Consider the following 55,127-nt stretch of genomic DNA (forward strand, 5'->3'; position numbering starts at 1 on the left):
CGGCGACGGCGGTCGCCGCGGTGGTGGTGTTCTTCGAATTGTGGGCGATTGCCTTCGTCCAGAATCGCTACATGCAGACGCCCTTCCTGCGTGCCGCCTTCCAGGTGGTGCTGGGCGGCGCGCTGGTGTTCGCTGCCGGCGTGCTGATCGGGAATGCTTAATTTGACGACAGGGTCGGCGCCGCCCCTCACCCTTAGCGTTGGAGCGCTTCCCTTCTCCCCGTCCCTTACGGGGAGAAGGTGCCGGCAGGCGGATGAAGGGCAACGCCGACACCTACCCGCTAACCTTCATCCATTCACTGCGCGGCTATCCGCCGGCGCCTCTGCCCTCTCCGTCAGCCCGTAGTCACGCACGACATGGGCGATGCGCAGACGGTAGCCGGCAAAGATACCGCCACGGCCGGCCTTCTGCGCCTGCCGGTGCTCCTCGGTGTTGCGCCAGGCCTTGACCGCCTCCTCGTCGCGCCAGAACGACAAGGACAGGATGCGGTTCGGGTCGGAGAGACTCTGGAAGCGCTCGATCGAGACAAACCCGTCGATGCCGTCGAGCAGAGGGCGCAGGTCGGCAGCGATGCCGAGATAGGCATCGCGTCTGCCTGCCGCCGGTTCGACCTCGAAGATGACGGCGATCATATCTTCACCAAGGGAGCGTGCGGGCCGGAAGCCAGTTTCAGGAACATGCGATCCTCCCTATGGATGAACTTTTCGCGGCGGGCGAACTCGTAGTTTGCCTTGCCGGCGGGGTCGGCGGCAAGCCGGGCGCGATAGGCCTCGTAGGCCGCCAGGCTGTCGATGCTGTAGGCGGCATAGGCCGTCGTGGCCGAGCCCTCATGCGGCGCGAAATAGCCGATCAGGTCGGCGCCGCAACGCGGAATGACTTGGCCCCAGTTGCGGGCATATTCCTCGAAGGCCGCCTTGCCGAACGGGTCGATCTCATAGCGGATGAAGCAGGTGATGGTCATGGCGGTCTCCTTGGCGGGTTGATGTCTTCTTGCGGCGACATTTCGAGCGGGGTCGAAGCATCCCCAGGGTCGATGTGCTAGGCAATTCCCTTGCGGGTCATGCCTGCCAGAAGGATTTCGCGCATTCACGGCGCACGTCTTCCGGCGTCAGGCCGAGGTCGCGCAGCAAATGATCGTCGATCTCGGCGAGGTCGAGGCGCTGGACATGGCGGTCATGCCACCGGGCCAGCAGCCGCAAACGGAACCAGGTGACGAACGGGAACGATCGGCGGCTGGGTAGCGGTGCGGAGGTGGAAGCGGTTGTCATCGTCGTCTCCTTGATCTGGTCGGAGAATAGTGGTTATCTGACAAGAATGCTTCGATGAGGAACGAACTATGCGTGAAGGACCCGACATCGCCCGTATCGCCAGCCTGGTCGGCGATCCGGCGCGGGCAAACATGCTCAACGCGCTGATGGGCGGCACGGCCTTGACGGCGAGCGAACTGGCGCTCGAGGCCGGCGTGTCGTTGCCGACGGCCAGCTCGCATCTGTCCAAGCTGATGGAGGGCGGGCTGCTGACGCTGGCGAGCCAGGGAAGGCATCGTTATTACGGCCTCGCTGGACCGCAGGTGGCGGGCATGATCGAGGCCATCACCGGTGTCGCGGAAGCCGTTGGCCCAAAGCGCGTCCGGCCGGGCCCGCGTGACGGCGCCATGCGCGTGGCTCGCGTCTGTTACGATCACCTCGCCGGCGAGCAGGCGGTGGCGATGCTCGATCGTTTTGTCGAGAAGGAAATCCTGCTGCGCGACGACAAGGAGATCAGGCTCGGGCCGTCGGCGGCACCGCATTTCGCAGCCATCGGCATCGATGTCGATGCCAAGCCGCGCCGGCCGGTCTGCCGCGCCTGCCTCGACTGGAGCGTACGCCGTTCGCACCTCGCCGGCACGCTTGGCGCTGCCATCCTCGACAAGATCCTCGCCGAAAAATGGGCGCGCCGCGAGAAGGACAGCCGTGCGGTCATCTTCTCACCGCCGGGCAAGCAGGCTTTCGAGAGGATGTTTTTGGGCTGAGACGTTGGCGGGACAGCCCGCGCATGTGCGGAAGAAACTAGCCCCGCCTCAGCACCTTCCCCTGCCCGAAGAAATCCGCCCACGGATCGGCTTCGGCCAGCTGCTTCAGCGTCGTCTTGTCGCCGATCGGGAAAGCGTTCGGCGCCAGCCCGGCCTCGATCTCGGCCCAGGTCACCGGCATCGACACGGTGGCGCCCTTCTTGGCGCGTGATGAATAGGGCGCGACCGTGGTCGAGCCCCGGCCATTGCGCAGATAGTCGACGAAGATCTTTCCCGTGCGCGCTTTTTTCGACAGCGTCGCCGTGTAGCGGTCGGGCGAGGCCTGTTCCAGCGCCTTGGCAAAATCATAGGCAAAGGTCTTCACCGCTTCCCAATCGGCCGATGGTTTCAGCGGCATCACGACGTGGTAGCCCTTGCCGCCCGACGTCTTGACGAAATTCGGCAGCGACAGCTCGTCGAGCTTGCCTCTGATATCGAGTGCGGCCTCGCGCACCGCCTTGACCTCGACGCCTTCATCGGGATCGAGATCGAAGATGATCTGGTCCGGCTGCTCAAGCGCATCGACGGTGCAGCCCCAGATGTGGATCTCGACCACGCCGTATTGGACCAGTGCCGCAACACCGTCGAAATCGCGGATGAACAGGATCTCCTCGCCGTCGGTCGGGTCTTTCATCCGGGCGATCTTGTCGCTCATGCCGGCCGAGGCATGCTTTTGGAAGAAGCGCGGGCCCCCGACCCCGTCCGGCGCCCTGACCAGGCTGAGCGGCCGGTTGACGATGAACTGTTCCATGCGCGGCCACACCTGCGCGTAATGGTCGAGCAAGCCTTGCTTGGAAATCTTTTCCTCGGGCCACAGCAGCTTGTCGGGGTGGGAAAGCTTTACGCTGGTCGTCATCGCTCCGGCAGGTTTGCCAGCGCTGCCTGGCACCGGCTTCGCCTTGGCTGGGCTCTTACCTGCCTTGCCTGTCGAAGCCTCCCCTGTCGAAGACTTCCCTGCCGCAGACTGGGGCTTTTCCTGCACGACTTCCTCCGCCGGCTTGTCCTCGCGCAATCCTTGGAACGATGCATGGCGTATCATACGGTCGGATGTCCAGCTCCGGAACTCCACTTCGCCGACCAGTTCGGGCTTCACCCAGACCAGACCCTTGCCTTTCGGCACGGCCTTGTCGAAGGGCGAATGCTCCGCCTTCAGTGCATCGAGTTTTGTCTTCAATTCGGTGGCCATCTTGGCCGAGAAGCCGGTGCCGACACGGCCGGCATAGTGCAGTTCGCCATTCTCGTGATAGCCGACCAGCAGCGAGCGCAGCCCGCGCCCGGTCTTGTCCGACGGCAAATAGCCGCCAATGACGAACTCCTGCCGCGCCGTGCACTTCGACTTCACCCAGGACGGACCACGCCCGCTGCGATAGGGCGCATCGGCGCGCTTGGAGACGACGCCTTCAAGCCCCATGCGGCAGGCATGCTCCAGCATGATTTTGCCGGGCTCGGCGAAATGGTCGCTGAAACGGACGGCCGAGTTCTCCGGCTGCTTGCCAAGCAGGTCCTGCAGGGCCTGCTTGCGCTCGACCAGCGGCTCGCCGCGCAAATCCTTGCCATCGAGCCGCATCAGGTCGAATACATAGTAGATAAAGCGATCTGTCCGTTTCGCGGAGAGGTCGGCCTGCAGCAGCGCGAAGGACGACACGCCGCTGTCGGCCAGCACGACAATCTCGCCATCGATGATGGCGTCCCTGCATTTCAGTCCGGCGAGTTCCGCGGCAATTTCGTCGCCGAACTTTTCCGTCCAGTCGAGGCCGGTGCGGGTGAGCAGCCGCACCTCCGTGCCGGCAATCTGCGCCTGCATGCGATAGCCGTCGAACTTGACCTCGTGCAGCCAGTCCTTGCCCGGCGGTGCGTCCCGCTCCAGCGTCGCAAGCTGCGGTTCGACGAAGTCCAGGCGCCTGCCGGTCTTTGCCTTGCCTGCGGCCCGCTTGTTGGAATGCCAGACATCAGGCTTCTCGCCCTTGGCCGCCTTGCCTTCGCCGACTTCCTCGATCGTCAGGCCCGACTTCACCGATTCCGGCGCCTCTTTCAGAATGTCCTCGCCAGGGCGCGCCGCGGCATCGTCCGATTTGATCAGCAGCCAGTTCTCGCGCTTTTCGCCCGCGCGCGGCTTCAGCCGCACCAGATGCCAGAGACCATGCAGCTTGTGGCCTTTCAGTTCGAAACTGATATGGCCCTTCTTCATCGCCTTGGCCGCGTCGATTTCGGGAACCCAGGTACCCTCGTCCCAGACGATCACCGACCCGCCGCCATATTCGCCCTTGGGAATGGTGCCCTCGAACGGTGCATAGTCGATCGGATGGTCCTCGACATGCACGGCCAGCCGTTTCTCATGCGGGTCGAGGCTTGGGCCGCGCGTCACGGCCCAGCTCCACAGCACGCCGTTATGCTCCAGGCGAAGGTCGTAATGCAGCCTGGTCGCAGCATGCTTGTGGATGACGAAGATGCCGCTCGCCTTGGCGTTCGTGCCGCGCGCGACCTTGCCGGCCGGTTCGGATGTCTTCTTGAAATCACGCTTGGAATGATACTGTTCGAGGCTGACCATTGGTCTCTGATCCTCAGGCCGATTTGCGCTTGGACGCGCCGGCTTTCGGCTTGCTGCGTTTGGCCGCCGGTTTTGCTTTTGCCGGCGCGGAAGCCTCCGATGCGCCGGCATCCGACGACAGGCTCTTCTTCAGCGCGTCGAACAGATTGACGACGTTGGAGGGCTTCGGCTCTGCCTTGGCCTTTGGCGCCTTCCTGCCGGCCTTCCTGGCGCGGATCAGCTCCAGCAGCGCGTTCTCGTATTTGTCCTCGAACTGCGAGGGATCGAACTTCGCCTTCTTCTTGTCAATGATCCGTTCGGCCAGATCGGTCATCTCCGGGTCGGTCTTCACATCCTTGATGTCGCCGAAGACGGAGTCCGGTTCGCGCACCGTGTCGTCGTAGCGCAGCGTCGTCAGCACCATGCCCATGCCGCGGGGTTCGATCACCACCGGACGTTCGCGGTTGTAGAGCACGATGCGGGCCAGCCCGGCCATCTTCTTGTCCGCCATCGCATCGCGGATGACGGCAAAAGCCTCTTCCGACACCTTGTCGGCCGGCGTCACATAGTAGGGGGTGTCGAGATAGATCTGCTGGATCGAGGATTTGTCGACGAAACCGTCGAGCGCCATCGTGTGCGAGGACTCGATCTGCACCGCCTCGATCTCGTCTTCCTCGATGCGGACGAAGTCGCCGTCGTCGACTTCATAACCCTTGATCTCGTCCCCCTCCCGCAACGGCTTGCCGCTTTCCGCATCGACATAGATGCGTTTTACCGTGTTGCCGGTCTTGCGGTTCAGCACCCGGAACGAGACCTTCTCGGCGTGAGTGACGACGTTGGTCAATTCGACGGCACAGGTGACCAGCGATAGCTTCAGATAGCCCTTCCAGGCTGGACGCGGCGCCATGACAATTCCCTTCGCAACAGGTCTCGAAATCCAGAACGACTGGAGCCTGTTCCAGTTCCGTCACCGATCGCTATCGCATGCCCGGCCGGGATTTCCGGCGCTGCGTCGGCCAGCAAGGAAATTTCGCTAGCGCGGCAAGATTTGAAACAGAACCGCGCGCAGGCGACATTCAAACGAAACATATGTGATGCAAAAGTCACATTGGCAGAAATGTCGACGGACCACACGGAAAGACCCCGAATCAGCCGCATTCCGGCCACGAACCAAGGCCTTTTCGACCAGATATTAACATCGTGTTCACCGACTATTCACGCCTCGACGCTATGATGCCCGCAATTCGGAAGGGACATCCGAAAATCGGGACAGGGACAGGTAAAATGAACTTCCTCACGCACCTCATCGGCTATGCCGCCGCCATTCGCGAATTCGTTGCGCCGACCTATCGGCCGGAGCGCTACTACATGCGCGGCCCTGGCCCGGCCAGCGCCCGTCGCGGCAATTCGTTGAGCGCGCGCTGACCATGACCTTCGAGAGCCGCCACGACAGCCGGATCTGCCGGCCGGCCGCCGAATCCCGCGCCACCACCTATCGCGCCGAGCGTCCCGCTCTGACCGACAGGCGGCGTGCGATATCGCCTCGGCTTTGATACCGCCTCCGGCTGGCTTAGTGTCCTAGGGCATAAGCAGCCGAAGCCCGCGTGACCGACCTTCCCAATCCAAGTCGTCCCCATTCAAGTCGACCCAAGTCCGTCCGTCCCTCCGACCCCCTCGATCGCAGCCATCCGCTGATCGTCTTCGACGGCGTCTGCGTGCTGTGCTCCGGCTTCGTGCGCACGGTGGTCAGGCTCGACCGTCAAAGCCGCTTCCGCTTCGCCCCCGCGCAGTCGCCGTTCGGCGAAGCGTTGTTCAGGCAACACGGGCTGCGCACGGATACCTACGAGACCAATCTCGTTCTGATCGACGGCATCGCTTTCACGCATCTCGACAGCCTCGTTGCCGTCATGGCGGAGCTCGGCTGGCCGTGGCGGGCGGCCAAGGTCCTGTTGCTGCTGCCGCGCCCGCTGCGCAACTGGCTTTACGACCGCATCGCCGAAAATCGCTACGCCCTGTTCGGCAGGAAAGACAGTTGCGGCATTCCTCCTGCCGAACTGCGCGAGCGGTTCCTGGGCTGAAAGCGCGGCTCTGGGAGCAGCGAATGAGGCGTCTCATTGTCGGCTACGGCACCTCTATGGGTGCGGGCGATCACAAAACAGTTGGCGGCTTGCGAAAAAAGCCGCCGCAGCCGAAAGTTTTTTCCGCAGCCTGTCGAAATCGGGCGATGCCGCGCGACATACGTCCGGCTCGCAATGACGCGGCCTCGAAACCACGGGAGAAGACCATGCAGTATCTGCTTCTTATCTATTCCAGCGAAGCCGGAATGGCGGCCGCGCCCAAGGAGGCGATCACCCAGATGAGCGCCGCTTATGGCGCCTATACCGAAGCGATGAAGAAGGCCGGTGTGTTCGTGGCCGGTGAGCGATTGAAACCAACGAAGATAGCAACCACCGTACGGGTGGCCAACGGCAAGACCAATGTGATTGACGGCCCCTATGCCGATACCAAGGAGCAACTCGGCGGCTACTATTTGATCGAGGTGCCCGACATGGACGCGGCTATTTCGTGGGCGGCACGCTGTCCCGGTGCCAGCGCCGGCACAATGGAAGTGCGGCCGATCTGGCCGATGGCCGAATACATGACAACATACACTGCATGAAGGCTGTCGGGTCAGATGCCGCCAGGGCGGTCGCCGAGGCCGCCGCCCGGCAGAGCTACGGCAAGCTGGTCGCCTGGCTCGCGGCGCGCACGCGCGATGTGGCTGCGGCCGAGGATGCGCTGGCCGATGCCTTTGCCGAGGCGCTGGAACGCTGGCCGCGGACTGGCGTGCCTGAAAGGCCGGAAGCCTGGCTGCTGGCCGTGGCAAGGCGCCGGCGCGTCGATGCGGTGCGGCGCCGGCTGACCAGCGAGGCCGGCCGCGATCATCTCAAGCTGATTGCCGAGGAGGCGGAGGCGCGCATGACCGACGAAGAGCTACCCGACGAACGGCTGCGGCTGATGTTTGCTTGCGCGCATCCGGCGATCGAATCGGGTGTGCGCGCACCGCTGATCCTGCAGACGGTCCTGGGCTTGGACGCCGCTACCATCGCTTCTGCCTTCCTGGTCTCGCCGACAACCATGGGCCAACGCCTGGTGCGTGCCAAGACCCGCATCCGGGAAACCGGCATTCCGTTCCGAGTGCCTGAACGTGCCGAACTCGGCGAGCGGCTGGACGCGGTGCTGGAAGCGATCTACGCCGCCTTCGCCGAAGGTTGGTCCGATCCGGCCGGCACCGAGACGCAGCGCCGCAATCTGGCGACCGAAGGCATTTGGCTCGGCCGGCTGGTGGCTTCGCTGATGCCGGATGAGCCGGAGGCGCTTGGCCTGCTTTCGCTGATGCTGTTTGCCGAGGCACGCCGCGCGGCGCGGCGCGATGCGGCCGGAGATTATGTGCCGCTCGCCGAGCAGAAGTGCGCGGAATGGGACGCCGTCTTGATCGAGGAAGCGGAATCCCTGCTGCGCCGCGCCGCCGCCATGGGCGTCATAGGCCGTTACCAGCTCGAAGCGGCCGTACAATCCGTCCATGCTGCGCGACGGCTGACCGGCCTGACCGACTGGGCCGCGATTCGCAATTTCTACGATGCGCTGTCAGTCATCGCCGGATCGCCGGTGGTGGCGATCAACCGCGCGGTGGCGATCGCGGAGGCCGAAGGCGCTGTGGCGGGGCTGGCGGCTCTGTATGTGCTGGGCGACGACAAGCGGCTCAACGACTATCAGCCTTATTGGGCGGCGCGTGCCGGTCTCCTGGCCAGGCTCGGTCAGGTGCCGCAGGCGATCGAGGCCTATGACCGGGCGATCGGCCTTGAGCGCGACCCGGCGGTGCGCCGGTTCCTGCAGGGAAAACGGGCAGCGCTCAGACATTAAGCCTCGCCGTCGGCAGTCGCTCAGGCCGGCCACATCTCATGTGCCGTGTTGAGCGTCTTCATCAGCGGATGTTCGCGCAGCCCGGCCCACAGGCGTTCCACATTCGGCCACACCGCGCGCACCCTGTCGGTGTCGGGATGCCACGCCACCAGCATGACGAGGTAGATGTCGGCCACCGACATCCGGTCGCCGACCAGCCAGTCGCGGCCCTCGAGGGCGGCATCGAGGACGGCGAAGCCCCGATCCATTTCGGCGATGGCCGCTTGTTTGACGGCCTTCGTGCCGTCGGCATCGGTCGTGTAGCGATGGGCATAGTAGAGCCGCAGGATTGCCGGATAGAGCACGGACGACATGAAGGCCATCCAGCGCAGAAAGTCGGCGCGCGCCGGCGCGTCGACCGCCGGCGCCAGGCCGGCATCGGGGTGACGCTCGGCAAGCAGGATGCAGATCGCCGCCGATTCGGTCATCGAGCTGCCGTCTGGCAAGGTCAACACCGGAACCTGGTTCAGGGGACTGATGTCGACAAATGCCGGATCGGGCCGGTCCGTCTTCGGCACGTCGATCTGCTCGAACGGAGCGTTCGCCAGCGCCAGCGCCGCCTCGACGACAAAGCCGCCGCTGCCCGGACGGGTATAGAGCTTGTACATGAAATTTCTCACCGGCCTGCGTAAAGCAGGCCGGTGACGATTTGCACGGGAAGCAGGTTCTGCTCAAGTCGGTGCCGGCCGCCACGGGCGGTTTTTTCGGGGGCCAGCGAGCTGCGACCGCTCGTTGAAGCGTCGTCAACCAATGTCCCAGTGGCATTGCAGAGCTGCGAGATTGTTGATTAGCCCTCGCTTCGTCATCCACGGAACAAGGAGCGAAGCGACGCAGCGCAGACCCGAGGATCCATGCCGTGACGTTTCAGCGTCGCGACGGTGCGGATGGCCCTCATCCTTGCATGGCCGCATTCCCCGGCCGCCGTCGCGGCATGGATCCCAGGGTCTGCGCGCCGCTTCGCGTCGCTCCGCCCTAGGATGACGAAGGGAGGAATGCGGCGGTCAACCTCCGCCGTCGAGACCCTAAGCCCCCAACCCCTCGAACAGGATGGTCGATAGATAGCGTTCGGCGAAGGACGGGATGACCACGACGAGGTTCTTGCCCTTGTTCTCCGGCCGCGAGCCGACCACGATTGCCGCCTGCAGGGCGGCGCCCGACGAGATGCCGACCGGCACGCCTTCGAGGCGGGCGACGAGGCGGGCATTGGCGACCGAATCCTCGTTCGAGACCTTGACGATCTCGTCATAGATCGTGGTGTCGAGGATCTTTGGCGCAAATCCGGCGCCGATGCCTTGGATCTTGTGCGGGCCGGGCTGGCCGCCCGACAGCACTGGCGAGGATTCCGGCTCGACGGCGACGACATGCACCGAGGGCTTGCGCTTCTTCAGCACCTGGCCCACGCCGGTGATGGTGCCGCCGGTGCCGATGCCGGCGACGAAGATATCGACCTCCCCATGCGTATCGTTCCAGATTTCCTCGGCCGTCGTCGTGCGATGGATTTCCGGGTTGGCGGGGTTTTCGAACTGCTGAGGGATGATCGCATTGGGGATCGTCGCCGCCAGCTCGTCGGCCTTGGCGATGGCGCCCTTCATGCCTTTCGGTCCCTCGGTCAGCACCAGCTCGGCGCCGAGCAGCGCCAGCATCTTCCTGCGCTCGATCGACATCGTTTCCGGCATCGTCAGGATCAGCTTGTAGCCCTTGGCGGCCGCGGCGAAGGCAAGCGCGATGCCGGTGTTGCCCGACGTCGGCTCGATCAGCGTGGTCTTCCCGGGAGAAATCTTGCCGGCGGCCTCCAGCGCCTCGATCATCGCCACGCCGATGCGATCCTTGACCGAGGCGATCGGATTGAAGAATTCGAGCTTGGCGATGAGATTGGCGACGATGCCCTTTTCCTTGGCGAACTTGTCGAGCCGCACCAGCGGCGTGTCACCGATCGTGTCGGTGATGGAATCGTAGACGCGGCCGCGACCGGGCACGCGGGCAGGGGTGACGGGCTTGTTCATTGGTTTCGCTCCCAGAACTTCAGGCAAGTGAGATTTTCAGGCAAGTGGAGGACTTCAGGCAAGTGGCATTGCAACCGGCAAGATAGGACCTTCGGCCGCGCAAGATAGACTGTCGGCCGAAAATATCGAGTGGGACCCATGTCTAAAACATCGGGCTCACGGAAAAGCGTTTCCTGGAAAGGCCTGTCCCTGGGATGGTTTGGCTGAAAGGGGCCTATTGACGGGCGGCAATCGCCGCCGCGGCGCCGACCATGAAGCCGGCGGCGGTGCGGTTCAGCGCCTTGAGCGCGCGCGGCGATTTCAGGAACCAGCGCGCCTTGGCCGCCAGCGCCAAATAGGGCACCAGCACCACCAAAAGCACGACGATCGTCAGCGCGACCAGTATGCCGTAGTCGGCCAGCGTGATGGTCTTCAGGTCGACGATAGTCGGCGTGATCGCGAGGTAGAAGATCATCGTCTTCGGATTTCCAAGCGTGACGGTGAGGCCGGCGAGGAAGCTCGAAACCAGCCCGCCCTTGCCCTTCTTCGCCTCGACTGTTTCGGGCGTGATGCCGCTGGTCCAGAAGCGCCAGCCGAGGAAGGCGAGATAGGCGACACCAAGCCATTTGATGACCAGAAACACCATGCCGAAAGTCTGCGCGACGAAGGCCAGGCCCAGCACCACGGCGGTCAGATAGGTGAGGTCGCCAAGCATCAGGCCAAAGGACATGGCCAGCGACGAGCGGAAGCCGGAGCCGAGCGCCCGCGCGACGAGCGCGGTGACGCCGGGGCCGGGAATGGCGGCGGCGATGCCGAGGGCGGCACTGTAGGCGAGGAAGCCGGTAAGGGTCATGGTTGCGGCCTTGCGCGTCCAAAGTCTTGATTTTTTATGCGTATCGTTGTTGCAACGACGACTTATGACACAAGGTCAGCCATGCGGGAATTCCCTGAAGCCGGATTCGATTGCACCACGCCGGCGTGCGACCACGCCGTCAGGAACGGCCGCCACTATAGGTGACGCGCCAGATGGTGCCGTTGCCGTCCTCGGTCACGATCAGCGCACCGTCGCGGGCCACCGCGACGCCGACCGGTCGTCCCCACACCTCGCCGTTGGAGACGACGAAGCCGGTGATGAAGTCCTCGTACTCGCCGGTCGGCCTGCCGTCCTTGAACAGCAATCTCACCACCTTGTATCCGGTTCGGTTGCCGCGATTCCATGAACCGTGCAGGGCCACGAAAGCATCGCCTCTGTACTCGGCCGGAAAACCGGACTCGGCGGGCAAGTCCTTTCCATCGTAGAAGGTAATGTTGAGCGGCGCCGAGTGCGCCTGCATCAGCACATCGGGAATGGTCACCTTGCCGGCAAGATCGGGGCGTTCGCCCTTGTGGCGCGGATCCTCGTTGTTGCCGATGTAGTACCAGGGCCAGCCATAGAAGGCGCCGTCCTTGACCACAGTCGCATATTCGGACGGCACATTATCGCCAAGCGCATCGCGCTCGTTGACGACGCACCACAACGCCCCGGTCGTCGGCTGGACCGTCATGCCCGAACAGTTGCGCAAGCCGGTGGCGACGATGCGGCCATTCTTGCCGTCGGGGTCGAAGGCCAGCACGTCGGCACGGCCGTCCTCGGACCCCCAAGCAGCACCCAGCGGCTGCGACTTCGTCCAGGCGTCGAGGCCGCCATCCGGCTCCTTTGCCATGTTCTCGGCGACGTTCGATCCCGAGCCGACCGACAGATAGAGCGTCTTGCCGTCCGGCGAGAAGACGATGTCGCGGGTCCAGTGATGATTGGCAGGGATGTTGCCGACGATGGTTTCCGGATCACTGGCCGCCTTCAGGTCACCATTGTGGTAGGCAAAGCGCACGATGCTGTCGCTGTTGGCGACATAGACCCATTGCGGGTCGTTGCCTGGCGGGTAGAAGGCGATGCCGTATGGCTGGTTGAGATCACCGGCAAAGATGCTGTCCTTCGCCGGCTTCGCGCTGCCCTCGGCAAGGCGATAGACGCGGATCTGGTTGGCTTCGCTGTCGGCGACGAACAGGTCGCCATTCGGCGCGGTGCGCACGACCCGTGGATTGCCAATGCCCGACGCGATCAGCTCGGCCAAAAAGCCCGGCGGCAATTTCGGCTCGGCGTCTGCCGGCCGGTCGGCGAGGCCGGCGCCGTTCGAGGCGGATTTGGTGACATAAGGCCTAGGCAGGTCTTGCGCCTTGATCAGGCGGCGCACCCCTGGCCTGTCGGCACGCCAGTCGCCGAAGGCGGCGGCACCCCTCAGTACCGGCTGCTCCGCCTGCTGGGCCAATGCCGCGGTCGTGACAAACAGTGCGGCAGGAAACGCCAGCCCGGCCAATCGGATCATTTTGTCCTCCACCTTGTCGCGAAGGAATCAACGGCCTGTTTGTTCCTCGGTTCCGCCTCACACGATGAGTTGAGGTGAAACGGTCTCCAGCCTCAGGTGCCGGCCGCGTAGAAATCGTCGTCGAGGCGCTTTTCCAGTGCGACGAGATCGGCCGGCAGCGGCAGGCCCATGGCGCGCATTTCCTGCAGTTTCTCGCGCAACTGCTCCTGGATTTCGTGCTGGTCCTCCGGCTGGTTGACCATTTCCTCGAGCAACAGACTGATCCGGGCCTTGAATTCTTCGAGCGCCATCGTCGTCTCCTCGGTTACCAGTTCAACGCAGCATGCGGGAAATCAGCTGCGCCGTATAGTCGACCATTGGCACGATGCGCGCATAGTTGAGCCGGGTCGGGCCGATGACGCCGAGTGCGCCGACGACGCGGGCGTCCTTGTCGCGATAGGGCGCGACGACGAGCGACGAGCCCGACAGCGAAAACAGCTTGTTTTCCGAACCGATGAAGATGCGCACGCCCGATCCCTGTTCGGCCAGATCAAGCAGCTGGATCAGCCCGTCCTGCGTCTCCATGTCCTCGAACAGGTGACGCAACAGTTCGATGTCGGCCTGGGCGGTGACGTTTTCGAGCAGGTTGGCGCGGCCGCGCACGATGAGCCGCGCCGGCAGGCCGCTCTCCGCGCCGGCCCACACCGCCAGCCCCTTCTCGACCAGATCTTGCGACAGCGTGTCGAGTGCGGCCCTGGTCTCTTCCTTGATGCGGGCAATCTCGATCCGCGCCTCGGCCAGCGTGCGGCCGCGAATATGGGCGTTGAGGAAGTTCGAGGCTTCGTGCAACTGCGAGACCGTAATGCCGGCCGGCAACTCGACGACGCGGTTTTCGACGTCGCCGTTTTGCGACACCAGCACCGCCAGCGCCTTGGTCGGCTCGAGCTGGATGAATTCGATGTGCTTCAGCGCCACCTCGTTCTTGGCGGCCAGCACCAGGCCGGCGCCGCGCGACATGCCCGACAGCATCTGGCTGGCCTCGGTCAGCATGTGTTCCAGCGTCGCACCCGAGCCGGACGCGCGCACCTGCGCCTCGATGGTGCGGCGCTCCTCGTCGGAGAGGTCGCCGAGTTCCATGAAGGCATCGACGAAGAAGCGCAGACCGGCCTGCGTTGGCAACCGGCCGGCGGAAATGTGGGGGGCATAGATCAGGCCGAGATGCTCGAGGTCGCTCATCACGTTGCGGATGGTGGCGGGCGACAGTGAGGACGGCAGGATGCGCGACAGGCTGCGTGATCCCACGGGTTCGCCGTCCTTCAGGTAGGAATCGACGATGCGCCGGAAGATGTCGCGCGAACGCATGTCGAGCGACTGTAGCGCAGGCGACAGCAGACTGGGTTCGGCGACTGCCTTGGTCATTAGGCCAAAAACCTCCGGCCCAAGGATATAGACTTCACCATGGTCCGCGCAACCCGGTGTCTGTATCAGTTCACCCGGCTGTCTGAAGTCAGATCACCGGCCATTTTCCTTTGCGCCACGCGCTCCATGTGGTTACAAGCCGGCCAAGAATCCGAAAAATGACGGGAAAGAAGCCTGAATGCGCCCCTCCAAACGCCAATTCGACGAAATGCGCGCCATCTCCTTTGAGCGCGGCGTCTCCAAGCATGCAGAAGGCTCATGCCTGGTGAAGTTCGGCGACACCCATGTCCTGTGTACCGCCAGCCTCGAGGAGAAGGTGCCGGGCTGGATGCGCAATTCCGGCAAAGGCTGGGTCACGGCGGAATACGGCATGCTGCCGCGCTCGACGGGCGAGCGCATGCGCCGCGAGGCTTCCGCCGGCAAGCAGGGCGGCCGCACTCTGGAAATCCAGCGGCTGATAGGCCGCTCCTTGCGCGCCGTGGTCGACCTGCAGGCGCTGGGCGAGCAGCAGATCACCGTCGACTGCGACGTCATCCAGGCCGATGGCGGCACCCGCACGGCCTCGATCACCGGCGGCTGGGTGGCGCTGTATGATTGCCTGCGCTGGATGGAGGCCCGCCAGATGGCCAGCGTCGCCAAGGTGCTGAAGGACCATGTCGCGGCGATTTCCTGCGGCATCCATGACGGCCAGCCGGTCATCGACCTCGATTATCTCGAGGATTCCTCGGCCGGCACCGATGCCAACTTCGTCATGACCGGCAAGGGCGGCATCGTCGAGATCCAGGGCACCGCCGAGGGCGAGCCCTTTTCAGAGGACCAGTTCGCCGACCTGATGGGCCTGGCCAAGAAAGGCATCCAGCGCCTGGTCAGCCTGCAGCAGATGGCGGTGGTTTAGGCCTGGTTTGTATTGATGAGGTTGGCGATCCTTCCCACCCCCCTCTGGCCTGCCGGCCATCTCCCCCGCAAGGGGGGAGATCGGCTGTGGTCTTGGGTTTCGCCAACCACCAACGTTGCAAGCTGTGAGCCGGCGTTGACGCTTCCAATCTCCCCCCTTGCGGGGGAGATGCCCGGTAGGGCGGAGGGGGGTGCCTCGTGATTCCTTCCGCCATCCTTGAATCGGCCCTCTACGTCACCGACCTTGACGCTGCGGAGAAGTTCTACACCGGCGTCCTCGGGCTCGATCTGCTCGGCAAGGTCGACGGCAGGCACCTCTTCTTCCGCTGCGGACCCGGCGTGTTGCTTATCTTCAACGCCGAGGCGACAAAAGTGCCGCCCGCGCCCGATGCGAGACTGAAAGTGCCGCCGCACGGCGCGGTCGGCGAAGGTCATCTCTGCTTTGCGGCCAGCGCCGACGAGATCGAGCGCTGGAAAGCGCATCTCGAGGCGAAGAAGATAGCCATCGAAAGCGAATTTGAATGGCCGCAAGGCGGGCGTTCGATCTATATACGCGACCCCTCGGGCAATTCGATCGAATTTGCCGAGCCACGGATCTGGGGCATATAATGCATTCGCCAACCATTCATTCGCTTGATGGAAAAAAGATCGTCGTCGCCAGCCACAATGCCGGCAAGCTGCGCGAATTCGCGGATTTGATGGGGCCGTTCGGCTTCGAAGCGAAATCGGCCAAGGATTATGGCCTGCCGGAGCCGGACGAGACCGGCACCACCTTCGAGGAGAACGCGTACATCAAGGCACTTGCCGCCGCCCGGGCCACCGGCCTGCCGGCGCTGTCCGATGATTCCGGCCTGTGCGTCGACGCGCTCGACGGCGCGCCCGGCGTCTACACCGCCAACTGGGCCGAAACCCCTGACGGATCGCGCGATTTCGCCATGGCCATGCAACGCACCGAAGTGGCGCTGCAGGAAGTCGGTGCCGCCTTACCGGAACAGCGCAAGGGGCGCTTTGTCGCCGTCATCTGCCTGGCCTTTCCCGACGGTGACGCCGAATATTATCGCGGCGAGGCTGAAGGCACGCTGGTCTGGCCGCCGCGCGGCGACCTTGGCTTCGGCTACGACCCGGTGTTCCTGCCCAACGGCTTCGACAAGACCTTCGGCGAGATGAGCGCCGAGGAAAAACATGGCTGGAAGCCCGGCCAGCTGACGGCGCTGTCGCACCGCGCCCGCGCTTTCCAGAAATTCGCCGAAGCGAGATTGGGCTCGGCATGAGCATGCTGCTCGACCGGGCGCCCGGTTTTGGCGTCTACATCCATTGGCCGTTCTGCGCGGCCAAATGCCCCTATTGCGACTTCAACAGCCACGTCCGCCACCAGCCGGTCGACCAGGAACGCTTTGCCAGCGCTTTCGAGGCGGAGCTCGAGACCATGCGTCGGCGCACCGGGCCGCGCGAGGTGACCAGCATTTTTCTCGGCGGCGGCACGCCGTCTCTGATGAAGCCGGAAACAGTGGCCAGGGTTCTGGACGCCGTGGCGAAGAACTGGACCGTTCCTGATGGCATCGAGGTGACGTTGGAGGCCAATCCATCCTCGGTCGAGGCCGAACGGTTTCGCGGCTATCGGGCAGCAGGCGTCAACCGCGTCTCGCTCGGCGTGCAGGCGTTGAACGACAAGGATTTGCGCTTCCTCGGCCGGCTGCACAATGTCGAGGAAGCGCTGCACGCCATCGGGCTCGCGCGGGAAATATTCCCCCGCCTCTCCTTCGACCTGATCTATGCCCGGCCCGGGCAGACACCCGACGCCTGGCAGGCCGAGCTTGAACAGGCGATCGGCCATGCCGCGGATCATCTGTCGCTCTACCAGCTGACCATTGAGGAAGGCACGCCCTTCCACGCGCTGCATGCGGCAAAGAAATTCATCATCCCCGACAATGACCAGGCCGCCGACCTCTATGCGCTGACGCAGGAGATCACCACGGCTCACGGCCTGCCGGCCTACGAGATTTCAAACCACGCCAGGCCTGGCGCCGAAAGCCGGCACAATCTGACCTATTGGCGCTATGGCGAATATGTCGGTGTTGGACCCGGCGCGCATGGCCGTTTTGTCGAAAACGGCCGCCGCACAGTGACGATCGCCGAGCGGATGCCGGAAACCTGGGCCAATCTGGTCGAAGCCAAGGGCCATGGCGTCACCGGCGGCGAGATCCTGACACGCTCCGAAGAGGCCGACGAGTTCCTGCTGATGGGCCTGCGGCTGGCCGAGGGCATCGACCTTTCCCGCTACGAGGCATTCTCCGGACGTAGCCTGTCGAGCGCGCGGCTGTCGGTGCTGCAGGGTGAGGGGCTGGTGGCGCCGATCGGCAACGCCCGGCTGCGCGCCACACCGGCCGGCATGATCGTGCTCGATGCCGTGGTGGCGGATCTGGCGCGCTAACCCTTGAAGAACGTTCTCTTCGTCTGCAGCCAGAACCGCTTGCGCAGCCCGACCGCCGAGCAGGTGTTTTCCAAGCGCAGGGATATCGAGGTTGAGTCGGCCGGAACAAACCACGATGCGGAAACGCCGCTGACGCATGAACTGGTCGCCTGGGCCGACTTCATCTTCGTCATGGAAAAGGCGCATCGCGCCAAATTGCAGAAGAAATTCAAGGCCAACCTGAAGAAGGCTCGGATTATCTGCCTCGACATTCCCGACGACTATGAATTCATGGATCCGGTGTTGATACGCCTCCTGGAGGCGCGCGTTTCACGATATCTGGGGTGAATGACCTGGCAGAGTGTTCGCAACCATGCGTTCGTCATCCTCGGGCTTGACCCGAGGATCCATGCCGCGACACCTGCCGAGGTATGCGACGGCAGAATTCTGAACCGTCACAACCTCTGCGCTAGGCGTCGTGCTTGTGGCGGTGTTTGGCGCGGTCCTTCTCGGCGTGCGACTCTCCGGAGCGGGCCGGCTTGGCGTCGTCCTTGTCGCGGCGGGCGCGGTGCTGGTCGCCTACTTGGGATAGCGGCGCACCATTGCGGGCGTTTTTCGTTTCAAGACGGGTGATGAAGATATCGAAGCGATTGGGCATCGTTCGGTCAGTGCTCCGTCGTGCTGTCTGGTTTGTTGTCGGAAAGCCTGACATTCGTCGGCAAGGCGCTTGTGGTCCGCTTAATCAGGCTGGTGTCGGTCTTGGCAGGGAGGCGCTTGTCCCTGGCTGCGGCAACGCGCTTGCGGCCGGCATAGTAGGGTTCGAAAGCGTCCTGTATTTTTAGGCTGTCCATCCTGTCCTCCTCCTCCGGAATCAGGGGGTAAATCTGCCGAACCCGGTTTCGTTCCCTACTGTGGCAAAGGAATGGCAGTCGGACGCGGCGTCAGCTTTTGCAAGCCGGCGTCAGCCGTGCCAAACAGGGTTTGAACGGAGATGCATCGGTGACCGGCGAAACGGGCAAGCGCAGCTATGTGGTCGGGCAGACCGAGATCGCGGCCCGGCCGCTGGAGGCGGCGCTCTATCTGGTGGCGACGCCGATCGGCAATCTCGCCGACATCACGCTGCGCGCGCTGGAAACGCTGGCCGCTGCCGACATCGTCGCCTGCGAGGACACGCGGGTGTCGCGCGTGCTGCTCGACCGCTACGGCATTCGCCGCCGCACCACGGCCTATCATGAGCACAATGCCGGCGAGGCCGGACCGAAGCTGATCGCGGCACTTCAAGCCGGACAGAGCGTGGCGCTGATTTCCGATGCCGGAACGCCGCTGGTCTCCGATCCCGGCTATCGGCTGGTCGGCGAGGCGCTCGACCATGGCATTCGCGTCGTGCCGATCCCCGGCCCGTCGGCGCCGCTTGCCGCGCTGACCGCATCCGGCCTGCCGTCGGACGCCTTCCTGTTCGCCGGCTTCCTGCCCGTGAAGACGGGGCAGCGGCTGACACGGCTCGAAGCCCTGAAAGCCGTGCCGGCGACGTTGATCTTCTTCGAATCGCCGCGCCGGCTGGCCGAATCCCTCGGCGCCATGGTCGAGGCCCTCGGCGGCGGGCGAAAGGCCGCGATTGGCCGTGAGTTGACCAAGACCTTCGAAGAGATGCGCACCGGCACGCTGCAAGTGCTGGCCGACCATTATGCGGCGGCCGATACGCCGAAGGGCGAGATCGTCGTCTGCGTCGGTCCCGCCGAGGCCAAGGCCGACGAGCCTGAAGACATCGACCGCCTGCTGTTGTCGCTCGCTGCCGAAATGCCCGCCTCCAAGGCGGCGTCCGAAGCCGCGAAAATGACCGGCGGCCAGAAACAGGCGCTCTATCGGCGATTGCTGGAGCTCAGGGACAGACCATGATCCCGAAAAGTGGAAACAGGTTTTCTCGGACAAACGGTTCCGTTTGTCCAAAGATCATGGTCAAACAAAGTTCTGGAGAAGGCGGTGGCTAAGCGCCCGAGCGCCAGCCGCCAGAAAGCCTATCGGCGCGGCCATCGCGGCGAATGGCTGGCTGCTGCTGCGCTGATGCTCAAGGGCTACCGGATTCTGGCGCGCCGCCACCGCACCCGCTTCGGCGAGATCGACCTGATCGCGCGGCGCGGCGACCTGGTCCTGTTCGTAGAGGTCAAGGCGCGCCGCACGCTGATCGAAGCCATGGAGGCGATCGGCCATGAATCGGAGCGCCGCATCGAGGCGGCGGCCGACATCTGGCTGTCGCGCCAGTCCGACTATGGCAGACTGTCGATGCGCTTCGACATGGTCGCGGTGCTGCCCTGGCGCTGGCCGGTGCATGTCGAGAATGCGTTCTATGGAAAGAACTGAGGGGAGCGATGCTCGCCCTTCGCAGGCTCAGGGCGTTCGTCGTTCGGAAAGCCGAGCAATTGGCTTTCCGTCCGCTTCGCGGACCACGCCTCACCCCCAGATCATCAACGCCACCAACCCGACAATGCCAACCACGAGCCGCCACCAGCCGAACAGCGAGTAACCGTTGCGCGAGACGTAATCGAGCAGGAAGCGCACGACGATGAGCGCCGTGACAAAGGCGGCGACGAAGCCGATGGCGATGATCGGCAGGTCGGCGCTGCTCAGCACGTTGCGGTTCTTGAACAGGTCGAAGGCAAAAGCGCCGACCATCGTCGGTATCGCAAGGAAGAAGGAAAATTCCGCCGCCGCTCGCTTGTCGACGCCTAGAAGCAGTGCGCCGACGATCGTCGACCCCGAGCGCGATGTGCCGGGGATCAGCGACAGGCACTGGAAAAGTCCGATTTGCAGGTAAAGCCGGGTTGGGAAGCGCTCGACGTCACGGTAGACCGGCTTGAGGTTCATGCGGTCCACCGCCAGCAGCACGACGCCGCCGATGATCAGCATGATGCAGATCAGCCTTGGCGATTCGAACAGCACCGTCTTGATGAAATCATGCGCCAGCGCGCCGATGATCGCCGCCGGCAGGAAGGCGATCAGGATGCCGATGACGAAATGCCGTGTCAGCCGGTCATGCGGCAGGTCGAGCAGCATTTGCCACAGGCGGCGGAAATAGACGCTCAGGATCGCCAGGATGGCGCCGAGTTGGATCAGGATCTCGAAGGCCTTGCCGGTCGAATGGAAGCCGAGGAAATGGCCGGCGAGCAGGATATGGCCGGTCGAGGAGACCGGTATGAACTCGGTCAGCCCCTCCAGCAGACCGAGCAGCAGGGCTTCGACGATGGTCTGGCTTTCCATGGCTACCTCGGCATTGGCGTGACGGCTAACAGAACGGCTTGCTTGTCATGGCCTGCAAGTCCCCCTATAGGTCGCAACACCCTGACGGCCCGCTAACCGGGCGGCCAAGACTTACCGGTGCGCCCGGCGATTCGCCAGTGCGCTTTATCATCGCGGAACCATGCTGACGCTTTTCCACCACCCCATGTTCGCCACCTGCCGCTTCGTCCGCCTCGCTTTCGGCGAGTATGGCGAGGAACTGGCCCTGATCGAGGAAAAGCCGTGGACGCGGCGCAAGGAGTTCCTGGCGCTGAATCCGGCCGGCACGCTGCCGATCCTTTTGGCCGAAGGCGACGTGCCCATCGTCGGCGCAACCGTCATATCGGAATACCTCGATGAGACGCGCGGCGTCTTGAAGCGCGACAAGCGGCTGTTCGCCGAGGACCCGATGCAGCGCGCCGAAATCCGCCGGCTGATCGACTGGTATCTCAACAAGGCCGAAAGCGAGGTCACCCGCCATCTGGTGCGCGAACGCGTGCTGAAACCGGTGATGCCGGAAACGGCGGGCGGCGGCTCTCCCGATTCCGGAGCTATCCGCGCCGCCCGCGCCAACATCCGCCAGCACATGAAATACACCAACTGGCTCGCCGGCACCCGCCATTGGCTGGCCGGCAGCAGAGTCACCTATGCCGATCTCGCGGCCGCCGCGACGCTGTCGGTGCTCGACTATCTCGGCGAGATCGACTGGCGCGAACACGCTGCGGCGCGCGAATGGTACACGCGGGTGAAATCGCGGCCCTCCTTCCGGCCGCTTTTGACCGATCGGGTGCGCGGCCTGTCGCCGGTGTCGCATTATGCGGACCTCGACTTCTGACGCCGCAAAACTGCGCGCGCTGATCGACGCGGAGGCGCATCGCGCCGGCTTCGATGCCGTCGCCGTCACCACCCCCGATGCGATTCCGTTGGCGCCGGCGCGCCTGGCCGAATTCGTCGCCGACGGCTTTCACGGTTCGATGGGCTGGATCGCCGAGACGCTGCAACGCCGCAGCGAACCCACCGCGCTCTGGCCGCAAGTGCGCTCGATCATCGTGTTGGCGATGAACTACGGCCCCGACCGTGATCCGCGGGGGGTGCTGGGCAAACACGACCGTGGCGCCATCTCGGTCTATGCGCAGAACCGCGACTATCACGAGGTGATGAAGGGCCGACTGAAGGAAATCGCCGGCAAGCTCGTGGCGCGCGCCGGCGGTGACGTGAAGGTCTTCGTCGACACCGCACCGGTGATGGAGAAGCCGTTGGCTGAGGCCGCCGGGCTCGGCTGGCAAGGCAAGCACACCAACCTGGTCAGCCGCGAGCACGGCTCCTGGCTGTTCCTCGGCACGATCTTCACCACAGCCGAACTCGTGCCCGACCGGGCCGAGATCGACCATTGCGGTTCCTGCCGCGCCTGCCTCGACGTCTGCCCGACCGATGCATTTCCGGCGCCCTACCGGCTCGATGCGCGGCGCTGCATCTCCTATCTCACCATCGAGAACAAGGGGCCGATCCCGCATGAATTCCGCGAGAAGATCGGCAACCGCATCTATGGCTGTGACGATTGCCTCGCCGCTTGTCCGTGGAACAAGTTCGCGCGGGCGGCTTCCGAGGCAAAACTCGCGGCGCGCGACGATTTGCGCGAGCCGCCGCTTGGCCAGCTGCTCGAACTGGATGACGCAGCCTTCCGCGCCTTCTTTTCCGGGTCGCCGATAAAACGCATCGGCCGCGATCGTTTTGTCCGCAATGTGCTGATCGCCGCCGGCAATTCCGGCGATGCGGCGCTTGCCGACCCCGTGCGCGCCTTGCTGGACGACCCCTCGCCACTGGTGCGGGGCGCGGCAATATGGGCGCTGGCGCGGCTTGTGCCTGATGCCGAATATGCCGAACGGGCCGTTGCCGGCCTGAAAACCGAGAGCGATGACGCCGTGCGCGACGAATGGCGTCTGGCGCGGTCAACCAGGGCGCATGCATGAGCGACAAGCAGATCTTCATCTTCGGCGCCGGCTATTCCGGCCAGGCTTTTGCCCGCGCCAGCAAAGCTGCCACGACGATCTTGGGGACGACGCGTTCGGCCGAGAAATTCGAGGCGCTGCGGCAGGCCGGCATCGCGCCGCTGCTGTTCGACGGCGCGCTGACCGGCGAAATCGGCGATGCGCTGGGAAAGGCAACGCATCTGGTGGTTTCGGTCGCCCCGGATGAGGCCGGCGATCCCGTGCTCAATGCCGCCCGCGCGGCGATCGTGGCGCGGATGCCTGCACTTGAATGGATAGGCTATCTCTCGACAGTCGGCGTCTACGGCAATTATGACGGGGCCTGGGTCGATGAAACAGCCGAGTGCCGCCCGGTCTCGAAGCGCTCGGTGATGCGGGTGGCTGCCGAACGGGACTGGCTGGAACTCGGCCGCGACATCGGCCGGCCCGTCGCCATCCTGCGACTGTCGGGCATTTACGGCCCCGGCCGCAACGCGCTGGTCAATCTGGAAAACGGCACCGCGAGGCGGCTGGTCAAGCCCAACCAGGTGTTCAACCGCATTCATTGCGACGACATTGCCGGCGCCCTCTGGCAACTTATCGAAGGCAATACCGGCGGCATCTTCAACGTCACCGATGATGAGCCGGCGCCGCCGCAGGATGTCGTCGCCTATGCCGCCGAGCTGATGGGCGTCGAGCCGCCGCCCGAGATTCCCTTCGACGCCGCCCAACTTTCACCCATGGCGCGGTCCTTCTATGGCGAGAACAAGCGTGTCGCCAACGCGGCGATCAAGGCGGCGGGCTATTCCCTACGGTTTCCGGATTACCGCGCCGCGTTCGACCATATGTGGGCGAGCGGCGACTGGCGGGACGGCGAGCCGCGCAGCTCGATGAAGCGCTAATCATCGAAGCGCCGCGCGTTGCGTGCTATGATTCGGCCTTGGATTGCGGTGGGGATCCGGTTTCATGAAACCAGCAATGCGGCGATCTCTCGGCAGGAAATCACTGCTGGCCACGGCGTTCGGCCTGTTCGCGCTGGCCGGGCTCGCCGCGCAGCCGGCGACGGCCGAGGAACGGGCGAAGGACCTGTTCGGCGCCAAGAAACTGCCGGCCGCGACATCAGCGCAGTCGATAGGCTTCTACTCCAAGGGATGCTTTGCCGGCGGTGTCGCCATTCCCATGGACGGTCCGACCTGGGAGGTGATGCGGCCGTCGCGCAATCGCCGCTGGGGTCATCCGGCGATGATCGCGGTGATCGAGAAACTGTCGCGAGACGCCGCGGCCGATGGTTGGCCGGGCCTGCTGATCGGCGACATTTCGCAGCCGCGCGGCGGCCCGATGATGACCGGCCACGCCTCGCACCAGATCGGCCTCGATGCCGACATCTGGTTGACGCCGATGCCCAGCTCTCCGCTGTCGATGGCGCAACGCGAGAGCATCAGCGCCACCTTGATGGTCGACGAGAAGACCCACCTGGTGAAGGATGCGCTGTGGACGCCGGCACATACAAGCTTGTTGAAGCGGGCGGCGAGCTATCCCGAGGTCGAACGCATCCTGGTCAATCCCGGCATCAAGAAAAAGCTCTGCGACACCGTCAAGGGCGACCGTGACTGGCTGCGCAAGATCAGGCCGTTCTGGGGCCACGACTATCATTTCCACATGCGCATCGGCTGCCAGCCCGGCTCGCCCAACTGCAAGGCGCAGGAAGCGACGCTGGCCGATGACGGCTGCGGCAAGCCGCTCGCCTGGTGGTTTACGCAGGAGCCCTGGCGGCCCAACAAGAACCCGGATGCGCCGAAGGCCCGTGACCTGATGACGATGGCGAACCTGCCAAGGGAATGCCGCGCCGTGCTCGACGCGCCGGGGCCGGCGTCTGCCGAGGCCGCGACCTATCATGGCGGCGCCGTGCCGGTCGCAGCCGTGGCGCCAGAGCCGGAAGCGCCATCCCAGCCGGCAAGCGCCGCCGGCGGTGCACCCGCCTTACCGGCCTCGATGAATGCTTTCACTGCGACCCCCGAGATCGGCATTCCGCTGCCGCGGCCACGACCGGGAAACTGACTGCCGCGGCGTCTATCGACTGTCGAACCGGATTAAACCTGCGCGGGACCAGCTTTTAGCGCAATCAGGGCAGACAGAATTATGATTGCCGCAAGGATGAGCGCCCACGATACGGTGTTACGCGAAGGCCACCAGCGGCGGCCTCGCGCGGCGCGCTTACGCCATTGGCCAGACCGGTTGTCGTAGCGCGATTTATCCAACCTCTCCCCCCACAGGGAGAATGCGATTATCGCCGTTCGGAGTCCAGATGTGGCCCAGTTCAAAACTATAATGGTCCGTTTTGCAAAATAGTGGCCGTTTGGCCGCAGAACCCGTTCCCGCGCGCCATCGGGTTCGAAAACCGTTTCGCTTTTCAAACTCATGCGCTAGTCAACGGGAGAACGGCGATACGCCGTCGGGGGCGCCGGGGACGGACGAGAGTATGCCAAGCACGGGCGATGACGATACTTTGTTGAGGTTTCCGATCCTGATCGGCGACATTGGTGGCACCAATGCGCGCTTCTCGATCGTGCTCGACGCCAATTCCGAGGCCGGCGAGCCGACCATCGTCCAGACCGCCAATTACAACACCATCGACGAGGCGATCCAGGCGGCCGTGCTCGACCGCTCGTCGGTCCGCCCCAATTCGGCGGTGCTGGCGGTAGCCGGCCCGGTCGACGGCGACGAGATCGAGCTCACCAACTGCCCGTGGATCGTCAAGCCCAGGCAGATGTTCGCCAGCCTCGGCTTGAGCGACATCGTCGTGCTCAATGATTTCGAGGCGCAGGCGCTGGCCGTCGTCGCGCTCGGCGAGGAGCACATGGAAAAGATCGGCGGCGGCACGCCGGAGCCAAATGCCGGGCGCGTCGTGCTCGGCCCCGGAACCGGGCTCGGCGTTGCCGGCCTGGTCTATGCGCTTCGCCACTGGATACCGGTGCCGGGCGAGGGCGGCCATATGGACATCGGCCCGCGCACGCCGCGCGATTTCCAGGTTTTCCCGCATATCGAGAAGCTCGAGGGCCGCATTTCGGGCGAGCAGATCCTGTGCGGACGCGGCCTCGTCAACGTCTACCGGGCGGTGGCCAAAACGGATGGCAAGCCCGCCCCCTTCACCACGCCGGCGGAAGTCACCGCAGCGGCACTGGCCAAGACCGATCCGGTTGCCGAAGAAGCGGTGGAGACCTTCGTCACCTGCCTCGGGCGCACCGCCGGCGATCTCGCGCTGGTGTTCATGAGCCGCGGCGGCGTGTTCCTCACCGGCGGCATCGCGCAGAAGATCGTGCCGGCGCTGAAGGCCGGCAATTTCCGCGCCGCCTTCGAGGACAAGGCGCCGCACAGCGCGCTGATGCGCACCATGCCGGTCTATGTGATCACCCACCCGCTGGCAGCGCTTTTGGGGCTGGCCGCCTATGCCAGAAACCCCTCGCTGTTCGGGGTCCAGACCGCGGACCGCCGCTGGCGCGACGAAGTTAGTCACCCCAAGGCATAGGCAAGCCGGCCCCTTGGCGCTAAGAGAAGTGCCGAATTGCAACCCGGCCACGGGAAGCAGGAACCTGTGAAGCGCTCCGAATTGACATTTCAGACACCCAAAAAGCCGAAAGTCACGCCCCGTGCGGTCACGGCGGTGCTCCGCCGCATTATCGCTGAAAACGGCCGTGATTACCGCTGGTCCTATGCTTTTGCCGCTGCCTGCCTGATCGCGGTGTCCGCGACGACCGCCTTCACCGCCTGGGTCATGAGCCCCGTCGTCAACTCGATATTCTATGAACGACGCGGCGATCTGATCGTGTGGATTTGCGCCGCCATCATGGCGGCCTTCCTCGTGCGCGGTTTCGCCGGTTACGGCCAGGCGGTGACGCTGGCCAAGGTCGGCAACAATCTGGTGGCGCGCTACCAGAAACGCCTCTTCGACCATCTGATGAAGCTCGGCGTCGGCTTTTTCAGCGACACGCGTTCGGGCCGGCTGGCTGCCCAGATGAACGAGAACGTCAACGGCATCCGCGACCTCCTGTCGATGACGCTCACGTCGATCGCGCGCGATGGCGTGACGTTGCTCGGCCTTCTTGGGGTCATGATCTACCAGGATCCCGTTCTCTCCCTGAGCTCCCTGCTGATCGGACCGCCGCTGATCTGGACTGTCACCTATCTGATGCGCCGGGTGCGCCGCATCACCCGCGAATCGGTGCAGATCAATTCGCGGCTGATCGGCGCCGTGCAGGAGGCCACGCAAGGCATTGCCATCGTCAAGGCCTTCACCATGGAAGAGGAGCTGTCGCGCCGCATCGGCGCGCTCGCCGACAGCGCCGAGCAGCGGGGAAACAAGATCGCCCGCGTCTCGGAACGGCTGGCGCCGATCTCCGACATGCTGGCCGGTCTTGCCGTCACCGGTGTCATCGCCTATTCCGGCTACCGGGCGATCGTTCTTGGACAGCCGCCGGGTGCGGTCTTTTCCTTCATCACCGCGCTGTTGCTCGCCTATGATCCGGCACGGCGGCTGGCGCGCATGCAAGTCGGAATGGAGCGCGCGCTGGTCAATGCGCGCATGATCTACGAACTTCTCGATCTCGAGCCGCAGCAGGGCGACACGCCGGGAGCCGCCGAGGCCAGGTTCACCACCGGCGAAGTGCGTTTCAACAACGTGTCCTTCCGCTATGTCGAGGAGGCACCGGTGCTGCAGGACCTGAGCTTCGTCGCCGCGGCCGGCAAGATGACCGCCATCGTCGGCGCCTCCGGCGCCGGCAAGACGACGCTGGTGGCGCTGCTGCAGCGCTTCTACGACGTCGAGGCGGGAACGATCGAGATCGACGGCCAGGACATTTCCAAGGTCACCAAGCACTCGCTGCGCAGCTCCATCGCCTATGTCTCGCAGCAGCCCTATCTGTTCGAAGGCACCATCCGCGACAACATCCGCTATGGCCGGTTGAATGCCACCAACGCCGAAATCGAACAGGCCGCGCTGCAGGCCGAGGCCGACGGCTTCATCCGCCAGCAGCCACAGGGTTACGATACGCCCGTCGGCGAAAACGGCGTGACACTGTCGGGCGGCCAGCGCCAGCGCGTATCGATCGCCCGCGCCATCGTGCGGCAGGCGCCGATTCTCCTGCTCGACGAGGCGACGTCGGCGCTCGACAACGAGGCCGAGGCGCGGGTCCAGGAAGCGCTGATCCAAGTCATGGAAGGGCGCACCACCATCGTCATCGCGCACCGGCTGTCGACTGTGGTCAATGCCGACCACATTATCGTGCTGGAACAGGGCCATCTCGTCGAACAGGGCACGCATGCCTCGCTGATGGCCGATCCGCACAGCGTCTATGCCCGCTTCCACCGGGTGCAGGGCAAAAAGGGGCTTGGGCTTGTCGACGACGCCAAGCCAATCCAAACTCCGCCACCGCGCAGCCGCGCGAAAAAGGCGGTCGGGAGACCTTCATGAGCGATATGGGCCTGGTCGTGGTGGGTGCTGCCGGCCGCATGGGGCAGACGCTGATCCGCGCCATCCACACCATTCCCGGCGTCCGCGTGATCGGCGCCGTCGAGCGTGCCGGCTCACCCTATCTGGGCAAGGATGCCGGCGAGCTTGCCGGCGTCGGCCGCATCGACGTGCCGATTGGCGACGATCCGCTGCCGGTCTTCGCCAAGGCCGACGGTGTGCTCGATTTCACCACGCCGGCCTCGAGCGTCGAATTCGCCGGCTACGCGGCGCAGGCGCGCATCGCCCATGTCATCGGCACCACGGGCTGCTCGGCCGACGATGACGCCAAGATCGCCGCGGCGGCGCGCCACGCGATGATCGTCAAGTCGGGCAATATGAGCCTCGGCGTCAATCTTCTGGCGGTGCTGGTCGAACAGGCGGCACGAGCGCTCGACGCCGACGATTTCGACATCGAGATCCTCGAAATGCACCACAAGCACAAGGTCGACGCACCGTCGGGCACGGCGCTGCTGCTCGGCGAGGCCGCCGCCGCCGGGCGCGGCATCGCGCTCGCCGGCAACGATGTGCGCGTCCGCGACGGCCACACCGGCGTCCGCAAGACCGGCTCGATCGGCTTTGCCTCGCTGCGCGGCGGCTCGGTGGTCGGCGACCACAGCGTGATGCTGGCCGGCACCGGCGAGCGGATCACCCTGTCCCACCACGCCGAGGACCGCGCCATCTTCGCCCGCGGCGCCGTCAAGGCGGCGCTATGGGCGCGCGGCCGCAAGCCGGGACTTTATTCGATGCGGGACGTGCTCGGCCTCAGCTGAGCGGACATCCACTGTTTTAACGCAATTCCCGACGGAAAACCGCTTCACACTTTTCCTGGAATTGCTCTTGAAGGGAGCAAATATGTCGAGAACCCTCGTGCTCGTGCGCCACGGCCAGAGCGAATGGAACCTGAAGAACCTGTTCACGGGCTGGCGCGATGTCGACCTGACCGAGCAGGGCCACGCCGAGGCCAAGTCAGCCGGCCAGAAACTCAAGGCGCGCGGCCTGAAATTCGACATCGCCTTCACCTCGGCGCTGGTCCGGGCGCAAAAGACCTGCCAGCACATTCTCGACGCCGTCGGCCAGAGCGACCTGACGACCATCCGCGACCAGGCGCTGAACGAGCGTGACTATGGCGATCTCTCCGGCCTCAACAAGGACGACGCGCGCAAGAAATGGGGCGAGGAGCAGGTGCATGTCTGGCGCCGCTCCTACGACGTGCCGCCGCCCGCCGGCGAAAGCCTGAAGGACACCGGCGCGCGCGTCTGGCCCTACTACCTGCACGACCTGCAGCCGCACGTGCTGCGCGGCGGCACAGTGCTGGTCGCTGCGCACGGCAACTCGCTGCGCGCGCTGATCATGGCGCTGGACGGCAAGTCCGGCGAGGAGATCGTCAAGCTGGAGCTCGGCACAGGCGTGCCGGTCATCTACACGCTCAACGCCGATTCCACGGTGGCTTCCAAGGAAGTCCTGGAGAGCTGAGCCGGCAAGCGGCAAGCCATTCTTGATTGGGCATGATCTCTTCCGAAAACCGGTTCCCACTTTTCGGGATCATGCTTTGAAAAAAGCGCGTTGACACACATCGCTTGCCCGCTTACATGAGCCCGCACCAGCCCAGATGGCGGAATTGGTAGACGCGCACGGTTCAGGTCCGTGTTCCGCAAGGAGTGGAGGTTCGAGTCCTCTTCTGGGCACCAAATTCCCGTTTCGAACCATTCGACGGTTCAGAGACCCAAAGAAAAAGCCCGGTTCGTCCGGGCTTTTTCTTTGCCGCCAACCTCTCCTCCCGGCTAGGCGCTGAACAAACCGCTTCAAACTGCGCCGCCGGTTCGGTACGGTCGAAACTATGTCTCAATCGACCACCAACCCGATCTTCGGCGCCCGTCGGGATCAGGCGTTTCCCACGTTGGCTGAAGCCGACATCGATCGCATGCGCCGGTTCGGCGAGGCCAGCGCCTACGCCACCGGCGAGTACATCGTCACGGCCGGCGATGTGGCGCCCGGCCTGATCGTCGTCCTGTCGGGCAGGGTCGACATTATCCAGGACGGCGGGCTCGGCCGGCGCGAAACGATCGTGACGCATGGTCCGGGCAGCTTTGTCGGCGAACTGGCCCAGCTTTCGGCCCGCCCCTCGCTGGTGGATGCGCGGGCCGCCGAGCCGGTGAAGGCGTTCGTCATCGCCTCGCAGAGGCTGCGCGACCTGATGGTGCAGGAGGCCAATCTCGGCGAGCGCATCATGCGGGCGCTGATCCTGCGCCGTGTAGGGCTGCTGGAAAGCGCAACCAGCGGGCCGATCATCATCGGACCCGTCAACAATGCCGACGTCTTGCGGTTGCAGGGATTCCTGGCCCGCAGCGGCCAGCCGCACCGCGTGCTCGATTCCGACAGCGACCCCTGCGCCAAAACCCTGGTCGAGCGCTTCGATGTCGACCTCCACCATCTGCCGATCGTGCTGTGTCCGAGCGGCCGGCTGCTGCTCAATCCCGGCGAGAAGGACCTCGCCCGCTGCATCGGCCTGCTGCGGCCGATCGATGCCGACAAATTATACGACGTCGCCATAGTCGGCGCCGGGCCGGCGGGGCTGGCAGCGGCCGTTTATGCGGCGTCCGAAGGTCTGTCGACCATCGTCCTCGATTGCCGGGCCTTCGGTGGGCAGGCCGGCGCCTCCTCGCGCATCGAGAACTATCTCGGTTTCCCCACCGGCATTTCGGGCATGGCGCTGATGGCGCGGGCCTACAACCAGGCGCAGAAATTCGGCGTCGAAATGGTGATTCCCGACGAGGCGAAGCTGCTGAGCGCTGGGACCGACGGTGCCCGTTACACGCTTGACGTCGGCGACGGCGAGACCGTTCGGACGCGCACCGTGGTGATCGCCAGCGGCGCGCGCTACCGCCGCCTCGATGTCGCCAATCTGGCGCAGTTCGAGGGGACGTGCGTGCACTATTGGGCCTCGCCCATCGAAGCACGGCTTTGCCAGGGCCAGGAGGTGGCGCTGGTCGGTGCCGGCAATTCGGCCGGACAGGCGGCGGTCTACTTGGCCAGCCACGTGCACAAGGTGGCGCTGCTGGCGCGCGGCGGCAGCCTAGATGCCAGCATGTCGCGCTATCTGGTCGAGCGCATCAAGGCGCAGCCGAACATCGAGGTGCTGACCGGGACCGAGGTCGAGGCGCTGGAAGGCGACGAAGGCAATCTCAGCACGGTGCGGTGGCGCAACCGCGCCAGCGGCGTGGAAACGACGCGCCCGATCCGCCATCTCTTCCTGTTCATCGGCGCCGACCCGAATACGGACTGGCTGGCGCATTGCAACGTGGCGCTGGACGCCAACGGCTTCGTGCGCACCGGATCCGACCTGGGATCGGCGCATGGGGTGATGGAGACGAGCCGCAGCGGGGTGTTTGCCATAGGCGACGTCCGTGCCGGCTCGGTCAAGCGCGTCGCGGCGGCCGTCGGCGAGGGTGCCCAGGTGGTGGCTGCGTTGCACGCCTATCTCGCGCAGGACGGCAGCCACGCCGTCGCGCCTCAATTGATCGGGAGAGTGTGATGGCGGATGAATGCAGACATGCGGCTGAGATCAAGGACGTGACGCCGAGCGCGCTCGGCTGCGAGGAATGCCTGAAGAGCGGTTCGCAATGGGTGCATCTGCGGCTCTGCCGCACCTGCGGCCATGTCGGTTGCTGCGACGACTCGCCCAACCGTCACGCCACCAAGCATTTTCACGCCACCCGCCATCCGATCATCGAGGGCTATGATCCGCCGGAAGGTTGGGGCTGGTGCTACATCGACGAGGCCTTTCTCGACCTCGGCGACCGCACGACACCCCAGAACGGTCCGATCCCGCGCTTTTATTGAGCCCGACGTTATCGGGGCGCGACCTCAAAATCTGCCAGCGAAATATCGATACCCCAGCCATCCCGCCAGCGCGACCGAAGCGACCCAGATACAAGCGATGATCACGGCGGCGCTGCGGCTCACGGGCCTGTCAACGGCAAGGGCGGCGGTCTCCCTGTGTTCCGCCATCACCTCAGGCGGGATCATCTTGACCACGGCAAGGACGCCCAAGGGGACCAGGATCGCATCGTCGAGGTAGCCAATCACCGGGATGAAATCGGGGATCAGGTCGATTGGGGATAAGGCATAGCCTGCGACACACACGGCGAGCGCCTTGGCATACCATGGCGTTCGGGGATCGCGCGCGGCGAGGTAGAGCGCATGCACGTCGCGCTTGATTGTCCGTGCCCATTCATTCAGTGCCATGGGACGACTTTAACGCCAACGCGCTGATAGCGCACCCCAAGTGCCGGGCCCTTCCTCCTTGCCGATACCCAAAGAGCTGACGACCGCCGCTCTATCGCACGGAGCCGGTGACGGTCGGGTCGATCATGCTGGGAACCGATTTGCGTTCGTTGCCGGCAAGCGCGGCTATGATCAGCAGGCTGGCCACAACCGGCACGAACAGGATGGCAACGCGGGCTTGCACGTAGAAGATGGCGCGCCATTCGTTGCGCTTGTCGGGGCTGTTGCTCATCATACTCACTTTGTCAGACCTCCCAGGCGTGACATAGCCGGGAACCGTTAAGCAACTCCTTCCGACTTTGTTAACCCGGCGGAATTGAGGCGAAGTTCCGGGTCCTGATCCTCGGTTTCAGCCCAGCCCGAGCCGTCTGGCGCCTTGCCGGAACAGTGCCGCGGCATCCGGCTCGAAGCGGAAGGTGCCGATGAAATCGTCGCTTGAATAGTTCGGCAATGTCTTGCGGATGGCGGCGGCAAAGCCGCGCGCCTCGTCGAGCCGGCCCGCCAGCGCCAGGCAGTGTGCGGCGATCGCCAGGATGATGGCGTGGGCGTTGGGCCGCGCCGCTGCCTTCAGCGCCCATTCGGCCGCCTCGTCGAACTGGCCGAGCCGGACATGCGCCATCGCCCGCGCCCCCAGCATGCCGAACAGCAGCGGGTCGAACGGGCTGAGATGGCGCGAATGGTCGGACGAGCCGATCGCCGCCTGCGGGTCGCCCGACTGCGAGTGGACGAAGGACAGCGCGTAATGGCCAAGCGCGAAGTTGGGGCTGAGGTCCACCGCCCGTTCCAGTTCGAGCAGCGAACCGTCCTGTTCGCCGCGCAGCCACAGCGCCCGGCCCATCGCCCAGTGCGCGGCGGGATTGTGGTCGTCGACCAGCAGGCTGTGGCCGGCGCTCTCGAAGGCCAGCGCGCTTTCCCGGTCGCGGTCGCCCCAGCGCTGGAAGGCGTTTTGCCAATGGGTGAAGGACAGGCCGGCATAGGCGCGGGCAAAGGTCGGATCGAGCCGCAAGGCCATGTCGAAGAAATGCCTCGCCTGCTTGTTTTCGGCCTGGGTGAAGCGGTACATGTGCCAGAGGCCGCGGTGATAGGCCTCCCAGGCGTTGAGCGAATTGGGCGCCTTTAGCATGGCGCGGTTGCGCTCGACCGTTTCGATCTCGGCCGAGATCGACGACACGATGTTGTTGCCGATATCGTCAAGCAAGCCGAAGATGTCGTCGGACCGGCGCTCGAACGTCTCGGCCCAGACGATCCTGGCCGTGCGCACCTCGATGAGTTCGACGCTGACAATCAGGCGGCCGGGCGGGCTGCGCACCGTGCCGGTGGCGACATAGTCGACATTCAGCCGCCGGCCGGCATCCTCGGGTGCAATGTTCTTCTCGGCCAGTGCAAACACCGATCCGCGCGCGATGACGAAGAAATCCCTGAGCTTCGCCAGGCGCGTGATGATGTCGTGGGTAAAACCGTCGGCAAGCCCACCGCGCGCGCCGCCGGTTTCCTCGACAAACGGCATGACGGCCAGCGAAGCGTGGCTCGGCCCGACAGGGCCGGTATCGCCGGATGCGGCGACCAATTGCGATACCGTGGACAGGCCTGCCGGGAGCTGCAAGGCGGCTGGCCGTTGCTCACGCATCGCCCGCCAGGCGGCATTGACCGGTCCGAAATCGATCGCCTCCGACTGAAACAACTGTTCTGCCGCCGCCAGATGCTGCTCGGCCGCGCCAATCTCACCGCGTTCCGCCAGATTGGCCAGCAACGCCAGATGCGCGCGCGTGTCGAACGGCGCCAACTCGACCCATTTGTCGAGATGCGCGGACACAGCCGGGCTGTCAGCCGGATGGTTTGCGACAAGATGCTCCAGCACGGCGACGTGGCATGAGTGAAAACGCCGGCGTTGAGCGACCAGCCAGCTGTTGAAATGCGGGCTGCGTTCGAGCTCCAGCCCGTCGAGGAAATCGCCGGCGAACAGTTTGGCCAGCGCCCGTAGCCGCTCTGCATCGAGGGTGCCGATCCCTTGCGCCGCAGCGTCGCTGAGCTCCAGCGCATCGACCAGGCAATTGCTGAGGTCAAGCGCGACCGTGTCGCCTTGCGTGGAGACGCGGCGCCGGTCCGGCTCGTCGAGCGCGCCGCGCAGCTTGCTGAGGCACCAGCGAAGCTCGCCGCGTGGATCGTTGGGCACGTCCCACAACAGCTCGCACAGGCGACTGCGGCCGACGGCGTGCGGCGCCAGCGCCAGATAGGCAAACAGCGCGCGCAGCTTGCGTGAGGCCGGCAGCGCCACCGCAACGCCATTGCGGGAGATCGTCAGCGTTCCAAGCAGGCGCACGGACAGGCCGGTCACTTGGCCGTCCAGTCTCGATCGGGTGGATTCCACGTGCGTTTCCACGCCTGCTCCCACGCTGGCCTGTCGGCCCTTGCTGTATCACCGAAACCGACAAAGCGCATCCGGCGGCGTATTCCGCGCCGGATGCCGCCATTGCCGCAATGCCGGCATGTCTGTCCTAGCGCGGCCAGGTCTCGAAACCTCGCCGCCCAATCCGCCGGTTTGTAACCGGCTTGTGATGGCAAACGATCGAGGAGATCAAAGATGTTGCAGAAGCAGAAAATCAGGACCACCGCCGGGCGCGGACGCCTGTTCGACAGCATTCTCGACACAGTCGGCGACACGCCGGTGGTGCGTATCAACAATCTCTCGCCGGCCCATGCAACGATCTATGTGAAGGCTGAGTTCTTCAATCCGGGCGCCTCGGTGAAGGACCGCCTGGCGCTCAACATCATCGAGGCGGGCGAGCGCAGCGGCGCGCTGAAGCCGGGTCAGACGGTGGTCGAGGCGACCAGCGGCAACACCGGCATCGGGCTGGCCATGGTCTGTGCGCAGAAGGGCTATCCGCTGGTCGTCACCATGGCCGACAGTTTTTCGGTCGAGCGCCGCAAGCTGATGCGCATGCTGGGCGCCAAGGTGGTGCTGACGCCGCGCGCCGAGAAGGGCTTTGGCATGTACAAGAAGGCGGTGGAACTGGCTGAGGCCAATGGCTGGTTCCTCGCCCGCCAGTTCGAGACGGCGGCCAATGCCGCCATCCACGAGGCGACCACGGCGCGCGAGATCATCAATGATTTTGCAGGTTCGCGGCTCGACGGCTTCGTCACCGGCTATGGCACCGGCGGCACGGTCGTCGGCGTGGCACGCGTGCTGCGCCGGGAACGGCCGGAGACACGCATCGTGCTCTCCGAGCCGGCCAACGCGCAGCTCATCGGCAGCGGCAAGGCACAGCAGCGCGGTGCCGACGGCGCTCCCGCCGCCACCCACCCGGCCTTCGAGCCGCACCCGATCCAGGGCTGGACGCCGGACTTCATCCCCAATGTGCTGCAGGAAGCGATCGACGCCAGCCTCTATGACGAGGTGATGCCGGTTGCAGGGCCCGAGGGCATCAAATGGGCCAAGGCGCTGGCACGCCAGGAAGGCATCTTCACCGGCATTTCCGGCGGCGCCACCTTCGCGGTGGCGCGGCAGGTCGCCGAACGGGCGCCGGCTGGCGCGGTGATCCTGTGCATGCTGCCCGACACCGGCGAACGCTACATGTCGACGCCGTTGTTCGACGGCATCGAGGCCGAGATGGATGCCGACGAGATCGCTCTGTCGCGCTCGACGCCCGGCTGCCAGTTCCCGGCGGCTTGACGGAGACCCATCATGGACATGGCGCAAGAAACCCTTGGCGTGACCGAGGAAACGCTTGACCCCCAGGACTGGGCCGATGTGCAGGCCCTGTCGCACCGGGTCATCGACGATGCGGTCGATTATCTGCGCGACGTGCGCGACCGCCCGGTATGGCGGGAGATGCCGGCGGATGTAAGAGATGTCTTCGCGGCACCCCTGCCGCGATCGCCGGCGCCCCTCGCCGCTGTCTATGACGAGGTCTCCCGGACCGTGATGTCCTATCCGATGGGCAACATCCATCCGCGTTTCTGGTCCTGGTATATGGGGTCGAGCAACTTCACCGGCGCGCTCGGCGACTTCCTGGCGGCAATCCAGGGCTCTAATCTCGGCGGCGGCAACCACGCCGCCGGGCTGATGGACAGCCAGGTGGTGAACTGGTGCAAGCAGATGCTGGGTTTTCCCGCTTCTGCCGGCGGCACGCTGGTCAGCGGCGGCTCGATGGCCAACATCATCGGGCTGACCGTGGCGCGCAACGTCAAGGCCGGCATCGACGTGCGCGAGCATGGCGTTGCCGCCATCGAGAAGCCGTTGCGTTTCTATGGCTCCGACCAGATCCACTCCTGCCACCGCAAGGCGATGGAAGCGCTCGGCCTCGGCAACCGGGCGCTGCGCCGCATCCCGACCGATGCCGGCCTGCGCATGGATATCGCTGCCTTGCGCGCAGCGATCGCCGAGGACCGCGCGGCCGGATTCAAGCCGGCCTGCGTCATCGGCACGGCCGGCACGGTCAACACCGGGGCGATCGACGACCTGCGGGCGCTAGCCAAACTGGCGCATGAGGAAGACCTCTGGTTCCATGTCGACGGCTGCATCGGCGCGCTGATCGCCATTGCACCCGAAAATGCCCATCGCGTCGCCGGCATCGAATGGGCCGATTCGGTCGCGCTCGACCCGCACAAATGGCTGCACGCTCCATTCGAGGTCGGCTGCGCCCTGGTCAGGGATGCCGTCGCGCATCGCAAGACCTTCGCGGTGACGCCGGAATACCTGGAATCGACCCCGCGCGGTCTCGCCTCCGGCGAATGGCTGCACGACTACGGCCTGCAGACGTCGCGCGGCTTTCGCGCGCTCAAGGTGTGGATGGCGCTGAAGGAGCATGGCGCCGACAAGTTCGGACGTCTGATCGACCAGAATATTGCGCAGGCGGGTTACCTCGCCGGGCTGATCGAGGCCGAGCCGGAACTGGAGCTGGCAGCATTGCCGACCATCAACATCGTCTGCTTCCGCTATCAGCCGGGCCTCGCCGGCGAGGCGCCGAAGGCGCTCAACACCGAAATCATGCTGCGGCTGCAGGAAGAGGGCATTGCAGCACTCTCCGACACCACCGTACATGGCCAGCACTGGCTGCGGGTGGCGATCACCAACCACCGCACCCGGCGCGAGGATCTCGACCTTCTGGTGCGTCAAGTGACGAGGCTGGGGCGGCAGATCGCGGCGGAGCACCCTGCGTCTTTCTAGTTCCCGGCAGGCATGCGATTCTGGCGCCATGATTCGGGAGATCGAGACCGTGACGCTGTTTCGCATGGCTGCATTGGCTGCCTTGGTCTTCACGACCTCGGCCGAGTCCGCCGAGATGGCCTTTTTCGTCAAGAACCTGCGCAAGGAAGCGGTTGCGGTCGAGCTGTTCAGCCGCGACCGCGAAACGGTCTGGCCGGGCAACGATCAGGTATTCCTGATCGACCCCGCCTCACAAAAATCGGTGCCGCTCTCCTGCAATCAGGGCGAACACATCTGCTACGGCGCCTGGGTCAATGGCAACGACAGCATCTCCGCCGGCGTCGGGCCGGATAACGACCAGCCCTGCGACACCTGCTGCTTCATCTGCGTGGAACACACGACCGAGACGATCGATCTGGTACCTTAGTTCCGATATCCCCAAAATCAGTCTGGAATTGTTGCAATCGTCCCTTTAGCGGCCGCGCACGGCGTGCCATGGTCGCCCCGCGGCCGGGTAGGCCGTGTCTTTCCAGGGGGATACCATGTTTCATGCCTATGCGCGCCGCACGCTGGCCGCGCTGTCTCTCGTCATGCTGGTCGCGCCGTCGGCACATGCAGGCGACGTTACCTTTGCCATCAAGAACAGCCATCCCAATGCCATGCGCCTCGAGCTTTACAGCCAGGACCGCGACTATGTCTGGCCGGGCAACAACCAGGATTTCTACCTCAATGACGGCGAGACCAAGTCCTTGCCGATAACCTGCAACGAAGGGGAATCGATCTGTTACGGCGCCTGGGTCGATGGTGACGAGGAGACCTATTGGGGCGTCGGCCCCGGCAACAAGGAAAAATGCGAGGACTGCTGCTATACCTGCAGCGGCGGCGAGACCGAGGAAATCGATCTGGTCCCCTGACCGGTTTGCCAGCTTGACGGTTTTCCTGCTGGAGCCGTACAGCAATTCCAGGAAAAGTGTGAAGCGGTTCCGACGGGAATTGCGTTAGAACATAGCCTGGACAAATACCCAAAGCGCGCCGCGTCTGTCCGTCTCGATGTGACGCGCTTCAGGCAACAGGAGCGTAGCCATGGCCGGTATGGTCGAAAGCGACAAGATCGACGTCGGGTTCTCCGGCAAGCGCTGCATTCATTCGCGCAACTGCGTGCTCGGCGATCCGCATGTCTTCGTGCCCAACGCGCCGGGGCAGTGGATCCATCCCGAGGCGGCCAGCGTCGAGAAGATCGTCGCCATCGCCGAAAGCTGCCCCTCTGGCGCCATCACCTACATCAGGAAGGATGGCGGGCCGCAGGAACAGCCGCCGGTGGTCAACACCGTGCGTCTGCGGGAAAACGGCCCGCTGGCCGTGCATGCCGAGATCGTGCTCGACGGCGAGACTTTCTATCGCGCCACGCTCTGCCGCTGCGGCGCTTCGGAAAACAAGCCGTTCTGCGACGGCAGCCACACCAAATCGGGCTTTGCCGCCACCGGCGAGCCGCCGCTGAAGGACACCCCGGCGCTGGAAGTGCGGAACGGTCCGCTCAAGGTCACTCCGACGAAAAACGGCCCGCTGAAGCTGGAGGGCAATCTGGAGATCGTCACCGGCACCGGCCACACCGTCGACCGCACGACAGTCGCGTTCCTGTGCCGCTGCGGCCACTCGGCCAACAAGCCGTTTTGCGATGGGACGCACAAGAAGGTTGGGTTTGTGGGCTAAGGTGTCGATATTCAGGTGAGGCCGGCCTGCAAACGGCGGCTTCCTGCGCTTCCGGTGCTCACGTACCTTAAGTGCCCTCCGCTCCGGTTCTCGGAAGCCACCATTTTCGGCTCGGCCTGACCTGAATCTCGACACCTTGGCGGAACTGCCAATCCCCCTTGTGGGGGGAGATCGAACTCCACCGTGGCCCAGCGCTCGCGTCTTTATCGGCCGCCCCGTATCGGCTAAGGGCAGGAAAACAAAATTTACCCAGCCGGACGACCATCAGAAATGACCGCCAAGACCAAGCCAAAGCCGCTGTTCCTCGGGATCGACACCGGCGGCACCTACACCGATGCCGTGCTGTGGTCTGAGACAGAAGGCAAGCAAGAGGGGCCGAACAAGGGCAAGGTGCTGGCCAAGGCCAAGGCGCTGACCACCCGGCATGACCTGGCCGTCGGCATTTCCGGCGCGGTCGATGCGGTGCTGCAGAAGGCCGGCACCGATCCGGCCGCCATCAAGCTGGTCTCGATGTCGACGACGCTCGCCACCAACGCGCTGGTCGAGGGCCAGGGCGGCCGCGTGGCGTTGGTGATGATCGGCTTCTCCGAGGCCGACCTCGCCCGTGACGGGCTGAAGGCTGCACTCGGCACCGACCCGGTGGTGTTCTGCCCCGGCGGCCACGACGTGCATGGCAATGCGGCCAAGCTCGACCTGTCAGGGCTGGAGGCAGCGCTGCCGGAACTCGGCGTGTCGGTTTCCGGCTTTGCCGTCTGCGCCTATTTCGCCACACGCAATCCGGCGCACGAGATCGCCACTCGCGAGCTGATCCGCGAAAAGACCGGCCTGCCGGTCACATCAAGCCACGAGCTGTCGGCCAAGCTCGGCGGTCCGCGCCGCGCGCTGACGACGCTGCTCAACGCCCGGCTGATCTCGATGATCGACCGGCTGGTGGCGGCAACAGAGGGCTTCCTCGCACAGCGCAACATCGCCGCACCCCTGATGGTGGTGCGCGGCGACGGCGCGCTGGTTTCGGCGGCGTTTGCCCGCCAGCGGCCGATCGAGACCATCCTGTCCGGCCCGGCCGCCAGCCTGGTCGGCGCCCGTCACATGACCGGGCTCGACAACGCCATGGTGTCCGACATCGGCGGTACCACCACCGACGTCGCCGTGCTCGACAAGGGCCGGCCGCGGCTCGATCCGGAAGGCGCCACCGTCGGCGGCTTCCGCACCATGGTCGAGGCGGTGGCCATGCGCACCTTCGGCCTTGGCGGCGATTCCGAAGTGGCGCTGGAGGATGGCGCACTCAACCCGAAAATCCTGCTCGGACCGCGCCGCCTGGTGCCCTTGGCGCTGGCGGGGATGGCCCACGGCGACGCCGTCACGGCGGAACTGGAACGGCAATTGCGGGCGCCCAATCCTGGTCGCATGGACGGCCGCTTCGCGGTGCGCACCGGCGTGCCGGACCGGCTCGCCGCCGGATTGACCGGCGCCGAAGCGCGGCTTTACGAGGCGATTGGTGCCGTGCCGCTCGCCGTCGACAGGCTTTTGACCTCCAACGCGCAGAACGCGACCTTGAACCGGCTGGTGTCGCGCGGGCTGGTGCATGTCGCCGGCTTCACGCCATCGGACGCCGCCCATGTGCTGGGCAAGCAGGCGAACTGGGATCCGGCCGCCGCCCGCCTCGGCGCCGAACTGTTCGCGCGCAAGCGCGACGGCCGTGGCCAGCCCATCGCCGCATCGCCGGAGGTGATCTCGGAGCGCGTGCTGGTGACGCTGACACGCTGGTCGGCGGAATACATCCTCGAAACCGCCTTCGCCGAGGACGGGCTCGATGGCGCGTCGACGGTAGCGCATGCGCTGGTGCAGCGCGCCGTCGATTCTCACCCCGGCATTGCCCGGCTGAGCGTCGCGCTCGACCGCCCGGTCATCGGCCTCGGCGCTTCAGCGCCGCTGCACTATGCCGGCCTGCCGCCGCTGATCGGCAATGAGTGCGTGGTGCCGGAAGATACCGACGTCGCCAACGCGCTCGGCGCCGTCGTCGGCCAGGTCAGGGTGTCGGCCGAGGCGCGGGTCAGCCAGCCCAAGGAAGGCCTGTTTCGTCTTGCCTCGGGCGAAACCGTGCGCGATTTCCTCGACGAAGCGGCGGCGATCGCGGCGGCCGAGGCCGATGTCCGCGCCATCGTCGCCCAGCGCGCCAGGGATGCCGGCACCGACAGCGCCGAAATCGAGGTCGCGACCGAATTCCGCGTCTCGACCGTCGAAGCGCAGCGAATGTTCATCGAGGCGCATGTGGTGGCGGTGGCCTCGGGAAGGCCAAGGATTGCTGTTTAGCCCCTTCTCCCCGTTCACGGGGAGAAGGTCCCGGCAGGGGGATGAGGGGCAGCGCCGACGATCGAACGAGTGGCGCCATCTTTGTAGAACCTAGCGCCGCCCCTCATCCGGCTGCCGCCATCCTCTCCTCGTGAACGGGAGAAGGACGCTCTCATCGCCGGTTTCGGCGACCTTGCCTAAAAGTTCCCTTCACCTTAAGCCGAATTGACCCTGCAAACCTGACATGCCAAACGCCCGCCCGAGCCTTTCGTCTGGAGACCAGCTTATGACCGATCGCATCGAGATCGCCGGATTGCGGATTGCCCGCGAGCTGCATGATTTTGTGGCTGGCGAGGCGTTGCCCGGCACCGGCGTCGAAGCGGCCGATTTCTGGAACGGCTTCTCGGTCATCGTCCATGACCTCGGTACCAAGAACCGGGCGCTGCTGGCAAAACGCGACGCTATCCAGGAGAAGCTCGACGGCTGGTATCGCGATCATGGCGCGCCCATCGACATGGAGGCCTACAAGATCTTCCTGAAGGAGATCGGCTATCTCGTCCCCGAGGGACCGGCCTTCAGCGTGTCGACCGAAAATGTCGACCCGGAAATCGCCGTCGTCGCCGGACCGCAGCTGGTCGTGCCGGTGATGAATGCCCGCTACGCGCTCAACGCCGCCAATGCGCGCTGGGGTTCGCTCTACGATGCGCTCTATGGCACCGACGCCATTCCCGAAACCGACGGCGCCGGGAAAGGCAAGAGCTTCAATCCGGCGCGCGGCGCCAAGGTCGTTGCCTGGGCTAAGGACTTCCTCGACCAGTCGGTGCCGCTCACCTCGGGCAAGTGGGCAGGCGTCAACGGGCTTTCGTTTGTCAACGGCATGCTGCGGCTGGGCGAGGGTGCCGGTGTCACGACACTCGCCAATACCAAGCAATTCGCCGGCTATCGCGGCGATGCCGCCAACCCTGAAGCCGTGCTGCTGGTCAGGAACGGCCTGCACATCGAGATCGTGATCGACCGCAACAACCAGATCGGCAGGACCGATCCGGCGGGGATCGCCGATGTCATCCTGGAATCGGCGCTGACCACCATCCAGGACTGCGAGGATTCGGTCGCGGCGGTGGATGCTGAGGACAAGGTCGTCGTCTATCGCAACTGGCTCGGCCTGATGAAGGGCGATCTGGCCGAAGAAATCACCAAGGGCGGCAAGAGTTTTGTCCGCAAGCTCAACCCCGACCGCACCTACACCGCGCCTGCCGGCGGCACGCTGACCGTGCCAGGCCGCTCGCTGATGCTGGTCCGCAATGTCGGCCACCTGATGACCAATCCGGCGATCCTTGATCGCGACGGCAACGAGGTGCCGGAAGGCATCATGGATGCGGCGATGACGGCGCTGATCGCGCTGCACGATGTCGGGCGGAACGGACGGCGCGCCAACTCCCGCGCCGGCTCGATGTATGTCGTGAAGCCCAAGATGCACGGGCCGGAGGAAGTTGCCTTCGCCGTCGAGATCTTCGACCGCGTCGAGGCACTGCTCGGCATGGCGAAGAACACCATCAAGATGGGCATCATGGATGAGGAGCGGCGCACCACCGTCAACCTCAAGGAAGCGATCCGTGTCGCGAAGGAGCGCGTGGTGTTCATCAACACGGGCTTCCTCGACCGCACCGGCGACGAGATCCACACCTCGATGGAAGCCGGCCCGATGATCCGCAAGGGCGACATGAAACAGGCCGCCTGGATTTCGGCCTACGAGGCCTGGAATGTCGACACCGGGCTCGAATGCGGGCTGGCCGGCCATGCACAGATCGGCAAGGGCATGTGGGCGATGCCGGATTTGATGGCGGCGATGCTGGAGCAGAAGATCGCGCATCCCAGGGCCGGCGCCAACACCGCCTGGGTGCCGTCGCCGACGGCGGCGACGCTGCATGCCACGCACTACCACAAGGTCGATGTCCACGCCGTGCAGGCGGAGCTGAAGAACCGGCCCAAGGCCAAGCTCGACGATATCCTGTCGGTGCCGGTCGCGGTGCGCCCAAACTGGACTCCCGACGAGATCCAGCGCGAGCTCGACAACAACGCGCAGGGCATCCTGGGCTATGTCGTGCGCTGGATCGACCAGGGCGTCGGCTGTTCGAAAGTGCCAGATATCAATGATGTCGGCCTGATGGAGGATCGCGCAACGCTGCGCATCTCCTCGCAGCACATCGCCAACTGGCTGCACCACGACGTCTGCTCGCGCATCCAGGTGATGGATTCCCTGCGGCGCATGGCGGCCATCGTCGACCTGCAGAATGTCGGCGACCCGCTCTACCGCCCGATGGCCGCCGACTTCGACAACTCGATCGCCTTCCAGGCCGCCTGCGACCTGGTGTTCAAGGGCCGCATCCAGCCCAACGGCTACACCGAGCCGGTGCTTCATGCACGGCGGCTGGAACTGAAGACGCGCGCCTCGGCCTGAGCCGAAGATTCATGGGAGCCAAGGCCAAGGTGCCGCCGCTTGCGTTTCCAGCTCTTGAAGGGCGAGGGGGCGTCACGCCGCCTGCGCCACGCGCTCCGAACTCATGCGGTAGGAGATCGCTTCGGCCAGGTGGATGCGGCCGACCGTTTCGCAGGCATCGAGATCGGCCAGCGTCCGCGCCACTTTCAGCACGCGATGATAGGCCCGCGCTGAAAAGGCGAGCTTTTCGCTGGCGTCCTTGAGCAGCGACAGGCCGGCGGCGTCCGGCATGGCGATCTCCTCGATGACCGCCGGTGCGCAATGCGCGTTGGTGGTGGCGCCGACGCCGAGCCGCTCAAAACGCTCGCGCTGGATGGTGCGGGCACGCGCCACCCGTAGCGCCACCGAGGCACTTTTCTCCGCCCGGTCGGGCCGGATCAGGTCGCTGGCCGAGACCGCCGGCACCTCGATCCTGAGATCGATGCGGTCGAGCAGCGGGCCTGAGATGCGCGCCTGGTAATCGGTGCGGCAGCGCTCGCCGCGCAGGCAGCGATAGCCCGGCTCGCCGGCCATGCCGCAGCGGCAAGGGTTCATCGCCGCGACCAACTGGATGCGCGCCGGATAGGTGACGCGATGGTTGGCGCGCGCGATCATGCAGTCGCCGGTCTCCAGCGGCTGGCGCAGCGCGTCGAGCGTCTGCGGCGTGAATTCGGGAAACTCGTCGAGGAACAGCACGCCGTGATGGGCGAGCGACACCTCGCCCGGCCGGGCGCGGATGCCGCCGCCGACCATCGCAGCCATCGAGGCCGAATGATGCGGCGCGCGGAACGGCCGCCGGTCGGTCAGCTTGCCTTCGCCGAGTTCGCCCGCCACCGAGGCGATCATCGACACTTCCAGAAGCTCCTTCGGCGCCAGCGGCGGCAGGATCGATGGCAGTCGCTGCGCCAGCATCGACTTGCCCGATCCCGGCGGCCCGATCATCAAGAGGTTGTGTCCACCGGCCGCCGCCACTTCCAGCGCCCGCTTGGCCGTCTCCTGGCCCTTGATGTCGGCAAGGTCGGGCAGGTCGCGCGCCGAGGCGTGGATGCCGGCCTCCGGTCGCGACAGCACCTGCGTGCCGCGGAAATGATTGGCGATCGCAATCAGGCTGCGTGGCGCCAGAATGTCGAAATCCTTGCCGGCCCAGGCCGCTTCCGGCCCGCAGGCGAACGGGCAGATCAGGCCCTTGCCCTCGGCGTTGGCGCCGATTGCCGCCGGCAAGGCGCCGGCCACCGCGGCAATCGTCCCGTCGAGCGACAATTCGCCGAGCACGACATAGCCGGCCAGCATGTCGCCCGGAATGGCGCCCAGTGCCGCCATCAGGCCAAGCGCGATCGGCAGGTCGTAATGGCTGCCTTCCTTGGGCAGGTCGGCCGGCGCCAGATTGACCGTGACCTTCTTCGACGGCATCGACAGGCCGGAGGCATGCAGCGCCGCCTGCACCCGCTCGCGGCTTTCGGCCACCGCCTTGTCGGCCAGGCCGACGATGTGCATGTTGACCTTGCCCGGCGCGATCATCACCTGCACGTCGACCGGCACGGCCTCGATGCCCTGGAAAGCCACCGTTCGAACCCGCGCCACCATATTTTGCCCCCGAATACCAGTTCGCTCGCAGGGCCCTGCGATCAGGCCGCGAGCGAACTCAGCCAAGACAACCACAGATTTTCGAGTTAGGCAAGAACATTACAGGAACATTCGCGCGCTGCAAAGTTCCGTGCGGGAAGGACTGCGAAGCGGGGACCGGCTATTTCCTCTTGTTTTCGACAGCGTCCCAGAACATGCTGGCGATACAGACGCCACCAAAACGCTGCACTTCACGCACCGCGGTCGGCGACGTCACGTTGATCTCGGTCATGTAGTCGCCGATGACGTCGATGCCGACGAGGATGAAGCCGCGCGCTTTCAGCGCCGGCCCGATGCGGGCGTAGGTCTCGCGCTCGCGCGTCGTCAGCTCGGTCTTTTCGGCGCGGCCGCCGACATGCATGTTGGAGCGGGAATCGTGCTCTGCCGGCACCAGGTTGATGGCACCGGCCGGTTCGCCGTCGATCAGGATGATGCGCTTGTCGCCCTTGCGCACGTCCTTCAGGTAGCGCTGCACGATATAGGGCTCGCGGAACATCTGGCCGAACATCTCGAGCAGCGAAGCAAGGTTGCGGTCGGCCTCCAGCATATGGAAGATGCCGGCGCCGCCATTGCCGTAGAGCGGCTTGACGATGATGTCGCCGAACTCCTTGCGGAAGGCCGCGACCTCGAGCGGGTCCTTGGTGATCAGCGTTTCAGGTCGGGAAATTCGGTGACGAACGTGCGGCGAAGGCCCTTCCACTTTCAACTTGTAGACCGGGCCACTGTCTACAGACCCCCCTATCGCAGCGGTGCCAAAGTGCCACCGTTTTAGCAGGTTCATCGTCATCAGGTGTCCGATCCGTGGCCAGCAGAACGTCGCCTTCGGAGGCGCTTGGCGTTAGGAAAGACAAACGCTGCTGCCGTCCCACCAGACGATCTTGATCCTGTAGGCGGTGCACCTAAAGCGCCGGTGAAGGGATCTGACCCGGCATCGCGCACCAGTGCCTTAGGCACCTAATGAAGCTTTGGCGCGGGCAGTAGTCTTGATGCACCCCAGCCGACCAAACCGCCGACGCTGAGCGGCCCCACTGCTGCTGGGCCGATCAAGAGCAGCGCGATCAGCATCGCTGCGATCGGCTTACCCATGCCCGCCGTTATCGCCGCCGTCATCCCGGACACCAGCGCGACGGTAATAGGCATGGACGGCAATAGCCAAACAGCAGCACCGCCGGCTGCCGCACCCGCAAACAGCAGAGGAAAAGCTGCGCCGCCGCGCCATCCGGAGGAAAGACAGAGGGCAAGAGCCAGGGCTTTCAGCGCGCCCAGGACCAGCAATGTGCCCATTCCTGCCTCCTGTGCCCAATGCAGCATGGCTTCCAATTCGTGATGGCCTGAAAAACGCAGGATAGGGAATGCAGAGGCGAGCGCAGCGAAAAGCACGGAGCCGGCGATCGTCTGCGCCGTGATACCGCCGACCCTATGCAGAAGTTTCTCGATCGGAGGCAACGTTGCGACGAAAACCAGTCCTATCGCAGCGCCCAGAGCGGCAGGCAATAAGGCCCAAAGCATATCGGTTCCATCACCGGCGGCCTCGTGCGGTGGCAAATGAATACGCAGCGCGATTTCCGGCAGGAGCCGCTTTGCGACAAGTAGGAAACCGAGCAGGCCTGTCAGGCCGGCAAGGTAGACCTGCCATTGCGGGGCTTCCGGATGCTCCTGCGTAATCGCCGCACCGCCGGGTGGCGAACCGTATAAGCCGCCAAGCGCGCCTGCGGCACCGGCTTCGCCGATCAGGCGTTCGTCGGTCGCATCGTGCGCAATCAACGATGTAATGAGCGCCGACATTTCGGCGACCACTGCGAGTATCCCGGCCTCCGGCCCAACAGCGCCGCCAAAGCCGACGGCAATGATGGCCATCAGCGCCAGCAGCAACGCGTTGCGGTGCTTCTGCTCGTGCGGACGCCGTACTGCATCAATCTGCTCCGACAGACCCTCGCCGGCATACCAGTGACGCAGCAGCGCTATGATGACGCCACCAGACGCAATAACGAGGAAGACATACCAGCGCCCGTCAGGTCCGGACCAGACAAGCTTCGACACGAAACCCATCAGCCACAGCACGAGCGCGGCGGCCGCGCCAGCAACAAAACCATAGGTGGCGGCAAGCAGGCTCTGTCTCAATCACCTTCTCCAGAATCATACCCAACCGTACGCGGCGACCGTACCGCCAGCAATCGATGTTATGTGGCCCGGATACCACCGGCACGGCTGGGCCAGAAGTCGACACAAACGGATAAGCGCAATCACCAGTATCATTCCGCCTAGAGAAGCCATTCCACCGGCAGCAGGCCGATCACGGTCAAGGCAATCCTCTTGATCCAGGTCGCGCCGGGTTCGCTCTCATGGATCACGTCCTTGCCGTTGGGCAACCTGTCTCGCCAGACGAGATCGCCATCGGCATCGAGTTCGGGCCGGTAAGCGACGTCGTCGAGCCGACCTTGAAAGGCCGCGCTGACTTGGCGGGCCATCGACGGACTTTCGATCAGAAAGCCCATCTCGCAATTGAGAAGAGCCGAGCGGGGATCAAAATTGAAGGAGCCGATGAAAATGCGCTCGTCATCCACCGCGAAGGTCTTGGCATGCAGGCTTGCGCCGGAAAGGCCAAAGGGATTGAGCTTAAGCCCATTCTCGTCCGCCATTTCGCCGCGCAGCTTCAGCTCATACAGTTTCACGCCCGATTGCAGCAAATTCTTGCGGTACTTCGCATACCCCGCATGGACGGTCAGGACGTCGGTCGTATTCATGGCGTTTGTGAGGATGCGAACGTCAAGCCCATTGCGGGCAAGTGCCGCGAAATAGTCCGTCCCGGCCCGACCTGGCACAAAATAGGCGGACACGAGCACAAGGTTACGCTTGATGCCACCCAGGATCTCCCCCAGCCTGAAAATCATCAGATGCTGACGTTCTGCCTTGCCCTCCCCTTTGACTGGGTCGTCGGCGACAAGGCGCACATCTGTCCATTCAAGCGGCGCGCGTCCATCGGCAAACTGGCTCGCGCTTGCCTCGGCGTCCAGCTTGAAAACCGCAGCCGCTTCGCTTGCCTTCACCGATTCGACCCGGGCGCGAAAGGCGGCGATATCGCCCTGGCCGTCTATGATGGTCTCCACTGCGTGAACGGACGGACTGTTCCAGTAGGCGTCGAAGACCTGCGCGGTTTCCGGCACGATCGCCCCCGTTCCCAGGACATCCATGTCGATGTAGAACGCGTCGTCACCCACCTGGAAATACTCGTCGCCGATGTTACGGCCGCCTATGATCGCCGCCGCCCCATCGACAATGAAGGCCTTGTTATGCATCCGGCGGTTCATGCGCGGGAAATCAAAGAGATAACCCATCATTTTCGGCGAACGAACGGTTGACGGGTTGAACAGACGTATTTCAAAATTCTCCTCGGCATTGAGCGCAGCCATGAAAGAGTCCAGCCCGTGAACACCGTTATCGTCGAGAAGCAGACGGACCCTGACACCACGCTGCGCCGCCCTTTCCAAAGCATCGAGCAGCAAGATGCCTGACGTGTCGTCGTGCCAGATGTAATATTGAACGTCGATTGACCGCTCGGCAGCTTCGACCAGAGCCAGCCGGCTTACCAGCGCATCATGTCCACGCTGCAGGGGAACGATGCCCGACTTGCCCGAATGCGCGCGCATCGCCTCCATCATGCGCTGTCCGAGCCTGCTCGACGGGTCAACTTTCATGGCAAGCGAGGCCACGCGTCCCGAGGTGTCGGGAAGCGGATAAAGAAAGCGCAGGGCCAAGATCGATGCTGCGGCGATCAGGACAAGAGAGACCAAACCAACCAGAACGCGCCGCATGCAAACTCCCATCCGATAACTCCAAGACTACAGGCGCCTGGCAGCTTGCCCAGCCGCACCGCGTGGGCCACAGCGCCTGAGACGGCAGTCCCTTCCCTGCAATCGAACGCCTCAGCTTCGCGCTATTGCACTGACCAACGCGTCGAAGTGGCGCCTCATCTTTTCGACCGGCACGCCCGAGAAGCCCAGAACGAGCGCCGCGTCCATTCTCGCGCCGACCGTGTAGTCCGACAACGGAAAACACTGGATGGCGGCCGCTGATGCAGATCGATGAACTGCGGCATCGTCGCGCCCGCCTTCGAGCCGGGCGATGGCATTCATCCCGCTGCCGAGACAGTCGATCCGGGCTTCCCGTGTAGCGAACGCGAACGTCCGTTCAAGGCAGCGAGCGGCGCGACCGAATTTGCCACAGCTGCGCACTTGCTGATGTCGATCCTGGCAGCGACGCGCAGTATTTACCTTATCGTGGGAGGGTACGGTGAAAAATGCTGCCGGCAAGGACGCGCCGTTCCTAGGTTGGGCTTCTCCGCAGTGGGCTACATCAGGCTGATCAAATCAAGAACATTGCAAGAATACGCATCCGCACAGGTCGCGGCCGGGTTGTGCCCGGTTGAAAAAAAGGAACATGGTTAACACAAAGTAAAAACGGACTACGTCCGCCGCTTGTCCTCGACCGCGTCCCAGAACAGGCTGGCGATGTCGGCGCCGCCAAAACGCCTGACTTCGCGCACGCCGGTCGGTGACGTGACGTTGATCTCGGTCATGTAGTCGCCGATGACGTCGATGCCGACGAGGATAAAGCCGCGCGCTTTCAGCGCCGGCCCGATGCGGGCGCAGATCTCGCGCTCGCGCGTCGTCAGCTCGGTCTTTTCGGCGCGGCCGCCGACATGCATGTTGGAGCGGGAATCGTGCTCGGCCGGCACCCTGTTGATGGCACCGACCGGTTCGCCGTCGATCAGGATGATGCGCTTGTCGCCCTTGCGCACATCCTTCAAATAGCGCTGCACGATATAGGGCTCGCGGAACATCTGGCCGAACATTTCGAGCAGCGAGGCAAGGTTGCGGTCGGCCTCCAGCATGTGGAAGATGCCGGCGCCGCCATTGCCGTAGAGCGGCTTGATGATGATGTCGCCGAACTCCTTGCGGAAGGCGGCGACTTCGAGCGGATCCTTGGTGATCAGCGTGTCCGGCATCAGGTCGGGAAACTCGGTGACGAAGATCTTTTCCGGGCTGTTGCGCACCCAGGCCGGGTCGTTGACCACCAACGTCCCGGGGTGGATGCGTTCGAGGATATGCGTGGTGGTGATGTAGTTCATGTCGAAGGGCGGGTCCTGGCGCAGTAGGACGACATCCATTTCCGCCAGATCGGTGCGCACCTTTTCGCCGAGCGAATAATGGCTGCCCTTCTCGTCGCGCACCTGCATCTCCTCGATGCGGGCAAACACCTTGCCGTCGCGCAGCGACAGCCGGTCGGGCGTGTAGTGGAACAGCTGATGGCCGCGCCGCTGCGCCTCCAGCGACAGCGCGAAGGACGTGTCGCCGGCGATCGACACGGTGGAGATGTGGTCCATCTGGACGGCGATTTTCAGCTTCATGGCAAGTCTCCGGCGGCTCGGATGGGGCGACTGTCTTGCCTGTACAGGCTCACTGACCGTCTGCCAATCGCGACATTTTGAAGATTGGCATCAGACAACCGCAAGCCCGCCCTGCCTTCCGATTGGAGACAAGGCGAGGCTGCGCGTCATCGCTTTCTTAAGCCTTGCCGTGCAACGGTAAGTCCGAATGCGCCCGGCCGAACTGACGCAGGGCCGGGCACTCGATGGAACAACGACCAATGAACGCCGTCACCGCCATCCGCGCCACCGCAACCAAACAGCTCGAACTCACCATCCTCATGCCCTGCCTCAACGAGGCCGAGACGCTCGCCGTCTGCATCGGCAAGGCGAAAACCTTCCTCGACAAGGCGGGCATCTCCGGCGAGGTGCTGATCGCGGACAATGGCAGCACCGACGGATCGCAGGCGATTGCCGCGGAAGGTGGCGCCCGTGTCGTCCCGGTGGCGCAGAAAGGCTATGGCGCAGCCCTTTTGGGCGGCATCGCGGCTGCCAAGGGCCGCTTCATCATCATGGGCGACGCCGACGACAGCTATGATTTCGGCGCGCTGGAAGCCTTCGTCGCGCGGCTGCGCGACGGCGCCGACCTGGTCATGGGCAATCGCTTCCAGGGCGGCATCGAGGCCGGCGCCATGCCGCCGCTGCACCGCTACCTCGGCAATCCGGTGCTGAGCTTTGTCGGCCGCCTGTTCTTCCGCATCAAGACCGGTGATTTCCATTGCGGCCTGCGCGGCTTCAATGCCGACAGCATCAGGAAGCTCGACCTGCAGACCACCGGCATGGAATTCGCCAGCGAGATGGTGGTGCGCGGCGCCCTAGCCGGCCTGCGCATCGAGGAAGTGCCGACCACGCTCAAGCCCGACGGCCGCAGCCGGCCGCCGCATCTGAGAACCTGGCGCGATGGCTGGCGACACCTGAAGTTCCTACTGGTCTACAACCCGCGCTGGATGTTCTTCATCCCGGGCACGGTGCTCGGCGGCCTTGGCATACTGTTCGCGGCGCTGCTGGTGTTCGGGCCGCTGCGCGTGATCGACAATCTGTCGCTCGACCTCAACACCTTCGTCGCCGCCTGTTTCATGGTCGTCACCGGCGTCCAGCTCATCACTTTCGGCGCCATTTCGCGATACTATGCCGAGATAACCGGTATCCTGCCGCCAAGCCGCCGTTCAGACTGGCTGACCAGAACCATCAGCACCGACCGTCTCGCCGCCAATGCTGGCATCTGCTTTGCCGGCGGCGTCTTGTTCTTCGGCTATGCCGTTGCGCGCTGGGCGCATCTCGGCTTCGGCCCGCTGAACGATTCCGAAATCCCGCGCATCGTCGTGCTGGGCCTGAGCCTGATCGTCATTTCCTTCCAGGTCTTCTTCTCGGCCTTTCTGCTCGGTGTCCTGGAAATACCGGTCAAGCGGCTGAAGTATGGGCGGACCGGTCAATCCGGTGAACTGCCGGCCAATGAATTGCCGGCCAGTGAATCGCCGGATAACCAACTGCCGGCGCGCAACGCATGAGCGAAGCATTGCCGGTCTTTGTCCGGACGCGCCTGTTCCGGTTCCTGACGGTCGGCGTCGGCGCCGCATTGCTGCTGTTCGTCCTATCGTGGCTCCTGGTGTCGCTGGGCTTTTCGCCCTTCATAGGCAGTGTCGTCGCCTATGCGATCACTTTCGTTGTCGCCTATAGCGCGCAGCGCGGCTGGACATTCGGCGGCCAGCACGATCATGCCAGCGCCATGCCGCGCTATCTTGCGCTGCAGGTCGGATGCGCGCTGTTTTCGGGCCTGGTGTCGCATCTGGCGGTCACCCGTTTCGGCATGTCGGCGCTTGCCATGTCGGCGCTGATGACGGTTGCCGCAAGCTCGGTGAGCTACATTCTGTCGTCGCTGTGGGTGTTTCCGGCGCGCGATTGATGCATGCGCCCAAAAGTGGCGCAAAATCGCCCCGCTTTACGCTTTGTGAAGCGGCCAGCGTTAGCGTGCGCCGGGTAGACACAGGCTGAAAGCCCACTCCATGACCACCGCTCATACTGCGATGCTTTCCAAAGACGGGGCACGCGCCTCCTGGCGATCGGACCTCATGCTGGCGCTGCTTGCCACGCTCGGCTTCCTTGTCGTCAACGCCTGGGCCGGTTTCCCGGCGCTGAGCAATGCCGGTGGCGACAATGACGATCTGTTGCGGCTGGTTGAAGTGCGCGACCTCTTGGCCGGCCAGGGCTGGTTCGACCTGCATCAATACCGGATGGGCCTGGAAGGCGGCTTCGTCATGCATTGGTCGCGGCTGGTCGATGCACCGATCGCCGCCATTGTGCTCGGCGTATCGAGCCTGACCGGCAACACCCTGCTTGCCGAGAACGTTGCGCAGGTGGCGTGGCCGGCGCTGCTTTTCGGCCTGACCATGGTCTTCATCATTCGCGCCGCGCGCAGCTTTGCCGGCGATGGCGCGGTGCTGCCCGCCCTCATCGTCGGCGCAGCAGCGCTGTATTTCATCGGCATCTTCGAGCCGGCCGCGCTCGATCATCACAATGTCCAGCTGATGCTGACCGTCGCCAGCCTGAGTTTCCTGCTCGAAGCGCGTCTGCGCAGGTCGGCGGCGTTCCTTGCCGGCCTGTGCGCCGCGTTGACCCTGGCCGTCGGCATGGAGACCGCCCCCTACGTCGCCGCCATCGGCGTCTGCGTGGCGACGCTGTTTGCCTTTGACGCATCAGGCGAAAGACTGATCGCCAGGGATTTCGGCCTTGGCTTTGCCGGCGTCGCGGCGCTTGTCTTCGTCGCCACCGTCCCGCTATCGGCCTGGGGCCAGGCGCAATGCGATGCCTTCTCGACGATGCAGCTCGTCGTCGCCGCCCTTGCCGGAACCGGGCTTGCGGCGATCGCCTCGCTCGAAGCGGCCGGGCGCGGGCAACGGCGGCTGTCGCTTGGCGTGCTCGGCGTCGCGCTCGGCGCGGTCCTCTTTTTGCTGTTCCCGCAGTGCCTCGCGTCACCCTATGCGGGGCTCGATCCGCGCCTGAAGACGTTGTGGCTCGATCATGTCGACGAGGCGCAGTCGCTGTTCCAGCTCGCCGCCCACGATCCCGCCGAGCTGGCGGCGCGCTATGCCACGCCGTTGGTGGCGCTCGTTCTGATGGTGTTACGCGTGCGCCGTGGCGTCTGGCGGCGCCAGGACAGCCTCGTCGCCACGCTGCTGGTCGTGGCGTTCCTCGTCAGCGTCTGGCAAGTGCGCGGCTCGACATTCTCGATTGCCTTCGCGGTGATCCCGCTTTCGGCCTGGATCGCCAAATGGCGGCAACGGGCCGAAACCAGCCCGTCGCGCGGCTCGGTGCTGCGGATGGCCGCGGCCTGGCTCATCTCGGTGAACTCGATCTGGTCGGGCGCCGCCCAGGCGGCGTCGGCGGCGTTTGCAACTGGTGTAAAAATCACCGGCGACGCCAGTGTCGGCGCGAGCGTCGACCCGTCCTGCCAGGCCAAGGCCACCTTCGCCACACTAGGCAGGTTGCCCGATACCACCGTGCTTGCCGTCTCCAATATCGGATCGCCGATCCTGGTGTACTCCCGGCATCGCGTGTTCGCCGGACCCTACCACCGCAACGTCGCTGGAGACCTGCTTGCGCTCGACGCTTTCCTCGGTTCCGATGCGCAAGCCAGGTCGATCGTCGGCGATCATCACGTCGGCCTTGTCGCGCTGTGCCGCGGCAACTCGGAAAGCCAGCTTCTGGCCTCCACCGCGCCGGACGGCTTTCTTGCCGGGCTGATGCGCGGCAACGTGCCGGAATGGCTGGAGCCGATCGCGGACACGAAGGGCGCCTCGCTCGAACTCTACCGTGTCCGGCCCAGGGGCTGAGGGTGGCCTGAAACAAGGGCTGGACGCAC

General features: G+C 64.7%; 55 protein-coding genes, 1 tRNA gene and 1 pseudogene (1 of these 57 cut by a window edge). 36 read left to right on the plus strand and 21 right to left on the minus strand.

Annotated elements, in window-relative coordinates; translation table 11 throughout:
- On the plus strand, positions 1-161 hold the 3' portion of the coding sequence (mbfA, locus tag AC0ZT5_RS25625) for an iron exporter MbfA (protein WP_488498714.1). The gene continues 823 nt to the left of window position 1, outside the view; 161 of the gene's 984 nt are visible here — the last part of the coding sequence; its start codon lies beyond the left edge, outside the window; it ends in the stop codon at positions 159-161.
- 126 nt (positions 162-287) lie between these two features.
- Here the strand turns inward: mbfA and AC0ZT5_RS25630 are convergent, their stop codons facing one another.
- The 3 genes from AC0ZT5_RS25630 to AC0ZT5_RS25640 all read right to left on the minus strand — a co-directional run bounded on the left by AC0ZT5_RS25630 (position 288) and on the right by AC0ZT5_RS25640 (position 1,268).
- On the minus strand, positions 288-632 hold the full coding sequence (locus AC0ZT5_RS25630; protein ID WP_488498715.1) for an antibiotic biosynthesis monooxygenase family protein: 345 nt from the start codon (positions 630-632) through the stop codon (positions 288-290).
- Entirely contained in the window at positions 629-961 is a 333-nt protein-coding gene (locus AC0ZT5_RS25635) for an NIPSNAP family protein (RefSeq protein ID WP_488498716.1), read from the minus strand. The genes AC0ZT5_RS25630 and AC0ZT5_RS25635 overlap by 4 nt, the downstream gene beginning before the upstream one ends.
- A gap of 97 nt (positions 962-1,058) precedes the next feature.
- Positions 1,059-1,268, minus strand: coding sequence for a DUF1127 domain-containing protein (locus AC0ZT5_RS25640; protein ID WP_488498717.1), 210 nt, complete (start codon positions 1,266-1,268; stop codon positions 1,059-1,061).
- Positions 1,269-1,336: 68 nt separating this feature from the next.
- On the opposite strand from AC0ZT5_RS25640, the gene AC0ZT5_RS25645 reads away from it, so the two are divergent.
- Positions 1,337-2,011: an ArsR/SmtB family transcription factor gene (locus AC0ZT5_RS25645; protein ID WP_488498718.1), complete on the plus strand. Its 675-nt coding sequence runs from the start codon at positions 1,337-1,339 to the stop codon at positions 2,009-2,011.
- A gap of 37 nt (positions 2,012-2,048) precedes the next feature.
- Here AC0ZT5_RS25645 and ligD read toward each other — a convergent pair whose 3' ends face one another.
- Complete coding sequence (gene ligD, locus AC0ZT5_RS25650; RefSeq protein ID WP_488498719.1) at positions 2,049-4,598, minus strand: DNA ligase D; 2,550 nt, start codon at positions 4,596-4,598, stop codon at positions 2,049-2,051.
- Between the two features lie 13 nt (positions 4,599-4,611).
- Entirely contained in the window at positions 4,612-5,484 is an 873-nt protein-coding gene (gene ku, locus AC0ZT5_RS25655) for a non-homologous end joining protein Ku (RefSeq protein ID WP_488498720.1), read from the minus strand.
- 377 nt (positions 5,485-5,861) lie between these two features.
- Between ku and AC0ZT5_RS25660 the strand changes: the two genes are divergently transcribed.
- The 4 genes from AC0ZT5_RS25660 (at position 5,862) to AC0ZT5_RS25675 (ending at position 8,480) form a co-directional block, all read left to right on the plus strand.
- A complete protein-coding gene (locus tag AC0ZT5_RS25660; RefSeq protein WP_095083793.1) occupies positions 5,862-6,002 on the plus strand; it encodes a hypothetical protein in 141 nt (46 codons plus the stop codon).
- 179 nt (positions 6,003-6,181) lie between these two features.
- Positions 6,182-6,655: a thiol-disulfide oxidoreductase DCC family protein gene (locus AC0ZT5_RS25665; RefSeq protein ID WP_488498721.1), complete on the plus strand. Its 474-nt coding sequence runs from the start codon at positions 6,182-6,184 to the stop codon at positions 6,653-6,655.
- 206 nt (positions 6,656-6,861) lie between these two features.
- Positions 6,862-7,236 (plus strand): YciI family protein, encoded by a 375-nt coding sequence (locus AC0ZT5_RS25670; RefSeq protein WP_184873322.1) that lies wholly within the window; start codon positions 6,862-6,864, stop codon positions 7,234-7,236.
- Positions 7,233-8,480: an RNA polymerase sigma factor gene (locus AC0ZT5_RS25675; protein WP_488498722.1), complete on the plus strand. Its 1,248-nt coding sequence runs from the start codon at positions 7,233-7,235 to the stop codon at positions 8,478-8,480. The genes AC0ZT5_RS25670 and AC0ZT5_RS25675 overlap by 4 nt, the downstream gene beginning before the upstream one ends.
- 20 nt (positions 8,481-8,500) lie before the next feature.
- On the opposite strand, the gene AC0ZT5_RS25680 is transcribed toward AC0ZT5_RS25675, so the two are convergent.
- The 6 genes from AC0ZT5_RS25680 to hrcA form a co-directional block, all read right to left on the minus strand.
- Entirely contained in the window at positions 8,501-9,127 is a 627-nt protein-coding gene (locus AC0ZT5_RS25680; RefSeq protein WP_488498723.1) for a glutathione S-transferase family protein, read from the minus strand.
- A 414-nt stretch (positions 9,128-9,541) separates the two neighbouring features.
- Positions 9,542-10,522 (minus strand): cysteine synthase A, encoded by a 981-nt coding sequence (gene cysK, locus AC0ZT5_RS25685; RefSeq protein ID WP_184872824.1) that lies wholly within the window; start codon positions 10,520-10,522, stop codon positions 9,542-9,544.
- A 214-nt stretch (positions 10,523-10,736) separates the two neighbouring features.
- On the minus strand, positions 10,737-11,354 hold the full coding sequence (locus AC0ZT5_RS25690) for a LysE family translocator (RefSeq protein ID WP_488498724.1): 618 nt from the start codon (positions 11,352-11,354) through the stop codon (positions 10,737-10,739).
- A gap of 139 nt (positions 11,355-11,493) precedes the next feature.
- A complete protein-coding gene (locus AC0ZT5_RS25695) occupies positions 11,494-12,864 on the minus strand; it encodes a PQQ-dependent sugar dehydrogenase (RefSeq protein ID WP_488498725.1) in 1,371 nt (456 codons plus the stop codon).
- Between the two features lie 92 nt (positions 12,865-12,956).
- Positions 12,957-13,154 carry a hypothetical protein gene (locus AC0ZT5_RS25700; protein WP_095084361.1) on the minus strand — a complete coding sequence of 66 codons (198 nt, stop codon included), beginning with the start codon at positions 13,152-13,154 and terminating at the stop codon, positions 12,957-12,959.
- Positions 13,155-13,176: 22 nt separating this feature from the next.
- Positions 13,177-14,262, minus strand: a complete 1,086-nt coding sequence (gene hrcA / locus AC0ZT5_RS25705; protein ID WP_095083770.1) for a heat-inducible transcriptional repressor HrcA — start codon at positions 14,260-14,262, stop codon at positions 13,177-13,179.
- A 178-nt stretch (positions 14,263-14,440) separates the two neighbouring features.
- Here hrcA and rph point away from each other — a divergent pair, with 178 nt between their 5' ends.
- The 6 genes and pseudogenes from rph to AC0ZT5_RS25735 all read left to right on the plus strand — a co-directional run.
- On the plus strand, positions 14,441-15,157 hold the full coding sequence (gene rph / locus AC0ZT5_RS25710) for a ribonuclease PH (RefSeq protein WP_095083768.1): 717 nt from the start codon (positions 14,441-14,443) through the stop codon (positions 15,155-15,157).
- Between the two features lie 197 nt (positions 15,158-15,354).
- Positions 15,355-15,765 carry a VOC family protein gene (locus tag AC0ZT5_RS25715; protein ID WP_488498726.1) on the plus strand — a complete coding sequence of 137 codons (411 nt, stop codon included), beginning with the start codon at positions 15,355-15,357 and terminating at the stop codon, positions 15,763-15,765.
- 14 nt (positions 15,766-15,779) lie between these two features.
- Positions 15,780-16,427, plus strand: a complete 648-nt coding sequence (gene rdgB / locus AC0ZT5_RS25720) for an RdgB/HAM1 family non-canonical purine NTP pyrophosphatase (protein ID WP_488498815.1) — start codon at positions 15,780-15,782, stop codon at positions 16,425-16,427.
- Positions 16,424-17,587, plus strand: coding sequence for a radical SAM family heme chaperone HemW (gene hemW / locus AC0ZT5_RS25725; RefSeq protein WP_488498727.1), 1,164 nt, complete (start codon positions 16,424-16,426; stop codon positions 17,585-17,587). The genes rdgB and hemW overlap by 4 nt, the downstream gene beginning before the upstream one ends.
- 3 nt (positions 17,588-17,590) lie before the next feature.
- Positions 17,591-17,914: a low molecular weight protein tyrosine phosphatase family protein gene (locus tag AC0ZT5_RS25730; RefSeq protein WP_488498728.1), complete on the plus strand. Its 324-nt coding sequence runs from the start codon at positions 17,591-17,593 to the stop codon at positions 17,912-17,914.
- A gap of 121 nt (positions 17,915-18,035) precedes the next feature.
- Positions 18,036-18,158 (plus strand): annotated as a pseudogene (locus tag AC0ZT5_RS25735) (EamA family transporter); the annotation flags it as partial.
- Between the two features lie 73 nt (positions 18,159-18,231).
- Here AC0ZT5_RS25735 and AC0ZT5_RS25740 read toward each other — a convergent pair.
- The gene (locus tag AC0ZT5_RS25740) at positions 18,232-18,417 is read right to left on the minus strand and encodes a hypothetical protein (RefSeq protein ID WP_488498729.1); all 186 of its coding nucleotides are present in this window, start codon (positions 18,415-18,417) and stop codon (positions 18,232-18,234) included.
- A 148-nt stretch (positions 18,418-18,565) separates the two neighbouring features.
- Between AC0ZT5_RS25740 and rsmI the strand changes: the two genes are divergently transcribed.
- Both rsmI and AC0ZT5_RS25750 read left to right on the plus strand, forming a co-directional pair.
- Positions 18,566-19,462, plus strand: a complete 897-nt coding sequence (gene rsmI / locus AC0ZT5_RS25745) for a 16S rRNA (cytidine(1402)-2'-O)-methyltransferase (RefSeq protein WP_488498730.1) — start codon at positions 18,566-18,568, stop codon at positions 19,460-19,462.
- Between the two features lie 84 nt (positions 19,463-19,546).
- Positions 19,547-19,924 carry a YraN family protein gene (locus tag AC0ZT5_RS25750; RefSeq protein WP_488498731.1) on the plus strand — a complete coding sequence of 126 codons (378 nt, stop codon included), beginning with the start codon at positions 19,547-19,549 and terminating at the stop codon, positions 19,922-19,924.
- Between the two features lie 90 nt (positions 19,925-20,014).
- Here AC0ZT5_RS25750 and AC0ZT5_RS25755 read toward each other — a convergent pair whose 3' ends face one another.
- The gene (locus AC0ZT5_RS25755; RefSeq protein WP_095083752.1) at positions 20,015-20,821 is read right to left on the minus strand and encodes an undecaprenyl-diphosphate phosphatase; all 807 of its coding nucleotides are present in this window, start codon (positions 20,819-20,821) and stop codon (positions 20,015-20,017) included.
- A gap of 160 nt (positions 20,822-20,981) precedes the next feature.
- Here AC0ZT5_RS25755 and AC0ZT5_RS25760 point away from each other — a divergent pair, with 160 nt between their 5' ends.
- From AC0ZT5_RS25760 to AC0ZT5_RS25810, 11 genes are all read left to right on the plus strand, one after another.
- Positions 20,982-21,674 carry a glutathione S-transferase family protein gene (locus AC0ZT5_RS25760; RefSeq protein ID WP_109667600.1) on the plus strand — a complete coding sequence of 231 codons (693 nt, stop codon included), beginning with the start codon at positions 20,982-20,984 and terminating at the stop codon, positions 21,672-21,674.
- Positions 21,655-22,809: a tRNA epoxyqueuosine(34) reductase QueG gene (queG, locus tag AC0ZT5_RS25765; protein WP_488498732.1), complete on the plus strand. Its 1,155-nt coding sequence runs from the start codon at positions 21,655-21,657 to the stop codon at positions 22,807-22,809. Before AC0ZT5_RS25760 ends, queG begins: the two co-directional genes overlap by 20 nt.
- Positions 22,806-23,708 (plus strand): SDR family oxidoreductase, encoded by a 903-nt coding sequence (locus tag AC0ZT5_RS25770; RefSeq protein ID WP_488498733.1) that lies wholly within the window; start codon positions 22,806-22,808, stop codon positions 23,706-23,708. The genes queG and AC0ZT5_RS25770 overlap by 4 nt, the downstream gene beginning before the upstream one ends.
- A 64-nt stretch (positions 23,709-23,772) precedes the next feature.
- Entirely contained in the window at positions 23,773-24,864 is a 1,092-nt protein-coding gene (gene mepA / locus AC0ZT5_RS25775) for a penicillin-insensitive murein endopeptidase (protein WP_488498734.1), read from the plus strand.
- 421 nt (positions 24,865-25,285) lie between these two features.
- On the plus strand, positions 25,286-26,332 hold the full coding sequence (locus AC0ZT5_RS25780; protein WP_488498735.1) for a glucokinase: 1,047 nt from the start codon (positions 25,286-25,288) through the stop codon (positions 26,330-26,332).
- A gap of 81 nt (positions 26,333-26,413) precedes the next feature.
- Positions 26,414-28,273 (plus strand): ABC transporter ATP-binding protein, encoded by a 1,860-nt coding sequence (locus AC0ZT5_RS25785; RefSeq protein ID WP_488498736.1) that lies wholly within the window; start codon positions 26,414-26,416, stop codon positions 28,271-28,273.
- Positions 28,270-29,082, plus strand: a complete 813-nt coding sequence (dapB, locus tag AC0ZT5_RS25790) for a 4-hydroxy-tetrahydrodipicolinate reductase (RefSeq protein WP_488498737.1) — start codon at positions 28,270-28,272, stop codon at positions 29,080-29,082. The genes AC0ZT5_RS25785 and dapB overlap by 4 nt, the downstream gene beginning before the upstream one ends.
- 82 nt (positions 29,083-29,164) lie before the next feature.
- Positions 29,165-29,785, plus strand: a complete 621-nt coding sequence (locus AC0ZT5_RS25795) for a 2,3-bisphosphoglycerate-dependent phosphoglycerate mutase (RefSeq protein ID WP_481827834.1) — start codon at positions 29,165-29,167, stop codon at positions 29,783-29,785.
- A 130-nt stretch (positions 29,786-29,915) separates the two neighbouring features.
- Positions 29,916-30,000, plus strand: a tRNA-Leu gene (locus tag AC0ZT5_RS25800).
- A gap of 149 nt (positions 30,001-30,149) precedes the next feature.
- Positions 30,150-31,844, plus strand: coding sequence for an FAD-dependent oxidoreductase (locus AC0ZT5_RS25805; RefSeq protein WP_488498738.1), 1,695 nt, complete (start codon positions 30,150-30,152; stop codon positions 31,842-31,844).
- On the plus strand, positions 31,844-32,152 hold the full coding sequence (locus AC0ZT5_RS25810) for a UBP-type zinc finger domain-containing protein (protein WP_095083735.1): 309 nt from the start codon (positions 31,844-31,846) through the stop codon (positions 32,150-32,152). The genes AC0ZT5_RS25805 and AC0ZT5_RS25810 overlap by 1 nt, the downstream gene beginning before the upstream one ends.
- A gap of 24 nt (positions 32,153-32,176) precedes the next feature.
- Here the strand turns inward: AC0ZT5_RS25810 and AC0ZT5_RS25815 are convergent, their stop codons facing one another.
- From AC0ZT5_RS25815 to AC0ZT5_RS25825, 3 genes are all read right to left on the minus strand, one after another.
- Positions 32,177-32,557, minus strand: coding sequence for a YkvA family protein (locus AC0ZT5_RS25815; protein ID WP_488498739.1), 381 nt, complete (start codon positions 32,555-32,557; stop codon positions 32,177-32,179).
- Positions 32,558-32,648: 91 nt separating this feature from the next.
- The gene (locus tag AC0ZT5_RS25820; RefSeq protein ID WP_023814179.1) at positions 32,649-32,828 is read right to left on the minus strand and encodes a hypothetical protein; all 180 of its coding nucleotides are present in this window, start codon (positions 32,826-32,828) and stop codon (positions 32,649-32,651) included.
- 117 nt (positions 32,829-32,945) lie between these two features.
- Positions 32,946-34,964: a transcriptional regulator gene (locus AC0ZT5_RS25825; protein WP_488498740.1), complete on the minus strand. Its 2,019-nt coding sequence runs from the start codon at positions 34,962-34,964 to the stop codon at positions 32,946-32,948.
- 213 nt (positions 34,965-35,177) lie between these two features.
- On the opposite strand from AC0ZT5_RS25825, the gene AC0ZT5_RS25830 reads away from it, so the two are divergent.
- The 7 genes from AC0ZT5_RS25830 (at position 35,178) to AC0ZT5_RS25860 (ending at position 44,202) form a co-directional block, all read left to right on the plus strand.
- Positions 35,178-36,266: a PLP-dependent cysteine synthase family protein gene (locus AC0ZT5_RS25830; protein WP_477224874.1), complete on the plus strand. Its 1,089-nt coding sequence runs from the start codon at positions 35,178-35,180 to the stop codon at positions 36,264-36,266.
- A gap of 12 nt (positions 36,267-36,278) precedes the next feature.
- Positions 36,279-37,763 (plus strand): pyridoxal phosphate-dependent decarboxylase family protein, encoded by a 1,485-nt coding sequence (locus tag AC0ZT5_RS25835; RefSeq protein WP_488498741.1) that lies wholly within the window; start codon positions 36,279-36,281, stop codon positions 37,761-37,763.
- A 49-nt stretch (positions 37,764-37,812) separates the two neighbouring features.
- Entirely contained in the window at positions 37,813-38,169 is a 357-nt protein-coding gene (locus AC0ZT5_RS25840) for a hypothetical protein (protein WP_488498742.1), read from the plus strand.
- Positions 38,170-38,284: 115 nt separating this feature from the next.
- On the plus strand, positions 38,285-38,656 hold the full coding sequence (locus tag AC0ZT5_RS25845) for a hypothetical protein (RefSeq protein WP_488498743.1): 372 nt from the start codon (positions 38,285-38,287) through the stop codon (positions 38,654-38,656).
- Between the two features lie 169 nt (positions 38,657-38,825).
- Positions 38,826-39,452, plus strand: a complete 627-nt coding sequence (locus AC0ZT5_RS25850) for a CDGSH iron-sulfur domain-containing protein (RefSeq protein WP_488498744.1) — start codon at positions 38,826-38,828, stop codon at positions 39,450-39,452.
- Between the two features lie 270 nt (positions 39,453-39,722).
- Entirely contained in the window at positions 39,723-41,765 is a 2,043-nt protein-coding gene (locus AC0ZT5_RS25855; RefSeq protein ID WP_488498745.1) for a hydantoinase/oxoprolinase N-terminal domain-containing protein, read from the plus strand.
- Positions 41,766-42,030: 265 nt separating this feature from the next.
- Positions 42,031-44,202 (plus strand): malate synthase G, encoded by a 2,172-nt coding sequence (locus AC0ZT5_RS25860; protein WP_488498746.1) that lies wholly within the window; start codon positions 42,031-42,033, stop codon positions 44,200-44,202.
- A gap of 72 nt (positions 44,203-44,274) precedes the next feature.
- Here the strand turns inward: AC0ZT5_RS25860 and AC0ZT5_RS25865 are convergent, their stop codons facing one another.
- The 4 genes from AC0ZT5_RS25865 to AC0ZT5_RS25880 form a co-directional block, all read right to left on the minus strand.
- A complete protein-coding gene (locus AC0ZT5_RS25865; protein ID WP_488498747.1) occupies positions 44,275-45,804 on the minus strand; it encodes a YifB family Mg chelatase-like AAA ATPase in 1,530 nt (509 codons plus the stop codon).
- Positions 45,805-45,964: 160 nt separating this feature from the next.
- Positions 45,965-46,630, minus strand: a complete 666-nt coding sequence (locus AC0ZT5_RS25870; protein ID WP_488498748.1) for an ATP-grasp domain-containing protein — start codon at positions 46,628-46,630, stop codon at positions 45,965-45,967.
- Positions 46,631-46,797: 167 nt separating this feature from the next.
- Positions 46,798-47,892: a chloride channel protein gene (locus tag AC0ZT5_RS25875; RefSeq protein ID WP_488498749.1), complete on the minus strand. Its 1,095-nt coding sequence runs from the start codon at positions 47,890-47,892 to the stop codon at positions 46,798-46,800.
- 212 nt (positions 47,893-48,104) lie between these two features.
- The gene (locus tag AC0ZT5_RS25880; RefSeq protein WP_488498750.1) at positions 48,105-49,655 is read right to left on the minus strand and encodes a phospholipase D-like domain-containing protein; all 1,551 of its coding nucleotides are present in this window, start codon (positions 49,653-49,655) and stop codon (positions 48,105-48,107) included.
- 270 nt (positions 49,656-49,925) lie between these two features.
- Between AC0ZT5_RS25880 and AC0ZT5_RS25885 the strand changes: the two genes are divergently transcribed.
- Positions 49,926-50,288: a hypothetical protein gene (locus AC0ZT5_RS25885; RefSeq protein ID WP_488498751.1), complete on the plus strand. Its 363-nt coding sequence runs from the start codon at positions 49,926-49,928 to the stop codon at positions 50,286-50,288.
- Positions 50,289-50,305: 17 nt separating this feature from the next.
- Here the strand turns inward: AC0ZT5_RS25885 and gshB are convergent, their stop codons facing one another.
- Positions 50,306-51,250 (minus strand): glutathione synthase, encoded by a 945-nt coding sequence (gshB, locus tag AC0ZT5_RS25890; protein ID WP_488498752.1) that lies wholly within the window; start codon positions 51,248-51,250, stop codon positions 50,306-50,308.
- 239 nt (positions 51,251-51,489) lie between these two features.
- On the opposite strand from gshB, the gene AC0ZT5_RS25895 reads away from it, so the two are divergent.
- The 3 genes from AC0ZT5_RS25895 to AC0ZT5_RS25905 all read left to right on the plus strand — a co-directional run bounded on the left by AC0ZT5_RS25895 (position 51,490) and on the right by AC0ZT5_RS25905 (position 55,098).
- Positions 51,490-52,776: a glycosyltransferase family 2 protein gene (locus AC0ZT5_RS25895; RefSeq protein WP_488498753.1), complete on the plus strand. Its 1,287-nt coding sequence runs from the start codon at positions 51,490-51,492 to the stop codon at positions 52,774-52,776.
- A complete protein-coding gene (locus AC0ZT5_RS25900; RefSeq protein WP_488498754.1) occupies positions 52,773-53,171 on the plus strand; it encodes a GtrA family protein in 399 nt (132 codons plus the stop codon). The genes AC0ZT5_RS25895 and AC0ZT5_RS25900 overlap by 4 nt, the downstream gene beginning before the upstream one ends.
- Positions 53,172-53,271: 100 nt before the next feature.
- On the plus strand, positions 53,272-55,098 hold the full coding sequence (locus AC0ZT5_RS25905; protein WP_488498755.1) for a GtrA family protein: 1,827 nt from the start codon (positions 53,272-53,274) through the stop codon (positions 55,096-55,098).
- The last annotated feature ends 29 nt before the right edge of the window (positions 55,099-55,127 follow it).

The sequence above is a fragment of the Mesorhizobium sp. CNPSo 4670 genome (genome assembly GCF_057784235.1).

Excerpts from the sequence above, each read along its gene's own strand:
- AC0ZT5_RS25820 (WP_023814179.1), bottom strand. The coding sequence starts at position 32,828 with ATGAGCAACAGCCCCGACAAGCGCAACGAATGGCGCGCCATCTTCTAC.
- AC0ZT5_RS25660 (WP_095083793.1), top strand. The coding sequence starts at position 5,862 with ATGAACTTCCTCACGCACCTCATCGGCTATGCCGCCGCCATTCGCGAA.
- cysK (WP_184872824.1), bottom strand. The coding sequence starts at position 10,522 with ATGAACAAGCCCGTCACCCCTGCCCGCGTGCCCGGTCGCGGCCGCGTC.
- AC0ZT5_RS25795 (WP_481827834.1), top strand. The coding sequence starts at position 29,165 with ATGTCGAGAACCCTCGTGCTCGTGCGCCACGGCCAGAGCGAATGGAAC.
- AC0ZT5_RS25630 (WP_488498715.1), bottom strand. The coding sequence starts at position 632 with ATGATCGCCGTCATCTTCGAGGTCGAACCGGCGGCAGGCAGACGCGAT.
- ku (WP_488498720.1), bottom strand. The coding sequence starts at position 5,484 with ATGGCGCCGCGTCCAGCCTGGAAGGGCTATCTGAAGCTATCGCTGGTC.
- AC0ZT5_RS25830 (WP_477224874.1), top strand. The coding sequence starts at position 35,178 with ATGTTGCAGAAGCAGAAAATCAGGACCACCGCCGGGCGCGGACGCCTG.
- AC0ZT5_RS25905 (WP_488498755.1), top strand. The coding sequence starts at position 53,272 with ATGACCACCGCTCATACTGCGATGCTTTCCAAAGACGGGGCACGCGCC.
- AC0ZT5_RS25805 (WP_488498738.1), top strand. The coding sequence starts at position 30,150 with ATGTCTCAATCGACCACCAACCCGATCTTCGGCGCCCGTCGGGATCAG.
- AC0ZT5_RS25755 (WP_095083752.1), bottom strand. The coding sequence starts at position 20,821 with ATGGAAAGCCAGACCATCGTCGAAGCCCTGCTGCTCGGTCTGCTGGAG.
- AC0ZT5_RS25670 (WP_184873322.1), top strand. The coding sequence starts at position 6,862 with ATGCAGTATCTGCTTCTTATCTATTCCAGCGAAGCCGGAATGGCGGCC.
- AC0ZT5_RS25810 (WP_095083735.1), top strand. The coding sequence starts at position 31,844 with ATGGCGGATGAATGCAGACATGCGGCTGAGATCAAGGACGTGACGCCG.
- AC0ZT5_RS25880 (WP_488498750.1), bottom strand. The coding sequence starts at position 49,655 with ATGCGGCGCGTTCTGGTTGGTTTGGTCTCTCTTGTCCTGATCGCCGCA.
- queG (WP_488498732.1), top strand. The coding sequence starts at position 21,655 with ATGCGGACCTCGACTTCTGACGCCGCAAAACTGCGCGCGCTGATCGAC.
- gshB (WP_488498752.1), bottom strand. The coding sequence starts at position 51,250 with ATGAAGCTGAAAATCGCCGTCCAGATGGACCACATCTCCACCGTGTCG.
- AC0ZT5_RS25635 (WP_488498716.1), bottom strand. The coding sequence starts at position 961 with ATGACCATCACCTGCTTCATCCGCTATGAGATCGACCCGTTCGGCAAG.
- AC0ZT5_RS25780 (WP_488498735.1), top strand. The coding sequence starts at position 25,286 with ATGCCAAGCACGGGCGATGACGATACTTTGTTGAGGTTTCCGATCCTG.
- AC0ZT5_RS25675 (WP_488498722.1), top strand. The coding sequence starts at position 7,233 with ATGAAGGCTGTCGGGTCAGATGCCGCCAGGGCGGTCGCCGAGGCCGCC.
- AC0ZT5_RS25865 (WP_488498747.1), bottom strand. The coding sequence starts at position 45,804 with ATGGTGGCGCGGGTTCGAACGGTGGCTTTCCAGGGCATCGAGGCCGTG.
- AC0ZT5_RS25700 (WP_095084361.1), bottom strand. The coding sequence starts at position 13,154 with ATGGCGCTCGAAGAATTCAAGGCCCGGATCAGTCTGTTGCTCGAGGAA.
- AC0ZT5_RS25760 (WP_109667600.1), top strand. The coding sequence starts at position 20,982 with ATGCTGACGCTTTTCCACCACCCCATGTTCGCCACCTGCCGCTTCGTC.
- hemW (WP_488498727.1), top strand. The coding sequence starts at position 16,424 with ATGAGCATGCTGCTCGACCGGGCGCCCGGTTTTGGCGTCTACATCCAT.
- AC0ZT5_RS25875 (WP_488498749.1), bottom strand. The coding sequence starts at position 47,892 with ATGGGTTTCGTGTCGAAGCTTGTCTGGTCCGGACCTGACGGGCGCTGG.
- AC0ZT5_RS25770 (WP_488498733.1), top strand. The coding sequence starts at position 22,806 with ATGAGCGACAAGCAGATCTTCATCTTCGGCGCCGGCTATTCCGGCCAG.
- AC0ZT5_RS25900 (WP_488498754.1), top strand. The coding sequence starts at position 52,773 with ATGAGCGAAGCATTGCCGGTCTTTGTCCGGACGCGCCTGTTCCGGTTC.
- AC0ZT5_RS25850 (WP_488498744.1), top strand. The coding sequence starts at position 38,826 with ATGGCCGGTATGGTCGAAAGCGACAAGATCGACGTCGGGTTCTCCGGC.
- hrcA (WP_095083770.1), bottom strand. The coding sequence starts at position 14,262 with ATGACCAAGGCAGTCGCCGAACCCAGTCTGCTGTCGCCTGCGCTACAG.
- AC0ZT5_RS25680 (WP_488498723.1), bottom strand. The coding sequence starts at position 9,127 with ATGTACAAGCTCTATACCCGTCCGGGCAGCGGCGGCTTTGTCGTCGAG.
- dapB (WP_488498737.1), top strand. The coding sequence starts at position 28,270 with ATGAGCGATATGGGCCTGGTCGTGGTGGGTGCTGCCGGCCGCATGGGG.
- AC0ZT5_RS25870 (WP_488498748.1), bottom strand. The coding sequence starts at position 46,630 with ATGACGATGAACCTGCTAAAACGGTGGCACTTTGGCACCGCTGCGATA.
- AC0ZT5_RS25855 (WP_488498745.1), top strand. The coding sequence starts at position 39,723 with ATGACCGCCAAGACCAAGCCAAAGCCGCTGTTCCTCGGGATCGACACC.
- mepA (WP_488498734.1), top strand. The coding sequence starts at position 23,773 with ATGAAACCAGCAATGCGGCGATCTCTCGGCAGGAAATCACTGCTGGCC.
- AC0ZT5_RS25690 (WP_488498724.1), bottom strand. The coding sequence starts at position 11,354 with ATGACCCTTACCGGCTTCCTCGCCTACAGTGCCGCCCTCGGCATCGCC.
- AC0ZT5_RS25835 (WP_488498741.1), top strand. The coding sequence starts at position 36,279 with ATGGACATGGCGCAAGAAACCCTTGGCGTGACCGAGGAAACGCTTGAC.
- AC0ZT5_RS25885 (WP_488498751.1), top strand. The coding sequence starts at position 49,926 with ATGAACTGCGGCATCGTCGCGCCCGCCTTCGAGCCGGGCGATGGCATT.
- AC0ZT5_RS25815 (WP_488498739.1), bottom strand. The coding sequence starts at position 32,557 with ATGGCACTGAATGAATGGGCACGGACAATCAAGCGCGACGTGCATGCG.
- AC0ZT5_RS25640 (WP_488498717.1), bottom strand. The coding sequence starts at position 1,268 with ATGACAACCGCTTCCACCTCCGCACCGCTACCCAGCCGCCGATCGTTC.
- rph (WP_095083768.1), top strand. The coding sequence starts at position 14,441 with ATGCGCCCCTCCAAACGCCAATTCGACGAAATGCGCGCCATCTCCTTT.
- AC0ZT5_RS25895 (WP_488498753.1), top strand. The coding sequence starts at position 51,490 with ATGAACGCCGTCACCGCCATCCGCGCCACCGCAACCAAACAGCTCGAA.
- AC0ZT5_RS25645 (WP_488498718.1), top strand. The coding sequence starts at position 1,337 with ATGCGTGAAGGACCCGACATCGCCCGTATCGCCAGCCTGGTCGGCGAT.
- ligD (WP_488498719.1), bottom strand. The coding sequence starts at position 4,598 with ATGGTCAGCCTCGAACAGTATCATTCCAAGCGTGATTTCAAGAAGACA.
- AC0ZT5_RS25740 (WP_488498729.1), bottom strand. The coding sequence starts at position 18,417 with ATGGACAGCCTAAAAATACAGGACGCTTTCGAACCCTACTATGCCGGC.
- AC0ZT5_RS25860 (WP_488498746.1), top strand. The coding sequence starts at position 42,031 with ATGACCGATCGCATCGAGATCGCCGGATTGCGGATTGCCCGCGAGCTG.
- AC0ZT5_RS25695 (WP_488498725.1), bottom strand. The coding sequence starts at position 12,864 with ATGATCCGATTGGCCGGGCTGGCGTTTCCTGCCGCACTGTTTGTCACG.
- AC0ZT5_RS25845 (WP_488498743.1), top strand. The coding sequence starts at position 38,285 with ATGTTTCATGCCTATGCGCGCCGCACGCTGGCCGCGCTGTCTCTCGTC.